Source organism: Rufibacter hautae (assembly GCF_008271695.1).
In the GTDB taxonomy this organism is placed as follows: Bacteria; Bacteroidota; Bacteroidia; order Cytophagales; family Hymenobacteraceae; genus Nibribacter; species Nibribacter hautae.
This window is the reverse complement of the sequence record NZ_VKKY01000003.1, coordinates 287186-344856: the sequence shown is the minus strand read 5'-3', so window position 1 is coordinate 344856 and position 57671 is coordinate 287186. Positions and strand designations below refer to the sequence as shown.

General features: G+C 49.7%; 57 protein-coding genes (2 of these 57 running past the window's edge). 9 read left to right on the top strand and 48 right to left on the bottom strand.

The genetic code is table 11. From position 1 onward, the window contains the following. The 7 genes from secA to dapF all read right to left on the bottom strand — a co-directional run. On the bottom strand, positions 1–1680 hold the 5' end (the start) of the coding sequence (secA, locus tag FOA19_RS17905) for a preprotein translocase subunit SecA (protein ID WP_149092219.1). The gene continues 1701 nt to the left of window position 1, outside the view; only the first 1680 of its 3381 coding nucleotides appear in the window; the start codon lies at positions 1678–1680; the stop codon falls past the left edge of the window. A gap of 672 nt (positions 1681–2352) precedes the next feature. Next, entirely contained in the window at positions 2353–4602 is a 2250-nt protein-coding gene (locus FOA19_RS17900; RefSeq protein WP_149092218.1) for a family 1 glycosylhydrolase, read from the bottom strand. After that, the gene (gene glf / locus FOA19_RS17895; RefSeq protein WP_149092217.1) at positions 4589–5806 is read right to left on the bottom strand and encodes a UDP-galactopyranose mutase; all 1218 of its coding nucleotides are present in this window, start codon (positions 5804–5806) and stop codon (positions 4589–4591) included. The genes FOA19_RS17900 and glf overlap by 14 nt, the downstream gene beginning before the upstream one ends. A gap of 172 nt (positions 5807–5978) precedes the next feature. Beyond that, positions 5979–7277 carry a glycosyltransferase family 1 protein gene (locus tag FOA19_RS17890; protein WP_149092216.1) on the bottom strand — a complete coding sequence of 433 codons (1299 nt, stop codon included), beginning with the start codon at positions 7275–7277 and terminating at the stop codon, positions 5979–5981. Positions 7278–7506: 229 nt separating this feature from the next. Beyond that, positions 7507–8031 carry a GNAT family N-acetyltransferase gene (locus FOA19_RS17885; RefSeq protein ID WP_149092215.1) on the bottom strand — a complete coding sequence of 175 codons (525 nt, stop codon included), beginning with the start codon at positions 8029–8031 and terminating at the stop codon, positions 7507–7509. A gap of 238 nt (positions 8032–8269) precedes the next feature. Beyond that, a complete protein-coding gene (locus FOA19_RS17880; protein ID WP_149092214.1) occupies positions 8270–9085 on the bottom strand; it encodes a glycosyltransferase family 2 protein in 816 nt (271 codons plus the stop codon). 99 nt (positions 9086–9184) lie between these two features. Continuing rightward, on the bottom strand, positions 9185–9955 hold the full coding sequence (gene dapF / locus FOA19_RS17875) for a diaminopimelate epimerase (RefSeq protein WP_149092213.1): 771 nt from the start codon (positions 9953–9955) through the stop codon (positions 9185–9187). 389 nt (positions 9956–10344) lie between these two features. Here dapF and FOA19_RS17870 point away from each other — a divergent pair, with 389 nt between their 5' ends. Together FOA19_RS17870 and FOA19_RS17865 are read left to right on the top strand one after the other, a co-directional pair. Next, positions 10345–11232 carry a class I SAM-dependent methyltransferase gene (locus FOA19_RS17870; RefSeq protein WP_149092212.1) on the top strand — a complete coding sequence of 296 codons (888 nt, stop codon included), beginning with the start codon at positions 10345–10347 and terminating at the stop codon, positions 11230–11232. Between the two features lie 219 nt (positions 11233–11451). After that, complete coding sequence (locus FOA19_RS17865) at positions 11452–12390, top strand: Ppx/GppA phosphatase family protein (protein WP_149092211.1); 939 nt, start codon at positions 11452–11454, stop codon at positions 12388–12390. A 768-nt stretch (positions 12391–13158) separates the two neighbouring features. Here FOA19_RS17865 and FOA19_RS17860 read toward each other — a convergent pair. Continuing rightward, positions 13159–15522: a tetratricopeptide repeat protein gene (locus FOA19_RS17860; RefSeq protein ID WP_149092210.1), complete on the bottom strand. Its 2364-nt coding sequence runs from the start codon at positions 15520–15522 to the stop codon at positions 13159–13161. Positions 15523–16302: 780 nt separating this feature from the next. Then, positions 16303–17871, bottom strand: coding sequence for a DUF4139 domain-containing protein (locus FOA19_RS17855; RefSeq protein ID WP_190300456.1), 1569 nt, complete (start codon positions 17869–17871; stop codon positions 16303–16305). A 199-nt stretch (positions 17872–18070) separates the two neighbouring features. Between FOA19_RS17855 and FOA19_RS17850 the strand changes: the two genes are divergently transcribed. The 7 genes from FOA19_RS17850 (at position 18071) to dnaK (ending at position 30447) form a co-directional block, all read left to right on the top strand. After that, positions 18071–19129, top strand: coding sequence for an Ldh family oxidoreductase (locus FOA19_RS17850; RefSeq protein WP_149092208.1), 1059 nt, complete (start codon positions 18071–18073; stop codon positions 19127–19129). A 105-nt stretch (positions 19130–19234) separates the two neighbouring features. Continuing rightward, a complete protein-coding gene (locus tag FOA19_RS17845) occupies positions 19235–19936 on the top strand; it encodes an ion transporter (protein WP_149092207.1) in 702 nt (233 codons plus the stop codon). 110 nt (positions 19937–20046) lie between these two features. After that, a complete protein-coding gene (locus tag FOA19_RS17840; RefSeq protein WP_149092206.1) occupies positions 20047–21846 on the top strand; it encodes a M61 family metallopeptidase in 1800 nt (599 codons plus the stop codon). 348 nt (positions 21847–22194) lie between these two features. Further along, positions 22195–24627, top strand: coding sequence for a zinc-dependent metalloprotease (locus FOA19_RS17835; RefSeq protein ID WP_190300455.1), 2433 nt, complete (start codon positions 22195–22197; stop codon positions 24625–24627). A gap of 387 nt (positions 24628–25014) precedes the next feature. Next, positions 25015–26646, top strand: a complete 1632-nt coding sequence (locus FOA19_RS17830) for a TldD/PmbA family protein (RefSeq protein WP_149092205.1) — start codon at positions 25015–25017, stop codon at positions 26644–26646. A 121-nt stretch (positions 26647–26767) separates the two neighbouring features. Then, a complete protein-coding gene (locus FOA19_RS17825) occupies positions 26768–28102 on the top strand; it encodes a TldD/PmbA family protein (protein ID WP_149092204.1) in 1335 nt (444 codons plus the stop codon). Between the two features lie 485 nt (positions 28103–28587). Then, positions 28588–30447, top strand: coding sequence for a molecular chaperone DnaK (dnaK, locus tag FOA19_RS17820; RefSeq protein WP_149092203.1), 1860 nt, complete (start codon positions 28588–28590; stop codon positions 30445–30447). 102 nt (positions 30448–30549) lie between these two features. Here the strand turns inward: dnaK and FOA19_RS17815 are convergent, their stop codons facing one another. The 39 genes from FOA19_RS17815 to rpoB form a co-directional block, all read right to left on the bottom strand. Then, entirely contained in the window at positions 30550–30855 is a 306-nt protein-coding gene (locus FOA19_RS17815) for an FtsB family cell division protein (RefSeq protein ID WP_149092202.1), read from the bottom strand. Positions 30856–31023: 168 nt separating this feature from the next. Beyond that, entirely contained in the window at positions 31024–32301 is a 1278-nt protein-coding gene (eno, locus tag FOA19_RS17810) for a phosphopyruvate hydratase (protein ID WP_149092201.1), read from the bottom strand. A 16-nt stretch (positions 32302–32317) separates the two neighbouring features. Further along, complete coding sequence (carA, locus tag FOA19_RS17805) at positions 32318–33430, bottom strand: glutamine-hydrolyzing carbamoyl-phosphate synthase small subunit (protein ID WP_149092200.1); 1113 nt, start codon at positions 33428–33430, stop codon at positions 32318–32320. Positions 33431–33509: 79 nt separating this feature from the next. Continuing rightward, positions 33510–34034: a 50S ribosomal protein L17 gene (gene rplQ / locus FOA19_RS17800; RefSeq protein ID WP_149092199.1), complete on the bottom strand. Its 525-nt coding sequence runs from the start codon at positions 34032–34034 to the stop codon at positions 33510–33512. A 66-nt stretch (positions 34035–34100) separates the two neighbouring features. Further along, entirely contained in the window at positions 34101–35090 is a 990-nt protein-coding gene (locus FOA19_RS17795; RefSeq protein WP_123127708.1) for a DNA-directed RNA polymerase subunit alpha, read from the bottom strand. A 38-nt stretch (positions 35091–35128) separates the two neighbouring features. After that, entirely contained in the window at positions 35129–35734 is a 606-nt protein-coding gene (gene rpsD, locus FOA19_RS17790) for a 30S ribosomal protein S4 (RefSeq protein ID WP_149092198.1), read from the bottom strand. A 21-nt stretch (positions 35735–35755) separates the two neighbouring features. Then, on the bottom strand, positions 35756–36148 hold the full coding sequence (rpsK, locus tag FOA19_RS17785; protein WP_048919323.1) for a 30S ribosomal protein S11: 393 nt from the start codon (positions 36146–36148) through the stop codon (positions 35756–35758). Between the two features lie 10 nt (positions 36149–36158). After that, positions 36159–36536, bottom strand: a complete 378-nt coding sequence (rpsM, locus tag FOA19_RS17780) for a 30S ribosomal protein S13 (protein WP_149092197.1) — start codon at positions 36534–36536, stop codon at positions 36159–36161. 9 nt (positions 36537–36545) lie between these two features. Further along, complete coding sequence (gene ykgO, locus FOA19_RS17775; protein ID WP_071885446.1) at positions 36546–36662, bottom strand: type B 50S ribosomal protein L36; 117 nt, start codon at positions 36660–36662, stop codon at positions 36546–36548. A 4-nt stretch (positions 36663–36666) separates the two neighbouring features. Then, positions 36667–36885, bottom strand: a complete 219-nt coding sequence (gene infA, locus FOA19_RS17770) for a translation initiation factor IF-1 (protein WP_048919321.1) — start codon at positions 36883–36885, stop codon at positions 36667–36669. Between the two features lie 3 nt (positions 36886–36888). Then, positions 36889–37659: a type I methionyl aminopeptidase gene (gene map, locus FOA19_RS17765; RefSeq protein WP_149092196.1), complete on the bottom strand. Its 771-nt coding sequence runs from the start codon at positions 37657–37659 to the stop codon at positions 36889–36891. Positions 37660–37662: 3 nt separating this feature from the next. Next, on the bottom strand, positions 37663–38988 hold the full coding sequence (secY, locus tag FOA19_RS17760; protein WP_149092195.1) for a preprotein translocase subunit SecY: 1326 nt from the start codon (positions 38986–38988) through the stop codon (positions 37663–37665). Positions 38989–38991: 3 nt separating this feature from the next. Next, positions 38992–39438: a 50S ribosomal protein L15 gene (rplO, locus tag FOA19_RS17755; protein WP_149092194.1), complete on the bottom strand. Its 447-nt coding sequence runs from the start codon at positions 39436–39438 to the stop codon at positions 38992–38994. A 2-nt stretch (positions 39439–39440) separates the two neighbouring features. Beyond that, positions 39441–39620: a 50S ribosomal protein L30 gene (gene rpmD / locus FOA19_RS17750; protein WP_149092193.1), complete on the bottom strand. Its 180-nt coding sequence runs from the start codon at positions 39618–39620 to the stop codon at positions 39441–39443. 2 nt (positions 39621–39622) lie between these two features. Continuing rightward, positions 39623–40141 carry a 30S ribosomal protein S5 gene (gene rpsE, locus FOA19_RS17745; protein ID WP_149092192.1) on the bottom strand — a complete coding sequence of 173 codons (519 nt, stop codon included), beginning with the start codon at positions 40139–40141 and terminating at the stop codon, positions 39623–39625. Positions 40142–40145: 4 nt separating this feature from the next. Beyond that, positions 40146–40499, bottom strand: coding sequence for a 50S ribosomal protein L18 (rplR, locus tag FOA19_RS17740; RefSeq protein ID WP_149092191.1), 354 nt, complete (start codon positions 40497–40499; stop codon positions 40146–40148). Between the two features lie 8 nt (positions 40500–40507). After that, positions 40508–41062: a 50S ribosomal protein L6 gene (gene rplF / locus FOA19_RS17735; RefSeq protein ID WP_149092190.1), complete on the bottom strand. Its 555-nt coding sequence runs from the start codon at positions 41060–41062 to the stop codon at positions 40508–40510. 10 nt (positions 41063–41072) lie between these two features. Next, complete coding sequence (rpsH, locus tag FOA19_RS17730; protein WP_123127719.1) at positions 41073–41471, bottom strand: 30S ribosomal protein S8; 399 nt, start codon at positions 41469–41471, stop codon at positions 41073–41075. An 86-nt stretch (positions 41472–41557) separates the two neighbouring features. Beyond that, entirely contained in the window at positions 41558–41827 is a 270-nt protein-coding gene (gene rpsN, locus FOA19_RS17725) for a 30S ribosomal protein S14 (RefSeq protein WP_149092189.1), read from the bottom strand. Between the two features lie 4 nt (positions 41828–41831). Continuing rightward, positions 41832–42383: a 50S ribosomal protein L5 gene (gene rplE / locus FOA19_RS17720; RefSeq protein WP_149092188.1), complete on the bottom strand. Its 552-nt coding sequence runs from the start codon at positions 42381–42383 to the stop codon at positions 41832–41834. A gap of 1 nt (position 42384) precedes the next feature. Then, entirely contained in the window at positions 42385–42708 is a 324-nt protein-coding gene (gene rplX, locus FOA19_RS17715; RefSeq protein ID WP_149092187.1) for a 50S ribosomal protein L24, read from the bottom strand. Positions 42709–42728: 20 nt separating this feature from the next. Next, on the bottom strand, positions 42729–43097 hold the full coding sequence (rplN, locus tag FOA19_RS17710; RefSeq protein WP_062543988.1) for a 50S ribosomal protein L14: 369 nt from the start codon (positions 43095–43097) through the stop codon (positions 42729–42731). 1 nt (position 43098) lies between these two features. Beyond that, positions 43099–43356, bottom strand: coding sequence for a 30S ribosomal protein S17 (gene rpsQ / locus FOA19_RS17705; protein ID WP_149092186.1), 258 nt, complete (start codon positions 43354–43356; stop codon positions 43099–43101). An 11-nt stretch (positions 43357–43367) separates the two neighbouring features. Then, complete coding sequence (rpmC, locus tag FOA19_RS17700) at positions 43368–43562, bottom strand: 50S ribosomal protein L29 (RefSeq protein WP_062543986.1); 195 nt, start codon at positions 43560–43562, stop codon at positions 43368–43370. A 2-nt stretch (positions 43563–43564) separates the two neighbouring features. Further along, positions 43565–43987 carry a 50S ribosomal protein L16 gene (gene rplP / locus FOA19_RS17695; protein WP_062543985.1) on the bottom strand — a complete coding sequence of 141 codons (423 nt, stop codon included), beginning with the start codon at positions 43985–43987 and terminating at the stop codon, positions 43565–43567. Positions 43988–44013: 26 nt separating this feature from the next. Beyond that, positions 44014–44814, bottom strand: coding sequence for a 30S ribosomal protein S3 (gene rpsC, locus FOA19_RS17690; RefSeq protein WP_149092185.1), 801 nt, complete (start codon positions 44812–44814; stop codon positions 44014–44016). Between the two features lie 5 nt (positions 44815–44819). Further along, entirely contained in the window at positions 44820–45206 is a 387-nt protein-coding gene (gene rplV / locus FOA19_RS17685; protein WP_149092184.1) for a 50S ribosomal protein L22, read from the bottom strand. Then, entirely contained in the window at positions 45206–45484 is a 279-nt protein-coding gene (rpsS, locus tag FOA19_RS17680) for a 30S ribosomal protein S19 (protein ID WP_048919303.1), read from the bottom strand. The genes rplV and rpsS overlap by 1 nt, the downstream gene beginning before the upstream one ends. 3 nt (positions 45485–45487) lie before the next feature. After that, positions 45488–46312 (bottom strand): 50S ribosomal protein L2, encoded by an 825-nt coding sequence (gene rplB / locus FOA19_RS17675; RefSeq protein ID WP_149092183.1) that lies wholly within the window; start codon positions 46310–46312, stop codon positions 45488–45490. Between the two features lie 12 nt (positions 46313–46324). Continuing rightward, positions 46325–46612: a 50S ribosomal protein L23 gene (rplW, locus tag FOA19_RS17670; protein WP_123127728.1), complete on the bottom strand. Its 288-nt coding sequence runs from the start codon at positions 46610–46612 to the stop codon at positions 46325–46327. Then, the gene (gene rplD / locus FOA19_RS17665; protein WP_123127729.1) at positions 46612–47244 is read right to left on the bottom strand and encodes a 50S ribosomal protein L4; all 633 of its coding nucleotides are present in this window, start codon (positions 47242–47244) and stop codon (positions 46612–46614) included. Before rplD ends, rplW begins: the two co-directional genes overlap by 1 nt. A gap of 1 nt (position 47245) precedes the next feature. Then, on the bottom strand, positions 47246–47866 hold the full coding sequence (gene rplC / locus FOA19_RS17660) for a 50S ribosomal protein L3 (protein ID WP_149092182.1): 621 nt from the start codon (positions 47864–47866) through the stop codon (positions 47246–47248). 397 nt (positions 47867–48263) lie between these two features. Next, entirely contained in the window at positions 48264–48569 is a 306-nt protein-coding gene (gene rpsJ, locus FOA19_RS17655; RefSeq protein WP_048919298.1) for a 30S ribosomal protein S10, read from the bottom strand. Positions 48570–48579: 10 nt separating this feature from the next. Next, the gene (gene fusA / locus FOA19_RS17650; protein ID WP_149092181.1) at positions 48580–50679 is read right to left on the bottom strand and encodes an elongation factor G; all 2100 of its coding nucleotides are present in this window, start codon (positions 50677–50679) and stop codon (positions 48580–48582) included. 2 nt (positions 50680–50681) lie between these two features. Beyond that, positions 50682–51149, bottom strand: a complete 468-nt coding sequence (gene rpsG / locus FOA19_RS17645) for a 30S ribosomal protein S7 (RefSeq protein ID WP_149092180.1) — start codon at positions 51147–51149, stop codon at positions 50682–50684. A gap of 13 nt (positions 51150–51162) precedes the next feature. Next, positions 51163–51579, bottom strand: coding sequence for a 30S ribosomal protein S12 (rpsL, locus tag FOA19_RS17640; RefSeq protein WP_149092179.1), 417 nt, complete (start codon positions 51577–51579; stop codon positions 51163–51165). Positions 51580–51681: 102 nt separating this feature from the next. Next, the gene (locus FOA19_RS17635) at positions 51682–51996 is read right to left on the bottom strand and encodes a DUF3467 domain-containing protein (protein ID WP_149092178.1); all 315 of its coding nucleotides are present in this window, start codon (positions 51994–51996) and stop codon (positions 51682–51684) included. Position 51997: 1 nt separating this feature from the next. Next, the gene (rpoC, locus tag FOA19_RS17630; RefSeq protein WP_149092177.1) at positions 51998–56317 is read right to left on the bottom strand and encodes a DNA-directed RNA polymerase subunit beta'; all 4320 of its coding nucleotides are present in this window, start codon (positions 56315–56317) and stop codon (positions 51998–52000) included. A 123-nt stretch (positions 56318–56440) separates the two neighbouring features. Further along, positions 56441–57671: the end of a DNA-directed RNA polymerase subunit beta gene (rpoB, locus tag FOA19_RS17625; RefSeq protein ID WP_149092176.1), read on the bottom strand. It continues 2642 nt past the right edge of the window; the window shows 1231 of its 3873 coding nt (coding positions 2643–3873); the start codon falls outside the window, past its right edge; its stop codon occupies positions 56441–56443.

Sequence of the window (57671 nt, the reverse complement as noted above, 5' to 3'; positions counted from 1 at the left end):
CGTGGCGTAAGTCTGGGTGGCATCCTCTACCCGCACGTTTTCTTTCGCCTCAATGGCCTGGTGTAATCCATCTGAGTAACGACGACCTTCCATCACACGACCCGTCTGCTCATCCACGATCTTCACCTTGTGGTCATCGGTCACAATGTACTCGGTGTCCTTCTCAAACAGGGTGTAAGCTTTAAGCAACTGGTTGATGGTGTGCACGCGCTGCGACTTCTCCTGGTACTCCTGGATCAGGCGCTCTTTCTCGTGCAGTTTATCATCGGCGGAGAGTTCCTTGTGGCTCTCGATGTTGGCCAACTCCGTCCCGATGTCTGGCAAGATGAACAAATGCGGATCTTCGCCCTGACCAGTGATTAGGTCAATGCCTTTCTCAGTGAGTTCAATCTGGTTGTGTTTCTCGTCAATGGTGAAGAACAAAGGCTTGTCGGCCTCTGGCATCTGGCGGGCATGGTCTTGCAGGTAGAACGCCTCGGTCTTCAACAAGATCTGACGAACGCCGGTCTCGCTCAGGAACTTGATCAACGGCTTGTTTTTAGGCAAACCTCTGAAAGCGCGGAACAAGGCCAGACCACCTTCTTTGTCGTTTCCTTCTTTGATAAGACGCTTGGCTTCTACCAGGTAGTTACCCACCAATTTACGTTGGGCTTCTACCAGGGCTGCTACGCGGGGCTTCAACACGTAGAACTCGTGCTCATCGCCGCGCGGCACCGGACCAGAAATGATCAAAGGCGTACGGGCATCGTCAATCAACACGGAGTCCACCTCATCCACCATGGCGTAGTGGTGCTTGCGCTGTACCAGTTCACCGGGCTCGCGGGACATGTTGTCGCGCAGGTAGTCAAACCCGAATTCGTTGTTGGTACCGTAGGTGATGTCCGCTAAATAGGCACTGCGGCGGGCATCAGTATTCGGTTGGTGCTTGTCAATACAGTCAATGGTGATGCCATGGAACTCAAACAACGGCGCCATCCACTCAGAGTCACGCTTGGCCAGGTAGTCGTTCACGGTTACTACGTGCACGCCGCGTTTGGCCAGGGCGTTCAGGAACGAAGGCAGCGTAGCCACCAAGGTTTTACCTTCACCCGTCGCCATCTCGGCAATCTTACCCTGGTGCAGAACAATCCCCCCAATCAGCTGCACATCATAGTGCACCATGTCCCAGGTTACCTCATTGCCGGCGGCAATCCATTTATTGAGCCAGACGGCTTGGTCGCCCTGGATCTGTACGTTTGGTTTGCGGGCCGCCAGGCTGCGGTCAAGCTCGGTGGCGGTAACGGTCAGTTGGCCGTTGTCTTTGAAGCGGCGGGCCGTCTCTTTCACTATGGCAAAAGCCTGCGGCAGCACTTCCATGAGCACTACTTCCAGGTCTTTGTTGCGGTCTTTCTCCAGGCCGTCAATCTCCGTGAAGATCTCTTCTTTCTGGGCGATATCCAGCTCCGGCTCGTTCTCTATGCGTTGGTAAAGAACCGTTACTTTATCATCAATGGGTTTGAGACGGTCTGCGATCACAGCCTGCACCTCCAGGGTACGGGCGCGCAGTTGGTCATCGGAAAGGGAATTGAGTTTGGCGAACTCCTGGTTGATGAGCGCTACGTACGGCAATACCCCCTTGATATCCCGCTCCGATTTGGTACCGAAAATCTTAGCGACCGTCTTCCCAACAAAATCAAACATATATAACTAGTTAAAATGTACTTGAATCAATTTCAAAAATACGCGGTTTTTCCGACAATTTTCTATCTAGCTAAAACAATACCACTTACACAATAGTGCCCTCAGCCTGACGGGATGTCATTAAAAAGTAAAACCGGTTAGGAACAGCTTAAAAAATAGAATGGGATTGGGGTGTTTAAAGGCTCCTTTTTCGAAAACAGCTCCAAACCAGAGATCCCCTAAAGTTGACCAGATTCCCCATCGCCAACCCAGCAGGAAAGCCCTTTCTTTTCTCACCAAAGAGAACAGCCAAATTTCTGACGATGTTCACCCAAGGGAAATAATCCCGCCCTGCTTCTATAAGAGGAATGATTTTCGCTAAGATTCCATTGGCTGAAAATGGATTCGGCACTTCAGAAATTGCTAAGCTGATGTTTTTCGCTTCGGGATTTTGCTTACCGCATAGTTTCTAAAATCTGAGGTTAAAACGCGAGACTAGACAAGCAACTTTCCTCCTTCTATGGATTTTAAAGACCACCTGACGGAATTACCTGTTTGATAACCTGCTACGGATTTCCCTAGCTAGTTAGAATGGGTTCATCCTATAAGACCCAAGGAAAATGAAAAGTCCGTTTGGGGCCTGTTTTTCCATAAACAGGCCCCGAACGGACTTAATAACAAAGGCACTCCTTATTACGCCTGCGCGGCGAACTGCATCTCGTCTTCGGGGTTATTCAATTGACGATCAGATGGCCTGAAGTTAAACTCACACATGTGCAGGAATCTACGCAAGGCATCTTCCACGGAGGGCAGGATGGCTCTTTTGCCCGTTGCAAGCGCCGAAGTTGCAGGCCGAGCCGCGGGAAGGTTGAACGTTTCCTGCGGTACTGGCTGAAGCCAGGGACTGGGCTCCATACCCGCCAGATTGGCGGCCAATTCGGCTAACTGCGCCCAACTGAGGGCTCCTTGGTTGGCCAGGTGCCAGATGCCGCTTTCCTCGTCAATCAACAAGTCAAGGGCGGCATTTACCAGATCGGGCACGAAGGTGGGTGTGACAACGCTGTCTTCCGCGGCCAGGAACGTCTCTTGGTGCGCAATGGCTTTCAAGGCCTTGTACACGAAATTATGCTCATCCCAAGGCCCGAAGAAGGCACTGGTTCTAATGACCAAGGCTCCCGGCATGGCAGCCAGCACCTGCTCCTCGGCCATGGCCTTGCTGCAGCCGTACACATTCACCGGGTTAGTCGGGGCTTCCTCGGCATAGTGGGTTTCGGTGTTGCCGTCAAACACCAGGTCTGAGGAGAACGTCACAAACCCAATGTTCAGCGACTGGCACACCTGGGCCAACACAGCCGGCCCCAGGGTGTTTTCGCGGTAGCAGGCCTCGGGCTCCTTTTCGGCATCATCTACGCGCACGTAGCCGGCCGTATTCACCAAAGCCCAGGGTTGGTATTTCCGCAGAGTCTCCTCCACTGAGGCAGCGTCTGCAATGTCCATGTCTTGCCTTGAGAGCAGCACGTACGGAATTCCCCTTACATCGCAGACTTTGGCAAACGCACGGCCCAGGGTACCGGTAGCGCCGGTGATGAGCAGTGGCTGAACGGTGAGGTTGTTGAGTTGACGCAAGGGCCCGGCGGCCATGTTCCAAGATTCGGGGCATTCTGCCAAGGGCGGGTAGGCACTGCGGCAGGCGCGTTTCCACCAACCCTCAATCTGCAGCAAGGGGTGGCGTTCTTCCTGGTTGGCCAGGCCGCTCAGGAACTTAGAGACGGACGTCTCGGCTGGTTTCCCGTCACGAAGGTCGTACACGCCAATCTCGTAATGCCCGTTGTTCTGGGTAAGCAGGCTGTTCCAGTCATAGGCGCCCAACAACGTCCAGGCAGTGACACCCAGGATGTTTCTGCCCTCTTTTCTCAAAAACGAGGCAGAATCCCAGACCTCGGCAAACCAACGCATCTGCTCCTCGCGGGTGCAGCAAAGGTGGGCTTCGGTGATCGCCACCGGAATGTCATACCGATCGCAGACCTGTTCCAGGATTTTCTGCACGCCCAGCGGATTGGCGGCTTGCACGCGCACAGCCTCCACGTCTGCGTAGCGCTGGTAGTAATTGCTGCCGTGGGTGTGCCAAGGATAGTCAATGATGCGCTCATCCAGGTACCGCTCACTGGTGACGTAGTAATTTACCCCGATCACGTTAGGCGGGCACGGATTCTGCACCATCTCCAGCAGGGTTGCTTCCGGCACTTTGTTTTCCACCAAGTAGCGCCACATCACATGCTGCTGATCTACCTTGCCGCAGAGCAGATCCCAGGAAAGCCACCGGCGGTGGTTCTCAAAATCTGCCTGGTACTGCAAGGCCGGCGTAGCATGGGAATACCCCAGGTCATCGGTCTGCACCAATTGGGCGTTGGGGTTGATTTCCCTTATCGCCTGCATGGCTAACCGGGTGCCGTTTATTTGGTTTAGTAAAGCTTTGGCGAAGGAAGTGTCGTCTTTGGCGTGTGGGTACCAGAAGCCGTACAAGGCGCTGAACCGGGCGGTGGTAAGTGGTTCATTGATGGGAGTGTAATAGGTGACCCAGGGAAACTGTTTGGCCACGGAGCGCGCGTACTGCGCAAATTTCTGGGGAAAATCGTCGTCCAGAAGGTTGGTATATCGGGGGCCGCTGCCATGATGCAGCAGCCCCACGATAGGGTCAATGTTCAGTTCCCGGAGCCGGTTGAGCCGTTCTGTAGCCCAATTCCAGTCATGTTGCTCCGGGTGCTCTGGGGCCACGCTCTCCCACAGGACCGGGTACCGCAGTTTGGTGATACCCAATGCCGCAAACAGATCCAGGTCCGTTAGCCGTTGTGCGTGCCCGCTTTGTGCAAGCTGGTCAAAGTACTGCTCGCCTACACGGTTTACGGTACACTCAACGCCCCCCCAAAGCTCAATGTTTCCCATTCGGAGTGACTTTGGTGGAACTTCCGTTTACGGTGCTGGCACCTCCGGTCAAGGCCTCGCGCACCACTTTGGGCAATACATCCATGCCATCCACAACTGGCTGCTTGGCTGCTTTGTCCCCTGTCAGTTTCTTGTGCAGGGTAAGCGCCTGGGCCACTACCTGGTCCATGTTATAGTACTTGTAGGTAGCCAAACGGCCCACAAAGTGCACCCCAGGGGTGCTATCGGCCAGCTTTTTGTACTTGTTGTACAGTTCAGCGTTCTCTGGTTTAGGCACTGGGTAGTAAGGATCTCCCTCAGCGCGTGGGAACTCATATACCAGGCTAGTTTTCTGATGCTGCTGACCGGTCAGGTATTTGAACTCCGTAACGCGGGTGTACAGCTGCTCATTAGGGTAGTTCACCACGGCCACCGGCTGGAACACCTCTTTGTTCACGGTCTCATGCTTGAACTCCAGCGAGCGGTACGGCAGTTTACCGTATTTGAAGTCAAAGTACTCATCTACCGGACCGGTATAGATCATCTCTTTGAAAGGAATGAAGTCTATGATGTCATGGTAGTCTGTGTTGAGCATGATCTTGATGTTGGGGTGGTCCAGCATCTTCTCAAACATCTTGGTGAAACCGTGCAGCGGCATGGCCTGGTAGGTGTCTGTGAAGTAGCGGTCATCGCGGTTGGTGCGCGTTGGTACGCGCGAGGTCACCGATTTGTCCAGCTCAGAAGGGTCCATGCCCCACTGCTTGCGGGTGTAGTTCTTGAAGAACTTCTCATACAGCTCTCGGCCCACTTTACTTACCACCACGTCTTCTGAGGTCTTGATCACCGGCACGTTCTCGGCCACTGATTCAAAGAACTTGTCCAGCTCAAAGGAAGTGAGGCTAAGGCCATACAGCTTGTTGATGGTGTCCAGGTTGATAGGCATGGGAACCTGCTGCCCGTCTACGCTGGCCAGCACGCGGTGCTCATACGGGCGCCACTCTGTGAACTGCCCAAGGTACTCAAACACCTCTTTGGAGTTGGTGTGGAAGATGTGCGGACCGTACTTGTGTACCAGAATCCCATCTTCGTTATAATGGTCATAGGCATTGCCGGCAATGTGCGACCGTTTGTCTATGATTAATACTTTTTTATTGGAATACGTAGCTAAACGCTCGGCTAGTACGCTCCCGGCAAAACCTGCCCCTACAATCAAATAGTCGAACATATGTCTTTTTGGCTAAAAGTTAGATCAAATTAAATTTTGTTTATTTTATACAGATACTTTTGGCGTATCTTCTCACACTCTCCTGGCAAGGAGAGAGACTTCTGCTTTGGGGCTGTTTTCTTAAAAAGAACCTTGAAACGGCTGGGCCTTTTCCTTTCCCTGGAAACCAGGCCTACTTGGCGGCAGAATCCCTTTTGGTTTTCTTCTCGGTGCTCACCATTTGCATGAGGCGCACCATGTTCTGCCAGGTCTTGTCCCACGAGATGCCCGCCAGGTATTCATCGGCACGGTGCCTCCATTTGGCATCATCTTTCTGAGCCAGCGCTTTCTCCAGGGCTGCCTCGAAATCTTTGGCACCATCGGCAATCTGCACCAGGTTCAGGTCGCCGTAAGGGCGCACCACGTCTCTGATGGAAGTAGACACCACGGGTTTACCGGCGGCCAGGTACTCTGGGGTTTTGGTAGGGCTGATGTATTTGGTGGAATCATTGAGGGCGAACAGCAGCATGGCCACGTCCCAACCAGCCAGATAGGAAGGCAACTCCTGGTACGATTTTCCGCCCAAGTAATGGATATTCTCTGCGTTCGGCAACACGGCGGCGTCTATCTTCACTACCGGCCCGATGATGACAAACTGCCATTCTGGGCGAGCGGCGGAAAGTTCGCGGAGCAGCTCTATGTCAAAGCGCTCGTCTACCACCCCGAAGAAACCCATGCGTGGGTGCGGGATATTGGCCTGGTCAGCAGGATCGGCTTGGATTTGGCGCGCTTGCGCGAAATGAACTTTATCTATGCTGCTAGGGAACGCATATACTTCTTTGTGACGGTCCTTTTTGGCCTCGTACAGGCTCTGGCCTCCGGTGAACACCACATCTGCTTTCTGCAGCAACTCTGACTCCAGTTCCAATAATCTTGGGGGAGCGAATTTAAAAGCAGAAAGCTCATCCATCACGTCAAAAACGGTCAAAGCCGGAGTAAACTGACGGGTTATTTCCAACGCCATAGGCGTATAGTACCAAAATACGGTTTTGCTCAGGTCATGATCGGCCATGAAGGCGTTGAGCAATTCTATCTGTTTAGCATCTGATTCCTCTGGGGTAAGACCGTTGGGCAGATGGGCAATGACTTTGGTGACCCGGCCATCCTCGCGCTCTTCCATCTCCAGACGAGGCTGTGCGTTGTCATAGAAATAAGGCTCTTCAAAGAAGAATAAGCGGGTGTGTTTGGCAAAGCGCGAGAGCAAGTGCTGCGGGCGTTGGTACACAAAATCCCATCTCAGGTGCGACAAGCAGATAATGGCAGAAACAGAAGTAAGATAAGCCTCAAGACTAGTGTCATTGGCTATTTTTGGAGCGGTTTTTGGGGTATTTTTTACAGACGGTGCATGCGTACTGGTTGATGTTACTTCTGGTTCTGGCGTAGAGGAGCTACTCCCCCCGCCGGGGATAAAATCTAAGTCTAAGTCAAACATATCAAAAGCGAGTTAAGAAGTGAGGGTCCTGAAAAGAACGCGATAACAGATGTCTTTTCCTTTTACAAACCTAGCTTACGCACTTTTGGGAAAAAGGCTGCATTTCAATAGGATTTACCCTTGATTACCCTACAAAAACAGGCAAAATTCAGTATTAATCCATCTATTTAGAATGAGATTTATTCTGTCTGAGAGACTTTTAACCGTGCGCGGCGGGCATTAACCTTTTTCAAGAATTGCCTAGTACTTTCTGCAGTTCCACTACCGCCTGCCACCCTTGCGGGGTCCTGAGCCAGTCTTTGCGCACGCCTACTTCCTGAAACCCGACCTGCCGAAAAAGCTTTAAACTGGTGGTATTCTCCTGGGCCACAGAGGCGTAAAGTTGGTGCAGTTGCAGCACTTGGGCGGCATATTCTTCCAGGAGTTGGAGCGTCTCTTTGCCGTAGCCCTGTCCCCGCTGGTCAGAGGCCAGGGCAATGCCCACGCCCGCCCGTTGATGGAGCGGCTCAAAATCAAAAAGATCAACGGTTCCTATGGCCTTTTGGCCCTCTTGCAGGCAAACCATGAGCCTGAGTTGCCGGGCCGCATAAATGTCCAGGCTGGCGCTTTCCAGGTATTGGCGCAGGGCCTCCTGGGAAAAAGGCGCCACAGACATACTCACCGCCCAAAGCGCGGGATCATTCTCCAGCTGGTAAAGGAACGCCAGGTCTGAGGGTTCTGGCGCGCGCAGAAAGATGCGGTCTGTTTGGAGCATAGGCAGCAGGTGAAATACGGCTTCTCAAAGGCAAGCACAGGCAATGACGCCCAGCACCTAAAGGTACCGCCAAAAGTACAGAAACCAGATTCATTTCAGGTCACCACTTTCCCACAGCAGAACTGTTTTTTGTCTTTTTTTAAGAAAACAGCCCAAAAACCAAAAAGCTACTTTTTTTCAGATTTTCAGATGACCAAAGATGGAAAATTTTCAGTCATCTCCCGTAAGTTTTGGATTGTTACTTCTGCAGGTACTGGTCTACCCCTTTAGGGCAGTAAGTGATGTTGGTCTGGATGGTAGTGCGCAGCAGTTCCTCATTGATGGCTTTGCGGCTGGTGTCTATGTACGGATGATGGAGATGGAAACACACACCGCCCATTTTCAAAGCACGTTTCCTGATGCCGGCGTTCATGAGCCGTGCCGCCAGTTCGCTGTCCTCGGGTCCCCAACCGGTATAGCTTTCATTGTAGCCGTTCACGGTCAAGAGGTCGTTGCGCCAGAAAGACATGTTGCACCCTTTGGCGTAGTACTTGTTTTTGCCTTTGAGTTTGTAGCGGTCGGCCAGCAATCTTCTTAAGAATCCCAGGCGCAGGCCGTTGAATAGGTTGCTCGTTTTGATGATGTCGCGCAGGCTGAAATGGACGGTGGATTGGTCCATGACCTGGCGGGTGTTCTCCTCTGAGAGGTTGATTCTGCCGCCGGCCAGAAAACGTCCGCGCGCGGCTAGGGAAAGGTGGTCCTGCACAAAGTTGGGGTGCAGAATCACGTCGCCGTCTACCTGCACAATGTAAGGTTCTTTGGCCCTGGCAATGGCCTGGTTCAGGATCTTCGTTTTCTGGAAACCATTGTCCGGTTGCCACAGGTGAATGAGCGGCACCGGAAAATCCTGCTGGAGCCGGGAGATCAATTCCTGGGTCTCGGGACCGGAGCCGTCATCGGCAATCAATACTTCTTTGGGCATCACTACTTGCCGGGCCACACTCTGCAGACACAGGTTAAGGGCAGCGGGCCAGTTATAGGTGGAAACAATGAGCGAGCACGTGAGTGATGCCATTCAGTAAGGGCTTAGGGTTATGTTTTTCTTTGCAAAGCTTTAAACGGGGGAATGTTGATTGGGGGTAATGAAAGTGATTGGCAATAAAGGTAAATGGATTTACAGGCTGATCTCGCCTTTGAACACCTGCAGCGCCGGCCCAATGAGGAACACGTTTCTGAAGCTCTGGCCTTCCTGTTCAAAGCTTACCTGCAGCTCTCCGCCCAGCACCTGAATGTGGACAGGACTCTTATATCCGGCCCGGCTGGCGGCCAGGGCGCAGGCGGTTACACCGGTTCCGCAGGAAAAGGTCTCATCCTCCACGCCGCGTTCGTAGGTACGCACAAACAACTTATTCTCCGACAGGTGCTCCACGAAGTTCACGTTGGTTCCTTCGGCCTTGAAACGGCCTGAGTAACGGATAGCACGTCCTTCTTGGAACACGTCCAGATCCTGTAGCGCCTCAACTTGCTTCACGTAGTGCGGCGAGCCGGTGTTCATAAACGTGGCGGTGGCCAGGTCTTCTACTTCGTCCACGTCTTTCATCTGCAGGTGCACCAACCCGTCTTTCAGGAACGCCTTGTGCGGACCGTCTGAGGCGATGAAATACGCCTGGTCTTCCACCACCCCCAGGAATTGGGCAAATGCCACAAGGCAGCGCCCGCCATTTCCGCACATAGAGCCCACGCGGCCATCGGCGTTGTAGTAGACCATCTCAAAGTCATAGCCTTCTTTCTCCTGCAACAGCATGAGGCCATCGGCCCCAATTCCCTTGCGCCGGTCGCACAGGAAAGCCACCTGTTCCTGGCTCAGTTGAATGTTCTGTTCCCGGTTGTCCAGCACCACAAAGTCATTGCCGGTGCCCTGGTATTTATAGAAAGTTAAATCCATGATGAAAATAAAGGAGCTTTTCCTCTTTTTAGGCGAGGTCTCCTGCTTATAAGAACCTTGAAAAGTAAGAAAAAAAGATTTGCCGCGCTACCTCTCTACTTCATAACCTGATGCTCATGTTAAAAATTCACCAGGGTATCCGGTGCTTGCGTTGCCAGTTTTAGGTTAGAGAAACCAGTTTTCCGTTTAGCGGCTCTTTCCCTAAAAACAAGGCCGAAACGCTCTTCCCTGTCTCCTCGGCCTTACATCACCTCTTCCTGTTTAACGGATGTTTTCTCAAAAACGTGGCTGAAACGCAGGTTCCATTGGCTCTGTAAAGCCCTCTGCAAGAAGAACAGCACTGCACGCCACAAAACCGTACCTTTGCACCTTTACCACCCCGAAAACCTATGTACACTTTCCTGACCACCAGCGCCTGGACCGATTACGAACTGATTGACTGCGGCAATTTTGAGAAACTGGAGCGCTTTGGAGACTACGTGCTGGCCCGCCCAGAGCCCCAGGCCGCCTGGGACAAACATCTCTCCGAGGGTGAGTGGCAGAGGCTGGCGCAGGCTACTTTCAAACGCGAGAAAGGCAACCAGGAGAAAGGACAGTGGCAACTGAAAAAAGGCATGGCCGAGCAGTGGTTCATCAACTACCGATACAACGACCTTAAACTACGGTTCCGGTTGGGCTTGTCCTCTTTTAAGCACGTAGGGCTGTTTCCCGAGCAGGACCCCAACTGGCAATTCATCTTTGACCGTACCCGCGCCCTGCCCGGCAAACCCAAAGTCCTGAACATGTTCGCCTACACCGGCGGGGCCTCGCTGGCCGCCAACGCCGCCGGCGCCGATGTCACCCACCTGGATTCTGTGAAGCAGGTAAACTTCTGGGCCCGCCAGAACATGGAAGCCAGCAACCTGGACAACATCCGGTGGCTGGTGGAAGACGCCCTGAAATACGCCCGCCGCGAGGTGAAACGCGGAAACAAATACCAGGGCATCATCCTGGACCCGCCCGCCTACGGCCGCGGTCCCGATGGCGAGAAATGGCTCCTGGAGGAGCAGATCAACGAGCTCATCAAACTCTGCTCCCAACTCCTTGACCCAGAAAACAACTTCTTCGTGATCAACCTGTATTCCCTTGGGTTTTCGGCCTTGATTTTGGATAACCTCATCAAAGCGTCCTTCGGTAACGTGGTGCGCAACGAGGAACTGGGCGAGCTGTATTTAGAAGACCAGGCCAAACGCAAACTGCCGCTGGGCACGTTCTTCCGGTTCAGTTCTGAAAAGTAATTGTTCATCGGTGATTGCTGATTGTTAGTACAATCCAAAGCCGTTTTAAGCCCTATTTGCAGAAAATCGGCTTAAAACGGCTTTCTTTGTTTCTGTTTCCGATCATCGACAAAACCAATTGGTTTTCCGTAATGCTTTGGAAACTTCCTGCGCCGGAAGAAAGCTGTTTTCTTTCTGCCCAACCCTTAGTCCTACATTCACTCCTCATTTTCATTTTATATGGCCCGCCGATTCGCCCTTATAGACCTTGGAACCAATACGTTTCACCTACTGATTGTTGAACTAAACGCCGATGGCGGGCAGCAGACCCTATACAAAACCAAAGTACCGGTGAAGCTGGGCGAGGGCGGCATCAGCAAAGGCGAGATTACGCCGGCAGCCCGGGAACGCGGTCTCAAAACGCTGGCTGAGTTCAAAGAGATCATGGACCAGCACGGGGTGGAAACCGTGAAAGCCACCGCCACTAGCGCCCTGCGCAACGCCAGCAACGGCCCTGAGGTAGTAGCCGCCATCAAAGAACACACCGGCATTGACGTGGAAGTCATCTCCGGCGCCCGTGAGGCCGAGCTGATTTTCAAAGGCGTGCAACTGGCCATGGAAGTAGGCCCCAAACCGGTGCTGGTGATGGACATCGGCGGCGGCAGCATCGAGTTCATCATCGGGACGGACAAAGGCATTCTCTGGAAGAAAAGCTTCGAGATTGGTGCCCAGCGTCTACTGGACAAGTTCTACCCAGACCAGGAACAAGCCATTAAACCAGAACAGGTCAAAGCCCTCCGTCATTACCTGCAAGATCACCTGCAAAAACTGACCTCCGCCGTACTGCAGCACCAACCCGAAGTGCTGATCGGTTCCTCCGGCACCTTTGACACGCTCATTGACATGGACCTGGCCCCACAAGGAATTACCCGTGACCCCAACGGCTCCCCAGACATGTCTCTGGCGCTGGCTACCTTTCACCGGCAGTACAAAGAACTCCTGCAAAAACCCCGCCCCGAACGTCTGGCTATCCCCGGCATGCTGGCCATGCGGGTAGACATGATTGTTGTCGCGTGTGTGGCCATTGACTGGGTTTTGGAGAAGTATAATCTGGAGAAAATCAGGGTGTCTGCGTATGCGCTGAAGGAAGGGATGTTGGCGGAGTTGATGCAGGGATAGGTCTTCTTTCTTTGAGTTTTGGATGCATTCGTAGACTGTTTGTGTTTGCGTAGTCCGCTTTTGCTAGCGTGGCGCCGCTGTTTGCGTTTGTGCATAAGCTGGGTTGTTTCATAGCTGGGCTCCGAGCGCTCACGGCCGCGAGGCCCCGCCTTCCGGCCTCGCGCTGCGCCAGCTTCCTTTGCTCCTTTCAGTCGCAATGCCTGCGGCACCGGAACCTGACAAGGCGCTCAACCGAAAGGCTGTAAACGGGAATGAGCCAACTGCAGCAAGGAGTTTTATATACAAAAAAGTAGAACCTGTTCCACTGCAGACTCCCCCCTTGAGGGGGGCGAGGGGGGGTGTTTACACCTGCTGGCCATGGCGGTTATTCCCCAGTTCCATGGTTCAAGTCTGTGACTTGGACCCACTATGCCCGGCAGTTTGCAACTGCCGTGGTTATGATTCCACTAAAAGCAGATTCTCCCCTTGAGAATTGCCCAAACGAGGGTTTGGGACAGCGAGCGTAGCTTTAAAGAGGGGTGTTTACATTTCCCGATCCATGTCCTATCAATTGCACAATAGTAGAGACCAAGCACCGACTTGTCTCCTACGTTCCCCGCGCAACCTATTGAACCAATAAAGAAGACACCCACAAGAGGTGCCCCTACTTTTATCAAAAAAATCATTCAGGTTTAGCCCCTGATTTCTAAAAACAGCTTATAAACAGTAAGCTTTAATCCACAAGCAGAACGGCCTCTCTTAGTTAGGAAAGGCCGTTCTGCTTGTGGATTAGGTCAGCTTTTTGAATTGCTTTTGGTAGGCTTTGTTTAGGGTTTTAAGATCTTTGCTGCCGCCGGTGTAGGTGTTGGCCAGTTGCTTGTAGTCACCTTTGGGGTTGGCCTGGGCATCGCGGGTGGCGAGGAGCTGGCCTATCTGTTCCTGCAGTTGGTTCAGGTTATATTTGGTGTATTTCAAGGCGACTAAGCGTTTTACCAGCTCCAGGGCACCGGTGGCATCTCCGTTGGCGGCGGCGTGCCGGGCGACCTCGGCCACGAAGGTTTTGTTTTCGTGGTTCACAGCAAAAGCGAGCAGAGTTGCTTGGTTTACCCCAAACCGAGCGACGCCGGCGGTTTCATAGTGCTCGCTGGCCTCCTGGTACACCTTCACGGCTTCGGGCATGTTGTTCTGGCCGATGATCGCATTAACTTTCTGCAGCAGTTCCTGGTAATGGGCCGGCGCGTCGATGCGGGCGAGCTCCACTTCGGCGGTGGCCGATGGAATGGCACATCCGCTGTTTCCTTTGGCGGCCGCGATGGCCTGGTCCAGTTCAGCGGCGGCTTGGGCAAACTTGCGCTCGGCGCTCAGTTGCAAAGAACGCTGGTAGTGCTGGTCATAGGAAGCTTGGGCATTGGCACACTCTTGGGAAAAAATCCCTTGGTTCAGGGCCCGGAATTTGCCGTCCAATTCTTTGTCGTTCACTAAGCCGTAGCGGATTTGCAGGTTGGTGACCTCGGCGGAGATGGAGCGCGCCTGGGGCAGTTTGTTAGCGTTGGCCTGCAACTGACCTTGTGCGATCTTCTCCAGAATCACGGGGCGGGCCGCCTGACGGAGCAGTTTCTCGGCATCTGGTTGGGGCGTTAAGTCGAAGTCAGTGGCCAAACTCTTTCCTTTTTCAAAGGCCATCAGCGCCGCAGAATATTGTTTAGTCTGAAAGGCTTTGCGGCCATCGGCCATGTAGCCGGCGTACACTTGTTGCTGCACATCGCGGAGCAGGTTGGTAGCGGCGGCATCTGAGTCAATGGCGGTTTTGTTGTTGCGGGCGTACTGCTGCGCTTCCCGGGCCAGCTTTTCGGCCTGGCTGAGGTTTCTCTGGTCCAGGGCCTGGCGTCCGTCCTGCAGCAAATCGTCATAGATGCCGTTTATGGCGAACTCAATGCCTTTCTCCCACAGCTCAGGGCGGCAACGCAGGCTGGAGATGCTTCGGCAGAATTCCTGGGCTTCTTCAAACGCTTCCAGCGCTTGGCGGTACTTGCCTTGGTTGTTCAGTTGCTCTCCGTTGTGCACGTACTCGTTCTGGATATCCAGCGCCAGCTCCTGCCCAAACCGATAAGTCTCCGGATCTACCTGCATGCGGTTAAGGAGATCACGGGTGCGTTTTGAGGCTTCTTTCAGGTAACCGGCCTTAAAATCCAGGCGGGCCAGTTGCAGGTGCGCCGGCGCAAAGGCAGGGTTAGCTTGGAGGGAGCGCTCAAAGAACTCACGGCCCGCCCGAGCGTTGCCGTTCATGGCCATCTCCAGACCGCGGTTATAGAAGATCTCGGGGAGGCGGGCCCACATCTGATCCAGGGCTATCCGGCGCTCTTTCATGCGTAGTTCCAGATCCTGCATGCGGCGCTGCAACTGCACTGGATCGTGCCGGCGGAGGCCCAGTTCGCGCTCCATCCGGTTGTCATCTAGCAAAGCCAGATCCCGCTCCAGTACTTTCAGCCGATCACCGTGTAAGGCCAAGTGGTCGATGTCATTGGGGTTCACGGCTTGCAGATCGCGGGAAAGCTGGGCCAAGCGGGCATCGGCTTCATAGTACCGGTTTACCAAATTCAACCGGTTGCGCACGGCACCGTCGTTCCCGGCAGAAAAGCCCAGTTTCCTCTCCACCACCTTCAGCTTATAGCCCGCAAAATCGGAGGTGTCTTTCACGGAGGTCTGCACCAACATGGTTGCCCCGTCTTCGCTGATGCTCTTATTGGAAACATCAAAGGTCTGCAGCACTTTGCCCTCGCGGCCCAGCAACTGCACCTTGGCTGTGATCACGGTTGGGGTTAAGGCATCAGAGAAGTCAAACTCCCGGAAAAGCACCTGCTCCCGCACCCGCACATGGCGCACCGAGGCGTTCACCGCCACCTGGTCTCCGGTGCGGGTGATCTTCTCCTGTTGCTCAAACTCCACCGGCAGCACCAGTTTCCCCGACCGATGGTGGTTGTCTCTCCCCAGTTGCTGCGCCAGGGCATTCAAGTCTGGATTAGCGAAGCTGGAAATAGAGATAGACTCCTGCTTGGTTTGCTCATACAGCACTTTAGTGGAAGACTGCGCCTCGGCCTGCCCGCCCCAGAAGAGCAGCGAAACGATGAAAAAGGAGAGTAAATGAGCTTTCATAATATTAGCCGTATCTTATATTCAGCAAAAGGCAAAATCCGTTCCAGAAAAAGAGCCGTGTACACCTATTTACCTGGAAGATGCACCATCAGGCTTTGAGGTTGCCTTAGGCCGGTAAATTAGTCGGGAATACACAGGATGTTTTAGGTCTGTTCCGCGCAAAACAGCCCCAAAACACATAGACAGGACACTCAGGTCCGTTGCCTCCCCTATGCGGATAGATTTGAAGATTAGGAATTGGTTGAACCGGCGGGGTAATATATTCTTCTTACTCTTTTAATGATTAAGAGGAATCATCTGCTTCCCGTAAGCCTCTGCTCACGGCAGTTGCAAACTGCCGGTCATGTTGGGTCCAAGTCACAGACTTGAACCATGAAACTGGAGAGCAAATGCAATGACCAGCAGGTGTAAACACCCCTCTACGCTCCCCTCAAGGGGAGAATCTCTAATTTGGAAACGGACATACTGCTAAACACTGTAGCTGTTGAAAGAACCCAATTCCAGCCTTTCGGTTGAGCGCCTTGTGCTTTTCCGGTGTTGGGCAACGCCCAACATTCCGATGGCTTTAGCCGAGGAAAGGAAAAGAACACAGCGCGAGGCCGGAAGGCGAGGCCTCGCGGCCGTGAGCGCTCGGAGCCCAGCTATGGAACAATACAGCTTATGCACCCACGCCAACTATGGCGCCACGCCAGCGGAAACGGACTACGAATGCATAAGAACCCATAGAAACACAATCGCTAAGCAAATAGAAATCAGATTAAAGTACGTCAAAGAACCCTCTTACAACCCACTCACCTGCTTATTTTTCGGATACTTCACCACGTACCGCAGCGTGCGCTTCACCGTCTCATTCGGTTTCAAAGAAACGAGCCACGTCACTTTCCCAGAATCCTTGTCGAGTTTGCCACCGTTCAGGTCCACATCTTCCACTTCAATTTCAGAAGTCGTGCTCATGGGAATCTGATCTTCCACTGTAATGGTCACCGCTTGTGCTTTGGTGTTCCGGAGACTGATTTCGTAGCCAAACTGTTCTTTGATGTTGCTGCCCAAGGTGGAGCGTTTCTGGTAGTCTTTCAAGCGCTCACGCTGTACCACTACGTTCTGGTCCCGCCCCAGAGAAAGGGTGAGCGTGTCACGGGTCTGCGCTGGATTGAGGAAAGACTTACCGGTGAAGGTACCCGCCAGGAATACGTTAGCCTCGCCAGGCAGCAATTTCAGGTTCTCCCAGTTGGTCAGGTGGGCCACCAGAAACGCCGTGGGATCAAGCTTAGGGACGGTGGTGTGGGCATAAGTGGTATTCAAGTTGTGCTGCTGAATGTCCACGGTGTGTGGTTCCCCATCGGAAGGCACGCTGAACGGAATGCCAATCTTGAACTCAGCAGCGAGGGTAGTGGCAACGGCTTCGGTGAAGTCTGAGGTTCTTACTGAAGTAGCAGATCCTGTTGTTGCTTCCTTCCTCGTTACACCGTATCCTGTCACTACTACTTCGTTTAACTCTTTCTCTGAGTCCTGCACTGCCACGCCACCCACCCTACCTTGTAAGGCACCTCTAATAGATACCGGCTGGACAATTCCTAACTGCTGAGGAAACAGATCCGGTCTCTGCGCTCCTTCTGCGGGGTTGGTGGTAGCTAGGGTCAGTTGTACGTTGTACCAGTTCACGCCGGTGTTCTGCCGCACGTTGGCTTTGTATTGCAGTTGCACTGGTCCAGAGCCGCCGCTAGCCCGGAGGTCATAGATAGGTTCCCACATCGCATTTATTACCACGTAAGATACCTCAAGCGCCACCTGGGCACGAGACTGCGCCTGTACGGATACAATCACGCGATTATTCGCCTGCTGGTTTTGGCGGGTTTGGTTCACCTGGTTGTTGAACTGGTTCTGGCGCTCACGCAGCAGGGTTAATTGCAAGTCTATCGTTTGGATTTCCTTCCGGATGGCCAGCATACGGGTGCGGTAATAATCGGCTACTTCTTTGAGGCGGGCAGCGGTGAGTCCGGTTTGCGAACCACCAATGTTCTGGTTGGCCTGCAGCAACGCCTCTTCTTTCTGCAACACCTCGCGCTGGTCTGAAAGCGTTCTGATGCGGCCGTTATAGCTTTGCAGCGAGTCCTCCAGCCGTTGCAACTCAGATGGCTTGGCCGTGTTCCGCAGGAAATTCTGCTCGTAGCGCACCGAGAGCAGCGTTACATTGCCCGTTGGATTCACTTGCACGCTCCGCTCATCCAGTTGCGCCGGTAAGCCTTCCAACACCAACTCGGTTACGCCCGGCTCTACCGAGGCTTTGCCGGTGTTGGTGACCTGTGCTCGGTTAAGGAACACCGTCACGGCTTTCACCTGGGTAGTCATTGTTTCCTGTTTTTGCGCCGAAACAGGAAAAACAAGCCAGAAACAGCTTAGCCACAGGCCCAGGCTTACGCGGAACAAATTCATAAAGGGTAAGTTAGAGGTAGACAGAACAAATCAATGCTTTCACAAAGGAAGCATTTCTGCTGGAATGTTTTCTTCCGTTTGCCTTACCTTTGGCGCTTTCCATCTGAATTAGCGCATGTACCCCTACGAACGACTTTTCGATTTTTCCCGCAAGATATTCCTGGCCATCGGCTGCCCGCCCGAGGATGCCCAAACCGCCACTGAAACCCTGCTCTCCGCCGATATCCGCGGCGTGGACTCGCACGGCGTAGCCCGCCTCATCGGCTACGTGCGCCTCTGGGAAGCCGGCCGCATCAACGCCACGCCCAACGTGCGCATTGTGCACGAGACGCCCAGCACCGCCACGGTAGACGGCGACGGAGGCCTCGGGTTGGTTGTAGCACCAAAGGCCATGCAGATTGCGCTGGAGAAAGCCAAAGTTGCCGGTAGCGGATGGGTGGCTGTGAAGAACTCCAACCACTTCGGGATTGCCGGCTACCACGCCATGAAAGCCCTGGAGCACGACATGATTGGCATGGCCATGACCAACGCCAGTCCGCTTGTGGCTCCCACTTATTCCCTGGAACGATTGCTGGGCACCAACCCCATTGCCGTGGCCATTCCGGCCAACGAGCAACCTCCTTTCGTCGCCGATTTAGCCACTACCACCGCTGCTAACGGCAAACTGGAGATGCTGCAGCGCAAGAACCTGGAAGCGCCCCTCGGCTGGATTCAGGCGTTAGACGGCTCGCCCTCCACCAACCCCAACGAACTGAAAGACGGCGGCGCCCTGCTCCCGCTAGGCGGCGACACCGGTAGTCACAAAGGCTACGCGCTGGGTGCGGTGGTAGACATTTTCTCAGCAGTCTTATCTGGTGCCAACTACGGCCCATGGGTACCGCCGTTCGTGAGTTTCCTGGCACCGCCCGCAGATCCGGTGGGCGAAGGCATTGGGCACTTCTTCGGAGCCATGCGCGTAGACGCCTTCCGTCCTGCCGATGACTTCAAAAACCACATGGACAACTGGATCACCCGCTTTAGAAGCTCCAAAGCCAAAGACGGTCACCAAGTCCTCATCCCCGGCGACCCAGAGCGCCTCTTCACCGAGCAACGCATGAAAGAAGGCATTCCGCTGCTTCCGCCGGTAGTAAAAGATTTAGAAGGCTTAGGCGAGAAGTTTGGGGTGACGTTGTAAAGCAATCTGTTTAGGGCCTATTTTTAGGAAAAGAGGGCAAAAAGAAGAAGCTTGAGGTAAATACCTTGACATCTATTCTGTAGGATTTAACGCTCTAGCAAGACAATGGAAGAAAAATCCAATGAAAAGGCCTCCCCTAAACTGGGCATCTTAAACATTACGGTCTTCATTCTCTCCTTGTATGTGTTGGGGTCTCTGGTAGTAGATACCATTTATGTATTGCCAGAGGAAACCTCCACCCTACTCAGGTATTTAGATAATGCTATTTGCGCTTTCTTCTTTCTGGAGTTTTGCATTAGGCTCTACAAAGCAGAGAACAAGCTCAAGTTCATGCGCTGGGGTTGGATTGATCTGGTCTCCAGCATTCCGATGGTAGATTTCCTGCGGGCCGGCAGGCTTCTTAGGCTGATAAGAATCTTCAGGATTCTCAGGGCTTTCAGGTCAACACAGCAACTGCTGCATCATCTTTTTGTCTCCAAAGCCAAAGGCGCTTTTACGTCCGTTTTCATCATCGCCATCCTGCTCATCATCTTCTCTTCCATTGCAATCCTGCAGGTAGAAACAGACCCTAACAGCAATATCAAAACGGCCGAGGATGCTATTTGGTGGGCTTACGTCACCATCACCACAGTGGGGTACGGAGACAAATTCCCGGTCACCACAGAAGGCCGGCTCATTGCCGCTATTCTGATGACGGCCGGGGTTGGGTTGTTTGGAACATTCACCGCCTATGTGGCCTCCTGGTTTGTGGCAGTGCCCCAACAAGAGAAGCAGAACAACGGAACCGAAGAAAAAGGTACTTCTTGATTTTGTTCCTTCCTTACTCTCGTAATATTTTCCTGCTCCCTACGACTTATCTTCTAGTTAAATATTTTGCCCACGGCGTGCTTTTCCGCCCTACACCCTTTATACCAATAATGAAGAAATTTACCATGGCTTTAGGCCTTTTGGGCTTTTTAGCTTTTGCAGAGCCTGCCCAGGCGGCCAAAACGCCGGAGCTCACCTACAAGGTCAACCTGAATGACCGTGCCGATGACCTGTTCAAAGTTTCCCTACAGGTGAAAGGCCTCAAAGCGGAGAACAATGTGTTTCAGTTCGCGTCTACCGCCCCCGGCACGTACCAAACCATGGACATCGGGCGGTTTGTGCGCAATTTCAAGGCTTTTGACAAAAAGGGCCGCGAAATAGCCTCCAAGCAGCTCAACACCAATCAATGGGAGTTAAGCGAGCCTAGCAAGGTACGTAAAATCACCTACCAGATTGCCGAAACCTGGGATACCAAGGTAGACAAGAATACGGTGTACGCCATGTGCGGCACCTCGCTGGAGAAAGACCATGCGCTAATCAACGGCCAAGGCGTTTTTGGCTACCTGAAAGGTCTGCAGGGCAACCCCATGCGCCTGAAACTGGAGTATCCTAACGAGTGGGAAGTGGGCACCGCCTTGAAGACCGATAAAAACGGCTATTTCCTCATCAACAACTATGACCACGCGGTAGACTCCCCTATTCTGGCTGGTACACTTACCAAAGCGTCCACTAATTACGCCGGCACCACCATTGACATCTACACCTACTCCAAAACCGGGAAAATCAAGTCGCAGGACCTGGTCACCAATATGACCACCATGCTGGATGCCGCCCATAAGTTTGTGGTCAATTTTCCGGTGGACCGCTACACGTTCCTGTATCATTTCGAGGACGAGACCTGGGGCGCCTGGGAGCACTCCTACAGCTCTGAGTACGTGATGAAGGAAGAGGATTTAACCCCCCAATTCGCGCATCAGTTAACAGACATCGCCTCGCATGAGTTCTTCCACATCATCACGCCGTTGAACATCCACAGTGAGATCATTGAGCGCTTCAACTTTGAGACGCCTACCCCCTCGCAGCACCTGTGGCTGTATGAAGGTACCACCGAGTGGGCTTCTGACATCATGCAACTGAGAGCCGGCATGATAGACCTGCCCGCTTATCTGAAAGATATGCGCCAGAAGCTGCTCGTCAACGATGTGATGGGCAATGACTACAGCCTGCGGGAACTCAGCCTGACATCTTACACGCCCAAGGGCAAACAGATTTACGGCAACATCTACCAGCGCGGCGCGGCTACCGCGGCCCTCCTGGACATTCGATTGCTGGAGCTTTCAGGCGGCAAACGCGGCCTGCGCGAAGTCATCAATGATCTGTCAAAGGAGTACGGCCCCACGAAATCGTTCCCGGAGAAGCAGTTCTTCGAGATCTTCACGGCCAAGACTTATCCTGAGATCGCAGACTTCTTCAACCGCTACATCAAAGCCGCAGAACCGCTGCCGGTGGCCGAGTATTTTGGGAAACTAGGCATCAGGTACACCCCTTCCCGAACGTCCGATAAAAAGACCATTGACCCAGGCTTCGGTTTAGGTGCTCCGGACGGAAAAATTGTGTTTCAGAAAGTGAACGCCACCCAACAGCAAGCCGGCCTGAAAGACGGTGATGAGTTGGTGGCCATCAATGGCACACCCATTTCTTTGCAGAACGCCAACCAGGAGGTTCCTAAGATTTTCCAATTAAAGGCCGGGGATGCCTATGCCTTGATCGTGCGGAGAAACGGAAAAGAAGAAAAATTACAGCTGAAGATGCTGGAAAACCAGGAAGTGCAGAAGCACCTTTTCGAGGTAGAGGAGAATGCCACACCTGCGCAGCTCTCCCTCCGCCAAAGCTGGATAAAGAACCTGTAGATTCTATCTTTTAACAGGCAAAAGCCACTGTTCTGCACAAGGACAGTGGCTTTTTGGTGTGCTTCTACTGCCAAAGACTTTAAACAAAAGGAAATTATGAATAACCCTGGTAAATAAACTTACTGCGAAAACCCTATAGAACACCATCAATGACAACCCGCCACTTCAACACTAAAAGTGGCGGGTTTTATATTTAACTTAATTTCTGGAAAACAAGCCTGAAACGCCTTTCTATAACAACACCTTTATACGGGCAACTAGCAGTCCCATAAACATAGCCTTGCCCCTATGTTCTTAATTCACTACCTTATCCAGCTCTTTCCGTTTCAGGCTTACTTTTCCAAAAACATGCGCAAAACGCTACTCTCCTTTCTTTTCGCTTTTCTGGCACTTTCCCAAATTTGGGCCCAAAACAAACCCGCGGGCATTGCAGGCAAAATCGCAGGCATGCAGAAGTTCAGCGGTTATTTCCCGTTTTACTGGGATGAGGCCACCGGCCGTATCCTGCTGGAGATTGATAAACTAGACCAGCAATTCTTGTATGTGAACTCCCTGGCCGCCGGCCTCGGCTCCAACGACATCGGGCTAGACCGCGGGCAGTTGGGCGGCGAGCACGTGGTGTATTTCCATAAGGTTGGCCCCAAGGTGCTGCTCATGGAACCCAACCAGGGCTACCGCGCCATGAACGGCAACCCCGCCGAGGAACAGGCCGTGGCGCAGTCGTTCGCGCAGTCGGCGCTGTGGGGATTCAAGGTGGAGGCCACGGAAGGCGACAAGGTCTTGGTAGACGCCACCGAGTTCATCCTCCGCGATGCCCATGACGTGGTGGGCAGCATCCGGCGCAGCCGCCAGGGTTCTTACCGCCTAGATGCCAACCGCTCGGTTATGTATTTGCCCCGCACCAAGAACTTTCCGCAGAACTCAGAGTTTGAGGCCACGCTCACGTTTGTGGGCGGCGAGGATGCCGGCAATTTCGTACGCAGCGTCACGCCCTCGGCGCAGGCCATCACGTTGCGCCAGCACCACTCGTTTGTGCAACTCCCCGACGCCAAGTACACGCCCCGCGCCATGGACCCCAGAGGCGGCTACTTCGGGATTGAGTACTTTGATTTCAGCACGCCCGTGGACCAGCCTATTGTGAAGCGCTTCATTGCCCGGCACCGCCTCCAGAAGAAGAACCCGGCCGCTGCCGTCTCTGAGGCCGTGGAACCCATTGTGTACTACGTAGACCATGCCGCGCCGGAACCCATCAGATCAGCGCTCTTGGAAGGTGCTCGCTGGTGGGCGCAGGCGTTTGAGGCCGCCGGTTACAAAGACGCGTTCAAAGTGGAAATTTTGCCCGTAGATGCGGACCCCATGGACGTACGCTACAACGTGATCCAGTGGGTGCACCGCAGCACCCGGGGCTGGTCTTACGGCGCCACCGTCACCGACCCCAGAACCGGCGAGATCATCAAAGGGCACGTAAGCCTGGGCTCCCTGCGCGTGCGCCAGGATTTTCTCATCGCTGAGGGGCTGCTAGCTCCTTATGAACAAGGCAAACCCGCTAATCCCGAGATGATGAAAATGGCGCTTTCCCGCCTGCGGCAACTGTCTGCCCATGAACTGGGCCACACCCTGGGCATCATGCACAACTACGCCGCCAGCGTGAGCAACCGCGCCAGCGTCATGGATTACCCCCATCCTACCGTGAAACTGACTGCGAACGGCGACATTGACCTTTCTGATGCTTACGCTGTGGGCATTGGTGAATGGGACAAAGAAGCCATCAAGTTTGGCTACCAGCATTTCCCGGCCGGCACGAACGAACAACAGGCCTTGGACCAGCAATTGCGCGAGGCCCACAAACGCGGTCTCCAGTTCATCTCTGACCGAGATTCCCGCGCACCGGGCGGCGCGCATCCGCAGGCCCATCTCTGGGACAATGGCGCCAGCGCCTCTGAAGAACTGAAGCATGTGTTAAGTGTGCGGCAGAAAGCGTTGGAGCGTTTCGGGGAGAACAATATCAAGCCGGGTGTTCCTATGGCCATGTTAGAAGACGCGCTGGTACCCATTTACAACTACCACCGCTACCAGGTAGAAGCGGCCGCCAAACTAGTGGGAGGTCTGAACTACACCTACGCGGCGCGCGGCGACGGACAGTTGGTAACGGAGTTTGTGCCCGAGGCCGAGCAGCAAAAAGCCCTGGATGCTTTGCTCTCTACCCTTGAGCCGAACGTGCTGGCGCTACCGGAGAAAATCATCGCTGCCATTCCGCCCCGGCCCGCTGGTTGGTCTCCTACCCGCGAACTGTTTGACAAACGCACCGGCCTCACCTTTGACCCGCTGGCTGCTGCCGAGGCTTCGGCAGATTTCACGCTCTCTTTCCTATTCCACCCGGAGCGCGCCACGCGGCTGGTGGAGTTGAAAGCCCGGGGTAACGGCTTAGGCCTGGACGAGGTCCTGAACCAGATCATTGACCAAACCTGGGAAAGCAAAGGCGCCTCGGGCATGAACGGACAGGTGCAGCTGCTCACCCAGCAATTGGTTCTCACGCACCTCATGGCTCTTTCCCAAAATGAAGAGGCCTCCTACGCGGCCCGTGCCGCTGCCCTGCTGCAACTGAACAACCTGGAGAAAAAGGCCAAGAAACTAACCAACTCCTCTACCGATGCGGTGAAAGCCAATGCCCTCTTAGCCTTAGACCGCCTGAAAAAACCTCAAGATGCCAAACCGCAACTCCACAAAGACCTTCCACCCGGCGCGCCCATCGGCTCTCTGGACATGATAGGCTGCGAATAGCGTTTTACCCCTGTTTTCCTGAAAACAGCCCCAAATCCCATCTCCACTAGAGGTGGGATTTTTTATGGACACGCATATCGTCCCCCTTTGAAGGCCCGGGATGATGAGGCGTGCTGATTACGGCATTCCAGATCATGTAGGGGCAATCCCTTGTGGTTGCCCTTTTCTCTGTAGTAAGTGTTGTTTGGTTCTTGTAACGGCTTTGTCATCCCCCTACCCCCTTCAAAGGGGGACGATATGCGTGTTTAGAATTCAAACTTACATCAAGGAGTAGAAAGGAACCGGCCTCTCACACTAGCTTGTATATAGAAAATAACCAATACAACTTCCTTGCAAATGCGCCTGAAATTCTTACATTTAAGTAACTAACCCTTAAATTCTTCCACCTTGAAAAGACGCGATTTCCTTCAACTTTCCGGCCTTGGGTTTGGTACCCTCATGCTGCCGATTCCGCTCTGGGGCAACGATGTGGCCCCGGAGGCGATGCTCACTCCTCTGGAAGCAGCCGTGAAGAAACAAATTGCCGATGCGGCCCTCAACGCCGCCACGTCTAAAGGTGCTTCCTACGCCGACGTCCGGATTGGCCGCTACCTGAACCAGTACCTCATTACTCGGGAAGACAAGGTGCAGAACACCGTGAACACCGAGTCTTTTGGCTTGGGTGTGCGCGTCTTGGTAAACGGTACCTGGGGGTTCTCGGCCATTGACGAAGTCTCGCCCGCCGGGGCTGCTAAAGCTGCCGAACTGGCCGTAGCCATTGCCAAGGCGAACTCTAAGCTGCAGACCGAGCCAGTACAACTGGCCCCGCAACAAGGCTACGGCGAGGTGAGCTGGAAAACACCCATTGAGCGCAATGCCTTTGAGGTGCCGCTCAAGGAAAAGGTAGACATTCTCTTGGGCGCCAACGCCGCCGCCATGCAGAACGGCGCCAACTACGTGAATTCGGCCTTATTTTTGGTAAACGAGCAGAAATACTTCGCGTCTACAGATGGCTCTTACATTGAACAGGACGTGCACCGCATCTGGCCCGTGCTCAACGTCACGGCCATTGACCAGAAAACCGGCAAGTTCGAGACGCGGCAATCGTTGAGCGCTCCCACCGGGATGGGCTTCGAATACCTAAGCGGTCGGCCCGCCGATAAAATCAAAGGCATTACCACCCGCTACGGCAGAACCTATGACATGGTGGAAGATGCCACCGCCGCCGCTAAACAAGCCAAGGAGAAACTGACCGCTAAATCTGTCCTGGCCGGCAAATATGACCTGGTGCTGGACCCCTCGCACCTGTGGCTTACCATCCATGAGAGTGTGGGCCACCCGCTGGAACTGGACCGCGTGCTGGGCTACGAGGCTAACTTCGCCGGGACCTCCTTCGCTACGCTGGACAAATGGAAATCCAAAAACTTCAAGTACGGCAGCCCGCAGGTGAATCTCTTCGCCGATAAAGTGCAGCCCGGTTCCCTGGGCGCGGTGGGGTATGACGATGAAGGCGTGAAAACCAAACGTTGGGATCTAGTGAAAGACGGTACGCTGGTGAACTACCAGGCCACCAGAGACCAGGTACACATGCTGGGAGAAAAAGAATCGCACGGATGCTGCTACGCCGACAATTGGAGCTCGGTGCAGTTCCAGCGCATGCCTAATGTGTCTTTGGCTGCCGGCAAGCAGAAACTGAGCGTAGATGACATGATCAAGAACGTGGAGAAAGGCATCTACATCATAGGCGATGGTTCCTTTTCTATTGACCAGCAGCGCTATAACTTCCAGTTTGGCGGGCAGCTGTACTACGAGATCAAAGACGGCAAGATTGTGGGCCCGCTCAAAGACGTGGCCTACCAAAGCAACACCCAGGAATTCTGGAACTCCTGCGCCGCCGTCTGTGACGAGAGCGACTACCGCCTAGGTGGTTCCTTCTTCGATGGCAAAGGCCAGCCTACGCAAGTCAGCGCGGTTTCGCACGGTTCCGCTACCACGCGCTTCAACGGCGTGAACGTGATCAATACAGGTCGGAAAATCTAACGGTTTTCCAGTCCTGAGTTCTGAGTCCATAGTCTTGAGTCATTTTTTACAACTCAGGACTCAGAACTCAAGACTCAGAACTAAAACAAGCAGTTTCTATCAACATCAGACGTATCTACCAATGGCAATATATACCCAAGAACAAGCGCAGGCCATCCTGAAGAAGGTAATGGCCTTGAGTAAAGCCGATGAATGCGAGGCCAACCTGAATGGCAGCAAATCTGGGAACGTGCGCTACGCGCGCAATTCCGTGTCTACCGCAGGTGAGGCGCACACCACGTCGTTGGTGGTGCAGTCCTCTTTTGGGAAGAAAGTGGGCACCGCTACCATCAATGAGTTTGACGATGCGTCGCTGGAGAAAGTGGTCCGCCGCTCAGAGGAATTAGCTAAACTTGCCCCCGAAAACCCCGAGTATATGGGCGTGCTGGGTCCGCAGAAATACATCGCCACCAGCCCGTACGTGGCGGCCACGGCAGCCATTACGCCAGACAAACGGGCCGAGATGGTGGCGCAAAGCATCTCGGCGGCAAAAGCCAAAAACCTGACCGCCGCCGGTTACCTGCAAGACTCGGTAGGGTTCCAATCGATGATGAACAGCAAAGGGCTGTTCGCCTACAATACAGACACCGGGGTGGACTTTTCCCTTACCGTGCGCACGCCAGACGGCACCGGCTCTGGGTATGTTTCGCGGGGCTTCAATGACGTGAACAAACTGAACACCGCCACGGCCTCCAATATTGCCGTAATTAAAGCCACTGGCTCCAAAGATGCCAAGGCCCTGGAACCGGGCAAGTACACCGTGATTCTGGAACCGGCCGCTGTAGCCGTGATGCTGGAGAACCTGTTCTTCAACATGGATGCCCGCTCTGCCGACGAAGGCCGCAGCTTTTTAAGTAAGGCCGGAGGCGGAAACAAACTTGGGCAGAAACTGGTGGACGAACGCGTGACCATCTACTCAGACCCGGCGCACCCCGAGCTACCCACCTCTCCTTGGGCGCAGGACGGACAGGCCCTGAACAAAGTCACCTGGATAGACAAAGGCGTGGTGAAACAGATTCCGGTCTCCCGCTTTTGGGCGCAGCAGAAGAAAATAACGCCGGTGCCTTTTCCTAACTCGGCCATCATGCAGGGCGGTACCCAAAGCCTGGAAGACATGATCAAAGGAACGCAGAAAGGCATTCTGGTGACCCGCCTGTGGTACATCAGAAGCGTGGACCCGCAGACACTCCTGCTCACCGGCCTCACCCGCGACGGAACCTTCTACATTGAAAACGGCAAGATCAAACACGCCGTCAAGAACTTCCGCTTCAACGAAAGCCCCATCATCATGCTCAACAATCTTGAAGCCTTGGGTAAAACCGAGCGCGTAGTAAGCGGCGAATCCTCAAACAACTACCTGCTGCCTCCGCTTAAAATCCGGGATTTCACCTTCAGCAGTTTGTCTGATGCGGTGTAAGAAAGTTCACTGAGAATTTCATTTCAACAGAAAAGCGTTTTAGGTCTGATTCAACAAAATCAGGCCTGAAACGCTTTTTCTTTATTCGCTGGCGCGAGCTTGCAGCTCGTGTCCGCACGCATTTCTGAAAGCCTTCCCCAATTTGTCCTCTTGGAAAGATCTTGTGGCCAAACTAGAAAAGCCTTTTAGACACGCTTCTACTGTTCGCTCACAAGGTCCTTTCAGGATGACAGAAAGGGTGATCTGCCATGTGCGCGGACACGAGCGGGACGCTCGCGCCAGCGAAGAACCCGTTGCATCATTTCTTTGCCAATTCTGTTTTAGGCTCATTTTCAGGAAATCAGCTTAAAAGCGCTAAGATTCTTTCTTTAGGAATCACAGGCAAGTTTCGCCACCTATCCCACAGGAAACCGTACCCTTGTAAGAGGCTATTTCTTCGTACTTTTGCGGAAGTGTGCGGAAACGCATTGCATTAACTTTGACACATGGCTAAAATAGCAATAAATCTTACCACCGCTTCCATCCAAAAGGAAGAGGTGATTGTGGGCATTGACCTGGGTACTACCAACAGTCTGGTCGCGTATATGCACCCAGAGGACCACGCCCCCATTGCCATCAATGACCAGGGATTCGGAACCATTGTCCCTTCGGTGGTGCATTTTTCCAGGGAAGGCGAAGTGATTGTGGGCAATAATGCCAAAGAGTACCTGCTCACCGATCCGGCCAATACCATTTACTCAGTGAAGCGCTTGCTGGGCAAATCTTACCAGGACCTGGGCGAACACAAAGATTTCTTCGGCTACAAAATCATTGACGATAACTCCGAGGGACTGGTGAAGATACGGGTGCAGGACAAGTTTTACTCCCCAATTGAGCTGAGTGCCGAGATCCTGAAAGAGCTCCGCGCCCGCGCTGAGCACGCCTTGAAAACACCGGTAAACCGCGCGGTAATCACCGTGCCTGCCTACTTCAACGACTCGCAGCGCCAAGCTACCCGCGATGCCGGTAAACTAGCTGGTCTGGAGGTACTGCGCATCGTGAACGAGCCTACGGCGGCTTCGTTGGCCTACGGCATTGGCTTAGACCAATCAGAGGAGCGCACCATTGCCGTGTATGACCTGGGCGGCGGCACGTTTGACATCTCCATCCTGCGCATCCACCAGGGCATCTTTGAGGTGCTGTCTACCAATGGTGATACGTATTTGGGTGGCGATGATCTGGACCGCGCCATTGTGAACCATTGGTTCCAACAGAACCCTTCCCTGGCCTCGCAGGTATCTGCCGATGCGAATCTGTCCCAGGCGGTGCGTTTACAGGCCGAGGAAGCCAAGAAAACCCTCAGCAGCCAGAATACCTTCACCAGCCAACTGCATGGCGTAGAACTAGCCTTAGACCGGCCCACATTTGAGTCGCTCATCACACCTATCGTGGACCGCACCATAGCGTCCTGCCAGATGGCTCTAAAAGATGCCGGTTTGCAGCCTGAGCAGATTGACACCGTGATCATGGTGGGCGGTTCTACCCGCGTGCCCCTGGTGTACCAAACCGTGAGCGATTTCTTCGGGAAGCCCGCCAACAACTCCTTGAACCCAGATGAGGTAGTAGCCCTTGGTGCCGCCATCCAGGCCGATGTCTTGGCTGGGAACCGCAAAGACATCCTGCTGCTAGACGTGACGCCGCTTACCTTAGGTATTGAGACCATGGGCGGCCTCATGGATTCCATTATTCCCCGCAACTCCAAGATCCCCACTAAAGCCGGTCGGCAGTACACCACTTCTGTGGACGGACAGGTGAACATGAAAATCTCTGTGTACCAAGGAGAACGTGATGTGGTGAAAGAGAACCGCAAACTGGCCGAGTTCGATTTGAAGGGCATTCCAGCCATGCCTGCGGGCTTTCCCAAGGTAGACGTGAACTTCATCCTGAATGCCGATGGTATCTTGAAAGTAGAAGCCATTGAGCTGCGTTCCGGCGTACGGCAGGAAGTGGAAGTAAAACCGCAGTACGGCCTCACCGATGACCAGGTAGAGCAGATGCTGATGGATTCCATTACCCACGCCCGCGAGGATGTTTCCACCCGCATGGTCATTGAGGCCCGTACCACCGCCGAGCAGATGATTTACCAGGTAGAGCGTTTCGTGCAGAAAAACGGTGAGCACCTGACTCCAGAGGAAATAGAACTGACAAACCAGAACGTGCAAAACCTGAAAGACGTGTTGCCCACCGGCGACAAAGACACCATCTTGAAGGCCGTAGATGTGCTGGAAGAGCAGACCAGCCCGTTTGCGGAGCGCGTGATGCAGATCTCTATCAAGAAAGCCATGACCGGCAAAAAGATTGAATAACCGTTTCAGGGCAGTTTTTCAGAAAATGACCTAAAAACAGGCATAAAAGCAGAAGGCGCAACCTAACCAGTTGCGCCTTCTGCTTTTAAATTTAAAGAGAGTTTACTTCTCTTCTTCGTCTTTTTCTACAATGAGGTACAGGTCCTCCGTGGGCTTTTTCATGAGGTATTTCTCCCGCGCGAATTTCTCCAGCAACTCGGGGTTACTCATCAATTCCTTGCGGTCTTTCTGCACCTCGGCAATCTTCTCCAGGTAATAGTCGCGCTCCTCTTCCAGTATGGTGAGTTTGCGGCTAGTTTGGAACTGGGTGATGAAATCATTGGAGTCAAAGAAGAACATCCAGGCCAGAAAGGCCACGCCAGTCAAGAAATAGAAGTTCCGGAAAAATTTAGGGACGCGTGCTAACATAGTCTAAACAAAAAATGGCGGCAAACTTTCGCTTGCCGCCATGAATTTACAAAGAATCCAGAAGGTAACTACACCAGAGGCGAATCAATTCTGTAAAATCTGTTTTCGGCCTGTTTTCTATAAAACATAGTCAAAACTAGATATATACGGTTCGCTTCTGAAGGCAGATTACATTTTCCGGCCCGGGAAGTAAGCAACCTCGCCCAATTCTTCCTCAATGCGGAGTAACTGGTTGTACTTGGCCATCCGGTCTGAACGGGAAGCCGAGCCGGTTTTGATTTGACCGGTGTTCAAGGCCACGGCTAAGTCAGCAATGGTGTTGTCTTCGGTCTCACCTGAACGGTGGCTCATGATGCTCTTATAGCCATTGATACGGCCCAGGTTGATGGCGTTGATGGTCTCGGTCAAAGTACCAATCTGGTTTACTTTGATGAGGATCGCGTTGGCCACTTGCTGGTCGATTCCTTGCTGCAGACGAGTCACGTTGGTCACGAACAAGTCATCGCCTACCAACTGGGTTTTGTTCCCGATAGAATCGGTCAAAGCTTTCCAGCCAGTCCAGTCATCCTCGTCCATCCCGTCTTCAATAGAGATGATCGGGTATTTGTTTGCCCACTCAGTCCAGTAGCCTACCATCTCAGAAGAGGTAAGTTTGTCACCGGTAGATTTCTTGAAGTGGTAGTGGCCGGTAGAGGCATCGTAGAACTCAGAAGCGGCGGCATCCATGGCAATCATGAAGTCTTCGCCCGGACGGTATCCAGCGGCTTCAATCGCCTGCAATACTACCTCAATGGCTTCCTGGTTAGACCCGATGTTCGGCGCGAACCCGCCTTCATCCCCCACGTTCGTAGACATACCTTTTTTCTTCAGTACGTTCTTCAGGTGGTGGAACACCTCGGTACCCCAACGCAGCGCCTCAGAGAAAGAAGAAGCACCTACTGGCATCACCATGAACTCTTGGAAGTCGATGGAGTTATCCGCGTGGCTACCGCCGTTCAGGATGTTCATCATGGGTACTGGCAAGGTGTTGGCGTTTACGCCACCTACGTACCGGTACAGAGACTGACCCGCTTCCTTCGCTGCCGCTTTGGCTGCCGCCAGAGAAACCCCCAGGATGGCGTTCGCGCCCAACTTGGCTTTGTTGTCGGTCCCGTCAATCTCAATCATGATCTTATCCAGCAGGCTCTGCTCGAATACATTGAAACCAACCAGTTCATCGGCAATGATGGTGTTCACGTTCTGCACGGCTTGCAGCACCCCTTTGCCCATGTACATGCTCTTATCATCGTCACGTAACTCTACAGCCTCGTGTTTACCGGTAGAAGCTCCAGACGGAACGGCGGCACGACCCACAATCCCGTTCTGGGTGATCACGTCTACCTCAACGGTAGGATTTCCGCGGGAGTCAAAAATCTGGCGGGCTTTGATGTCTTCAATTAAGCTCATATAGTTCTATTTTGATTTATGATTTCTTTTCTTTCTCCAGCATCTCCACAAAGAGGTCAAACAGGTACTCAGAGTCGTGCGGCCCCGGAGAAGACTCTGGGTGGTACTGCACACTGAAAGCCGGTTTGTTCTTTATCCTTATGCCTTCAACGGTGTTGTCGTTAAGGTTGATGTGGGTGATTTCTACGTTAGGGTGATTTCTCACTGCTTCAGCGTCCACCGCAAACCCATGGTTCTGCGAAGTAATCTCGCTTTTGCCAGTAATCAGGTTCTTCACCGGGTGGTTAAGTCCGCGGTGCCCATTGTGCATTTTGTAAGTAGGGATACCGTTTGCTTGGGCCAGAATCTGGTGCCCCATGCAAATCCCGAACATCGGCTTTTCGATAGCAAGAATCTGCTCTACGCTTTTCACCGCTTCGGTGGTCACCGCAGGGTCTCCAGGACCGTTGGAGATGAAGTATCCGTCTGGTCCCCAGGCTTCCATTTCTTCAAAGGTGGTACCATAAGGGAATACGCGGCACTCACAACCTCTGCTGGTAAGGTTATTCAGGATATTGCGTTTTACGCCCAAATCTAAGACAGCCACCTTAAACCGAGTCTCAGCTACAGGCAGATCATACTGCTGGAGAGTAGATACTTTAGAAGAGAGTTCCAGGCCTGCCATGGAGGGCACTTCTTGCAACTGCAGCTTAAGAGCTTCCACATCTGTGGTCTCAGAGGAGATGATGGCATTCATGACGCCTTTATCCCGCACGTAACGCACCAGCTCTCTGGTATCAATCTCGCAGATACCCACAATGCCGGCTTTCTCGAAATACTCCTGCAAAGATCCTTCTGCCGTCTTTCTGGAAAAATGGTGCGAAAACTCCTTGCAGATAAGTCCTTTGATCTGGATGTTACCAGATTCCACTTCTTCCTGCTGCACCCCGTAGTTCCCTACGTGTGACACAGTAGTAATCACTATCTGGCCGTAGTAAGAAGGATCTGTGAAGATCTCCTGATAGCCCGTCATGCCTGTGTTAAAACAGACCTCGCCGCCAGTGGTTCCAACTCTTCCAAGGCTCTTACCATGGAAAACTGTGCCGTCTTCCAGCACCAATACTGCATCAGTTGTTGTATGAAGCTTCATTCTGTTTTACTTATGTGGCAAAAATAAAAAAGGGATACGAGTAATCTCGTATCCCTTTTCAATAATTATTGCATACTTATTATTCTGCGGCTGGAGTTTCAGCTGAATCAGTAGCAGCAGCATCTCCTGAAGTGGCAGCTGGTGCATCAGTAGAACCCTGCGCATCAGTTGTTTTCTTACCAGAAGAACGACGTCTTGTCTTAGGCTTAGCAGCTGCGGCAGTACCGGTTGTGGTCAGCATATCCTCGTTGTAGTCAACAAGTTCAATGATACACATTTCAGCGTTGTCACCCAAACGAGTACCAGTTTTCAAAATGCGGGTATAGCCACCTGGGCGATTCGCGATTTTGGCTGATACGCCATCAAAAAGTTCTTTAACAGACTCTTTGTTTTGCAAGTAAGAGAATACAGTACGACGTGAGTGTGTGGTATCGCTCTTTGATTTAGTTAATAGAGGCTCTACATATTTCCGCAGGGCTTTCGCTTTGGCCACCGTAGTGATTACGCGCTTATGCAGAATTAAAGATGAAGCCATGTTAGAAAGCATTGCAGCTCTGTGAGAAGCTGTTCTTCCTAAGTGGTTGTTTTTTTTACCGTGTCTCATTACATTGATTGTGCACGTGCATACCGTCGATCAACCTTTCGGGATCGGGAATTATGCCGTAGATTATTAATCCTCTTCTAATTTGTACTTGGCGATATCCATTCCGAAGGTCAGGCCTTTGTCAGAAACCAAGTTTTCCAACTCAGTCAAAGACTTCTTCCCAAAGTTACGGAATTTCATCATGTCTGAAAGATCCAATTGCACTAAGTCACCTAAAGTTCTGATGTCAGCTGCTTTCAAGCAGTTGTACGCCCGAACTGAAAGGTCCATATCGTGCAAAGGAGTCTTAAGGACTTTTCTCATGTGCAGCATTTCTTCATCAACGGCTTCTTCCTCTTCAGGCTTCACTGTCTCAAAAGTCATGGTGTTGTCAGAGAAAAGCATGAAATGCTGGATCAGGATATTGGCAGCACCTTTCAAAGCATCTTCCGGATGGATTGAACCATCGGTCGTGATCTCCAATAAGAGACGCTCATAGTCAGTCTTCTGCTCAACACGAGTGTTCTCAACACTGTACTTCACGTTCTTAACAGGCGTGAAGATAGCGTCAATCGCAATCTGGCCGAAAACCTGATCTGCTGGTCTATTCTCTTCTGCTGGCACGTAGCCTCTTCCCTTTTGAATAGTTAACTCAATCTCGAAAGAAGACTCAGGGTCCAAGTGGCAAATCACTAGATCAGGATTCAACACCTGGAATGAACCAGAGAATTTATTGATGTCACCGGCAGTGAAGGTATCTTGCTTGCTGATGCTAACGGTGATTTTATCATCAACCAGGTCACCAATTTTCTTGAACCGAACCATTTTCAGGTTCAGGATAATCTCAGAGACATCTTCAACCACACCTTCAATGGTAGAGAACTCATGGAGCACACTAGGAACCCGGATGCTGGAGATGGCATATCCCTCCAATGAGGAGAGAAGAATTCTTCTCAGCGCATTCCCAATGGTAACACCATAGCCCTTTTCTAGCGGCTTAAATTCAAACTGCCCGTTGAAATCGTCGGATTTCTCCATAACGACTTTCTCTGGCATTTGAAAGGCTAATATTGACATGATTGCTGGTTTAAGGTTGACACTTAAATTAGAACTGATTACTTAGAGTAAAGCTCGACGATCAGCTGCTCCTGAATTTTCTCAGGGATCTGATCACGCACTGGGTTGGAGATGAACTTACCAGCTAACTGGCTACCATCCCACTCTAACCAAGTGAAGGCACGAGCATTACGGCCAGCCAGGCTGGTAGTAATCGCTTCTAATGATTTTGATTTCTCGCGAACACTTACCACATCACCAGGACGCAGGGTGTAAGAAGCGATGTTTACCACGTGTCCGTTTACCTGGATGTGGTTGTGGTTCACCAATTGTCTGGCACCACGTCTTGTAGGAGCAATACCCAAACGGTACACCGTGTTGTCTAATCTTGCTTCTAACAAAGCAAGTAAGTTCTCACCAGTGATACCTTGTTTACGGGCAGCTTTGTCAAACAAGTTCTCAAACTGTTTCTCCAAAACACCATAGATGTATTTGGCTTTCTGCTTCTCCATTAACTGGATAGCGTACTCAGATTGTTTTTTTCTACGACCACGACCGTGCTGGCCTGGACCATACGCTTTCTTAGCTAAAGCTTTGCTTGGTCCAAAAATTGGTTCGTTGTATCTTCTAGAGATTTTACTCTTAGGGCCTGTGTATCTTGCCATTTCTAATACTAAATAATATCCTTAAACTCTTCTGCGCTTTGGAGGGCGACATCCGTTGTGAGGAAGTGGAGTCACATCTTTGATGGAAGTAACTTCAATACCTACGTTTTGCATAGTCCGGATAGCAGACTCACGTCCTGCTCCTGGGCCTTTTACAAAAACTTCAGCCTTTCTCATTCCAGCTTCGTAAGCTACTTTACCGCAGTCGGCAGCAGCCATTTGGGCAGCATAAGGAGTATTTTTCTTAGACCCTTTGAATCCCATTTTACCAGCAGAAGCCCAGGAAATCACCTGACCGTTGATGTTGGTAACAGAGATAATAATATTGTTGAAAGAAGCTTTGATGTGTACCTGACCAACAGGCTCCACCACAACAACGCGCTTCTTGGCTTTATCTTTTCTTTTCTGAGCCATTGTCGTTTATTTATTTAGATGCCTTCTTCTTGTTTGCAACAGTCTTACGTTTACCTTTTCTGGTTCTGGTGTTGTTTTTGGTTCTTTGACCTCTAACTGGTAAACCTTTTCTGTGACGAAGACCACGGTAAGAACCAATGTCCATCAAACGTTTGATGTGCAATTGAACTTCTGACCGAAGAACACCTTCAACTTTGTGCTCAGCAGCGATGATGCTACGGATTTCTCCGGCTTCATCCTCGCTCCAATCTTTCACCTTCTTGTCAAGATCCACCCCAGCCTTCACCAAAATAGACTGTGACAACTTGCGGCCAATACCGAAGATGTACGTCAAGGCAATTTCGCCTCTTTTGTTATCTGGAATATCAACTCCTGCTATTCTAGCCATGTTTTTAAATTAACCTTGTCTTTGTTTATAACGTGGATTCTTCTTGTTGATCACGTAAAGCTTGCCTTTACGTCTGATCACTTTGCAGTCTTCACTGCGCTTCTTAACTGACGCTTTAACTTTCATCTGTTTATTTGTATCTGTAAACTATTCTGCCTTTACTAAGGTCGTAAGGAGACATTTCCAATTTTACTCTATCGCCGGGAAGAATCTTGATGTAGTGCATCCGCATCTTTCCGGAAATGTGAGCAATAACTTGATGGCCATTTTCTAATTCTACCCGAAACATTGCATTGGATAGTGCCTCAATGATGGTACCGTCTTGTTCGATGGAAGACTGTTTAGCCATGTATTAGTTCAGTGCTTTATCTATGTAATCAAAAGTAGTTAAAATCTCCGCTTTGCCCTTTCTTACTACAACAGTATGTTCAAAATGCGCAGAGGGTTTCTTGTCTCTGGTACGGATGGTCCAGCCATCGTTTTCTTGAACCACATGTCTTGAACCAAGGTTCACCATGGGTTCAATGGCTATTACCAGGCCTTCCTGCAGTTTCATGCCTTGACCTCTTTTCCCGTAATTAGGAACCTCAGGACCTTCATGTAAACTGCGACCAAGACCGTGGCCAACTAGTTCCCGTACCACGCCATAACCATATTGCTCTACATGAGACTGTATGGCAAAACCAATATCACCAATTCGGGAACCAACAACCGCCAAGTCAATGCCTTTGTACAAAGACTCTTTGGTGCGGCGAAGCAATTCAGTCACTTCCGGAGCTACTTCCCCTACAGCGTGGGTATAAGCACTGTCACTGTGGAAACCTTTAAAAAAAACTCCACAATCAATAGATACAACATCTCCTGATTGTAGAGCATACTTACTAGGTATACCATGAACAACTGCCGAGTTTAAGCTGATGCACAAGCTGTGCTTAAACCCGTTATACCCCTTAAAGGAAGGAGAACCTCCATTGTCTCTGATAAATTCCTCAGCGACAGAATCTAATTTTAAGGTAGTAACACCCTCAGCTACGTGCTTGGCGACTTCACCGTGCACTTGGCTGAGGATGTTAGCACTTTGTTTAATAAGCTCGATTTCTTCTTCGGTCTTATATACAATCATTCCTTAAGAAGCAACCGCTATATTTTTTGAACGTCCTCTGAGTTTACCAGATTTCATCATGCCATCATAATGACGCATTAACAAATAACTCTCAATTTGGTTCAAGGTGTCTAAAACTACACCTACCAAGATGATAAGAGAAGTACCTCCGAAGAAGGCAGCAAATTCTCTTGTGATCCCAAACAACATAGCAATAGAAGGCAGAATAGCGATAAGGGCTAGGAAGATGGCACCTGGCAAGGTAATTCTTGTTAGTACTTCATCAATGTATTCTGAAGTAGCAAGGCCTGGTTTAACCCCTGGCACAAAGCCACCGCTTCTCTTCAAGTCATCAGAAATCTGATTAGGATTCACACTGATGGCTGTATAGAAGAATGTAAATACGATGATCAGTACTGCGAAAGATAGGTTATACTGCCAAGAGGTATAATCTGAAAACACATTACCAATTTCATTGGCGATATCGCTTTCATTTCTCCAAAAGGAGGCAATCATACCTGGCAAGAACATTAAAGATTGCGCGAAGATAATAGGCATTACCCCTGCAGCATTCACCTTTAATGGTATAAACTGTCTTTGACCTGCTTGTAAGGAAGCTGAACCTCCTACTTGCTTGGCATATTGAACTGGAATTCTTCTGATGGCTTGTGTAAGCATAACTACACTCATCACCACGAAGAATAGAACAATCAATTCAATGATAAAGATAAGGGCACGTCCCAGTCCTAGAGCCAAGGCCTCTCCTACAAGAGCACCTGGTAGACGAGACACAATCCCGATCATGATCAGCATGGAAATGCCATTTCCAATGCCTTTGTCAGTGATTTTCTCACCTAACCACATACAGAACATGGTTCCAGCGGTAAGAATGATCATGGAAGAAATTGTAAAAAGAGGTCCAGCGACTGAAGGATCAATAGCTTCTGCGTTAATAGTAGCTAAAAACCCTACTGATTGGGCCAACGTGATTACGATAGTAAGCACCCTGGTGTACTGGTTGATCTTCTTACGACCAGATTCCCCTTCTTTTTGCAATTTCTGGAAATAAGGAACTGCAATGGTTAGAAGCTGTAAAACGATGGAAGCAGAAATATAAGGCATGATACCCAATGCAAAGATGGAAGCATTACCAAATGCTCCACCTAAAAAGGCATCTAACAAGCCTAAGATTCCTTGGGCGCCGCTTTTCAATTGAGTTGGATCAATTCCTGGCAACACCACATAGGAGCCTAATCTGAAAATTGCGATGAATCCTAAAGTATTTAGGATTCTAACTCGCAAATCTTCAATCGCAAAAATATTCTTAATCGTAGTAATCAGCTTCTTCATCTATTACAGAGTCACAACCTTGCCGCCTGCTTTTTCAATAGCTTCTACTGCACTCTGAGAGAACGCATGCGCGTGCACTTCAATAGCAGTAGTTATTTCGCCTCTTCCAAGAACTTTGATGTTATCATTCTTAGAAGCTAACCCGTTGTTACGGAAGGCAGCGAAGTCAATAACAGTAGATCCAGATTTAGAAGCTAAGTTTTGGAGAACATCAAGGTTAACAGCAGTGAACTCAACACGGTTGATGTTTTTGAAACCGAATTTAGGCACACGGCGTACTAAAGGCATCTGACCGCCTTCAAAACCTGCTTTAGATGAATATCCTGAGCGAGATTTTGCTCCTTTATGTCCACGGGTAGAGGTACCACCTCTACCAGAACCGGTACCGCGACCAATTCTCTTCCGGTTCTTGGTAGAACCTTCAGCAGGCTTTAAATTACTTAAGTTCATTCTTAAACCTCCTTAACCGATACTAAATGTTGGATGCTGTTAACCATACCTGCAATCTGAGGGGTTAACTCTTTCGTTACAGTCTTATTGATTTTGCCAAGACCAAGAGCCTTCATGGTTCTTTTTTGTCTTTCAGGACGGTCAATAATACTTTGGATCTGGGTGATTTCTACACTTGCCATAATTACCCGTTGAAAACACGTTGTAAACTGATTCCACGTTGCTGAGCAACAACCAAAGGATCACGCATTTTAGAAAGCGCATCAAAAGTTGCTTTTACCACGTTATGTGGGTTAGAAGAACCTTTTGACTTAGCTAATACGTCTCTGATTCCAGCACTGTCAAATACGGCACGCATTGCACCACCGGCAATAATACCGGTACCTGCTGCAGCTGGCTTGATCAATACGAAACCACCAGAGAATTTGCCTTCCATTGGATGGGGTACAGTGTGCTTGAACAAAGGAACACGAACCAAGTTTTTCTTGGCATCATCAATACCCTTTGCAATAGCATCGGTTACCTCGTTCGCCTTACCTAAGCCGTATCCAACAACACCATTACCGTCACCTACTACTACGATGGCAGAGAAACTGAATCTTCTACCACCTTTCACAACTTTAGCAACGCGGTTGATAGCTACTACGCGCTCTTTCAGCTCGATTTCGCTCGCTTTTATGCTTCTGATATTTAATTTAGACATGTTCTTAGAATTTTAGACCCGCTTCACGAGCCCCTTCTGCTAATGATTTAACACGACCATGGTACAGGTAACCACCTCTGTCGAAAACAACTTCAGTGATACCTTGCGCCAAAGCTTTAGCTGCAATGTCACGTCCAACCACAGAAGAAGATTCACTCTTGGTTGAAGCGGCAGCGCCTTCATTTACAGAAGATGAAGAACTTGCTAATGTAACACCATTCACATCATCAATCAGCTGCGCATAAATAAACTTATTGCTTCTGAAGACAGACAGACGGGGACGCTGAGCAGTTCCAGACACCTTGTTACGGATGCTGCGACGAATTCTCAGTCTTCTTTTTGCTTTATCGAATGCCATTTTCTTTCTTATTTAGAAGCAGTTTTACCAGCTTTTCTTCTAACAACCTCACCCACGAAACGAATACCTTTGCCTTTGTAAGGCTCAACTTTACGTAACGAGCGGATTTTGGCAGCTACCTGACCAATCAACTGCTTATCAATTCCTTCTAAGGTGATCACAGGAGCTTTACCTTTTTCAGTTACTGCTACTGCAGAAATCTCAGGAGGCAAACCAACGTAAATGTTATGTGAGTAACCTAAAGCAAGTTCCAAGTTCTGGCCTACAGTAGTGGCTTTGAAACCTACCCCTACCAATTCCAAAGAAAGCTTGTAGCCTGTGCTCACACCAACAACCATGTTATTGATGATAGAACGGTACAAACCATGAAGTGCTTTGTGTCTCTTTTGCTCTGTTGGACGTGTAACAGTAAGTACACCATCCTCAATAGCAACAGTTATGTCCGTATCAACTTGTGAAGAAAGAGTTCCTTTAGGCCCTTTCACTGTAACCAGATTATCCTGGTTAACCAACACCTCTACACCTTGTGGGAGTGTGATTGGCAGTTTTCCTATCCGCGACATTTCTTCCTGATTAATACACGTAACATAATACTTCACCACCTACATTAAGGCCTTTGGCCTCTTTGTCAGTGATAACACCTTTTGAGGTTGAAAGGATGGCAACGCCATACCCGTTCAACACACGTGGCATCTCATCTAGATGCACATACTTACGGAGTCCCGGCTTACTGACTCTCTCAAGTTTCACGATAGCAGACTGCTTGGTAGCTGGATCATACTTCAAGGCAATCTTGATTGAACCTTGAACTGAACTATCATCGAACTTGTAACTCTGAATATAACCTTTCTCGTAAAGAACCTTGGTTAATTCCTTTTTTATTTTGCTAGCCGGAATTTCAACTACACGGTGATTTGCCTTGATGGCATTCCGTAGTCTAGTTAAATAATCTGCTATCGGATCTGAATGCATTAGACTATAATTTTAGATTCCGCTCTTTTTAAGGAGCCGCAAAGATACTAATGTTTTCCTAACTATAATAATGATAGGAGTAATAATTACCAACTAGCCTTCGTTACTCCAGGAATCTTGCCGGCAGAAGCCATCTCTCTGAAGGTAACACGAGAGATGCCAAACTTACGCATATAGCCTCTTGGTCTTCCGGTTAATTTACATCTGTTGTGTAACCGTACTGGAGAAGCGTTTTTAGGCAACTTATCTAGAGCTTCATAATCGCCAGCAGCTTTTAACTGAGCTCTTTTAGCTGCAAACTTGGCAACTAGCTTTTGTCTCTTGAGCTCTCTTGCTTTCGCTGATTCTTTAGCCATTTCCTTATTTCTTTAATGATGCGAACGGTAAACCAAATCCTTTCAATAACTCCAGGCTTTCTTCATCTGTAGAAGCGGTAGTCACGAAGGTAATATCCATACCAGCAATAGACTTGATCTTGTCAATGCTGATTTCAGGGAAGATGATTTGCTCTTTAACCCCTAAGGTGTAGTTTCCGCGGCCGTCAAAACCTTTGTCGCTGATACCTTTGAAGTCACGTACCCTTGGAAGGGCGATCGTTACCAAACGGTCAAGGAACTCGTACATTTTCTCACCACGCAATGTCACACGGGCACCAATTGGCATACCTTCTCTCAACTTGAAGTTAGAGATAGAATTTTTAGCTTTGGTTTGAACCGCTTTCTGACCTGCAATGATGGTAAGTTCATCAACTCCAATGTCAACCAGTTTCTTATCTGCCACCGCATTACCAATACCTCTGTTAATAGAGATTTTGGTAATCTTAGGCACTTGCATTATGCTCTTGTATTGAAATTTCTCTTTCAATGCAGGCACAATCTCTTTTGAATACTTATCTTTTAGTCTAGCTGCCATGTTAGATTAAATTTCCAGATTTTTTGGAATAACGTTGAAGCTTTCCATCATCGTTAAGCTTCTTACCGGTTCTAGTGGCAACATTTGTAGCAGGCTCTACTAACTGCACATTGCTGGCATGAATAGGAGCTTCTAATTTCACAATACCACCGTTAGGGTTTTTAGCGCTTGGCTTTTGGTGCTTAGATACCAGGTTCAAACCTTCAACCACTACTTTTTGCTTATCAGTAAGCACAGAAGTAACTGTTCCTGTTTTGCCTTTATCATCACCAGCGATCACTTTTACAGTGTCGCCTTTCTTCACATGAAGTTTATGCTTTGACATCTTGTTTTCTCTTCTCGTGTTTAGATTACTTCAGGAGCCAAAGAAACAATTTTCATAAACTGTCTTTCACGTAACTCACGGGCAACTGGCCCAAAAATACGTGTACCACGTGGCTCATCGTTGTTGTTCAATAACACCGCAGCGTTATCATCAAAACGAATATAAGAACCGTCTTTACGACGAACTTCTTTCTTGGTGCGAACAATCACAGCTTTGTGAACAGTTCCTTTTTTTACGTTTCCTGAGGAAAGAGCAGATTTTACGGTAACAACAATTTTATCACCAACAGAGGCGTATTTTTTTCCAGTTCCACCCAATACACGGATGACTAGAACCTCTTTTGCTCCGCTGTTATCAGCAACAGTAAGTCTCGATTCTTGTTGTATCATTTTATTTAGCTCTTTCTACGATTTCAATTAAGCGCCAATTCTTGTTCTTGCTCAATGGTCTGGTTTCCATGATGCGTACTGTATCACCGATACCGCACTCGTTGTTCTCATCATGGGCCATGAACTTCTTGGACTTGGAAACAAATTTCCCATAGATTGGGTGTTTCACTTTGCTTTCTACAATAACAGTGATGGACTTATCCATCTTGTTACTTACCACGCGTCCAGTTTTTTCTTTTCTTAGATTTCTCGTCTCCATGGTTTTTTATCTTAGCCATTGAGTTCCAGAGAGCGCAGTTGCGTCTCCAGCCTGGCGATGGTTTTTCTTGTAAGCTTAATTCTTGATGGATTCTCAAGCGGAGAGATAGCATGAGCAAACTGCAAGTTCACCAGGTTGTTTCTCTCTGTTGTAAGTTGCTCTTTCACTTCATTGAGTGAAAGAGCTTTGATTTCAGATTGCTTCATGACTATTTCTCAACGTAATCTCTACGTACTACAAATTTAGTTCTCACTGGTAGCTTTTGAGCAGCCAGTCGTAAAGACTCTTGAGCTACTTCTAGCGACACTCCATCAGATTCAAACATGATGGTACCTGGTTTAACCACAGCTACCCAGTATTCTGGAGATCCTTTGCCCTTACCCATCCGAACCTCTGCAGGCTTCTTGGTGATAGGTTTGTCAGGGAAAATACGAATCCATACTTGGCCTTCCCGTTTCATGGCACGTGTCATAGCGATACGAGCAGCTTCAATTTGACGGGCTGTAATCCAAGAGGCTTCTAATGATTTGATGGCGAAAGAACCAAAGGAGATTGTGCTTCCTCTGTGCGCAAGACCGGTAACCCGGCCTTTTTGCATCTTTCTATATTTGGTCCGTTTTGGCTGTAACATTTCTTAAATTCCTAAAAATTGAACAACTACTTGCGCTTTGGTCTATTGTCACCACCACGCTTTTGGTTGGCATCTGCAGGACGCTTGTTGCGGTTGTTGTCTCTGCGATCGCCGCGGTCATTACCTCTCTCGCCTCTTTCGTTGCGAGGACCGGCAGATTGACCACCACTTTGTTGACCAGCGTTAGGAGATAAGTCACGCTTACCGAATACTTCTCCTTTGAAGATCCACACTTTGATACCCAGTTTACCGTACACGGTCTGGGCTTCTGATAAGGCATAGTCAATATCAGCACGCAAAGTATGCAAAGGAGTACGTCCTTCTTTGTAGTGCTCAGTACGGGCCATCTCGGCACCACCTAAACGACCAGATACTTGGATTTTGATACCTTCTGCACCTACTCTGATGGCAGAAGCAATTGCTTGTTTCATAGCTCTTCTGAAAGAGATACGCGCTTGCAATTGTTGGGCAACTGATTCACCTACCAATTTGGCATCCAGTTCAGGACGCTTAATTTCAAAGATGTTGATCTGAACATCTTTGCTGGTGATTTTCTTCAGCTCTTCTTTGATTTTATCAACCTCTTGACCACCTTTTCCAATTACCACACCTGGACGGGCAGTGTTGATGGTGATAGTGATTCTCTTAAGAGTTCTTTCGATGATGATTTTGGAAATACCTCCTTTTGGAATACGGGCAAGGATGTATTTACGGATCTTCTCGTCTTCGATCAGCTTATCAGCGAAATCCTTTCCTCCGAACCAATTAGAGTCCCAGCCTTTAACAATACCTAGTCTTAGGCCTACTGGATTAACTTTTTGTCCCATTTTAACTATTTGGCTTCGTTAGAGGTAGATGTTTCAACTGTCTCCACTTCCACTTTAGAATCAATCACAAGTGTTACGTGGTTAGATCTTTTTCTGATTCTGTGGCCACGACCCTGAGGAGCAGGACGCAGACGCTTCAGCATCTTTCCTTCATCTACTCTAATCTCTTTAATATATAGATTAGCATCTTCAATGCGGGCATCTTCGTTAGCTGCTTGCCAGTTAGATAAGGCAGACAAAAGAAGTTTCTCCAATTTAGGAGCGCCGGAATTAGCAGTGAATTTAAGTAAACCTAATGCTTGGGTAACTCTTTTACCACGGATTAAGTTCGCTACCAATCTCATCTTACGCGGTGAGCTTGGTACATTGTTTAATTTAGCTACCGCTTCCATTATCTTTTACCTTTATCTTTCTTAGCAATATGGCCTCTGAAGTTTCTGGTAGGAGCAAATTCACCTAATTTGTGACCCACCATGTTCTCCGTTACATACACCGGGATGAACTTATTACCGTTGTGTACTGCAAACGTATGGCCTACGAAATCTGGAGAGATCATAGAACGGCGTGACCAGGTCTTGATCACCGCTTTCTTTCCAGACTCATCCATTGTCTGCACTTTTCTATCGAGCCTGTAGTCAATATAAGGCCCTTTTTTTAATGATCTTGCCATTACTTATTTCTTCCTTCTATTAACAATCAGGTTCTCGGAGAATTTATTTTTGTTTCTGGTCTTCTTACCTTTAGCGTATAGACCTTTGCGTGATCTTGGGTGACCACCTGATGACTTACCTTCACCACCGCCCATTGGGTGATCTACAGGGTTCATGGCAACACCTCTCACTCTTGGTCTGATACCCATCCATCTGCTACGTCCGGCTTTACCAAGCTTCACGTTCATGTGGTCAGCGTTAGAAACGGTACCAACTGTAGCCATACAGTTAACCAGCACCATTCTCATTTCGCCGGAAGGTAATTTCAAGGTAGCGTAACGGCCTTCACGGGCAACAAGCTGTGCGTAAGAACCTGCACTTCTTGCCAAAACCGCTCCCTGGCCAGGAGCTAACTCAATGTTATGTACAATGGTACCTAGTGGAATGTCAGAAAGTGGTAACGCGTTACCTACCTCTGGCGCCACTCCAGGACCTGATACTACAGTAGCATCTACAGCCAAGCCTGCAGGAGCAATGATATAAGCTTTCTCACCATCTGCGTAGTACAGCAAGGCAATGCGTGCTGTTCTGTTTGGATCGTACTCAATTGCTTTTACCGTTGCTGGAACCCCATATTTGGTTCTTTTGAAATCGATGATACGGAATTTCTTTTTGTGACCGCCGCCAATGTAGCGCATGGTCATCTTTCCGTCGTCGTTGCGTCCACCAGATTTTTTCTTGGATGCCAACAAAGATTTCTCTGGCTCGCTCTTCGTGATTTCAGTGAAGGCAGGCGCTACTCTAAATCTTTGACCTGGTGTTGTCGGTCTTAGTTTTTTTAATGCCATTCTATTATTTGCTTATATTCCGCTATAGAAATCGATTACTTCCCCTGCTTTCAAAGTAACAATCGCCTTCTTAGAGGATACTGTACGTCCGGTTACAACACCAGACTTGGTGTTGCGAGACTTCAATTTACCTTGGGTTCTCATGGTAGAGATTTTCTCTACCGTTACACCGTAACGTGATTGGATCGCTTTCTTGATCTCAATCTTATTTGCTTTTCTATCAACCTCAAAAGCATATTTACCTACTTCGTTCAAAGCGGTAAGCTTCTCAGTCAATAATGGTCTTTTTAGGATACTCATTATTTCGATGTGTAAATTTCTTCAAAAACAGAAAGAGATTCCTCTAAACAAACTACTTTGTCTGCGTTCAACAAGTCATATGTTGTCAAAGCACCAGGAGTAGCTACTTTTACCTTTGAAAGGTTTCTGCTTGACAGAACCACATTGGTATCAGCTTCTTTGGTAACGATCAACGTTTTTCTTTCTCCCACTTTCAAACCTTGCAGGATAGCTGCAAACGTCTTTGTTTTTGGAGTATCAATGGTGATGTTATCCACTAACACCAAACGCTCATCTTTCGCCAATTGAGAAAGAGCAGAAAGTCTGGCTAAAGACTTCAACTTCTTGTTCAATTTGAAGCTATAGTTTCTTGGTTTAGGTCCGAATACACGACCACCGCCTACGAAAACTGGTGATTTCAAAGAGCCAGCTCTAGCTCCACCAGTACCCTTTTGACGTTTGATCTTTTTGGTTGAACCAGCTACTTCGGCACGCTCTTTTGATTTGTGAGTACCTTGACGTTGGTTAGCTAAGTACTGCTTAACATCCAGATACATGGCGTGTTCATTAGGCTCAACCCCAAACACAGATGCAGGAAGGGTTACTTTCCTTCCGGTATCTTCGCCTTTACTATTGAAAACTGATAGCTCCATCTTATTTCTCAACTACAATAAATGAATTTTTAGCGCCCGGGATAGATCCGCTAACTACTAGTAAATTTTGCTCAGGCAGGATGCGTAATACGCGCAGGTTTTGAACCTTCACGCGGTCGCCACCCATTCTACCGGCCATGCGCATTCCTTTGAATACACGTGATGGCCATGAGCAGGCTCCAATAGAACCGGGGTGTCTTGCTCTGTTGTGCTGACCGTGGGTCTGCCCGCCAACACCACTGAAGTTGTAGCGTTTCACTACCCCTTGGAAACCTTTACCTTTTGAAGTACCAACTACGTCAACGAATTCGTTTTCTTCAAAAAGGTTTACATCTACTGTATCTCCCAGGGAGAAAGAGGCAACATCGTCTAATCTAAACTCTACTAATTTCTTCTTAGCAGTGGTGTTAGCTTTCGCGAAGTGTCCGGCAAGCGCTTTGCTTACTCTTTTTACCTTCTTCTCTCCGTACCCAAGCTGAACGGCGGTGTAGCCGTCTGTTTCCTGCGTCTTAACCTGAGTTACTACGCATGGTCCTGCTTGAATCAAAGTACAGGCCACGCTCTTCCCTTCAGGAGTGAAGAGGCTTGTCATTCCGATTTTCTTACCGATAATTCCAGGCATTCTACTTTTTTATTTAAACAATTAAAATTAACATCCCGTAATAGGGTCTATTTTCGGGAGTGCAAAGTTCTATATTTAATTTTATTTTTACAAGCTATCCTAAATTATTTGTTTTCAGATACTAAGGTATTTCTCCTCTTAGTACTTTCCCTTAGGTTGCTCATAAGTAAGGGGTTAACTTTCCTTCTCCGCAAATGATTCCAGGCACATAGCCGTTTTGGGCCTTATTTCACAAAAACAGGCGCAAAACGCTCCTTCCCTCTCCTTGTTTTACTTCTTTTCTATCTGTTGTCCGTATCTGGAGCATTTTCCAGGAAATAAGTCTGAAACAGATTTGCCTTTGCGGCACAAAAAAAGGGAGAGGTTACCCTCTCCCTTTTATATTGAGTGTTGCTTATCAAACTTTGATTTCAACATCAACGCCACTTGGTAACTCAAGTTTCATCAATGCGTCTACCGTTTTAGAAGAAGTAGAATAGATATCTACTAATCTCTTATAGGTGCAAAGTTGGAATTGCTCTCTTGCTTTCTTGTTCACGTGCGGTGAACGAAGTACAGTGAAGATATCTTTTTCGGTTGGCAAAGGAATTGGGCCACTCACGATCGCACCAGTTGCTTTTACCGCTTTCACGATTTTCTCTGATGATTTATCAACCAGATTGTGATCGTAAGATTTCAGTTTGATTCTGATCTTTTGATTCATTCTATTTCAACTATTTCGAAGTCCCTTTAATTTTTGCCACAATGCCATCTGCCAAGTTCTGCGGTACTTGCTCATAATGAGAGAAAGTAAGAGAAGCAGTTGCTCTACCTGAAGTGATGGTACGGAGGTCTGTCACGTAACCAAACAGTTCTGATAAAGGAACATCGGCTTTCACTACGGTAGAGGTACCTTTAGTATCCATACCTTTCATGATACCCCTTCTTCTGTTCAAGTCACCAGTAACAGGACCAGTGTACTCATCAGGAGTTACCACGTCAACGGCCATGATTGGCTCAAGAAGTTTAGGAGCACATTGCTTTCCAGCTTCTTTGAAACCTGCACGGGCTGCTAATTCAAATGACAAGGCATCAGAGTCAACGTCGTGGAAAGATCCGTGGAACAAGCGAACTTTCATGGAGTCTACCGGGAAACCGGCCAGGATACCATTCTTCATTGCTTCTTCAAAACCTTTCTGAACAGGTGGAATGAATTCTCTTGGGATCACACCACCTACAATGGCGTTCTCAAACTCGAGACCTGTCTTACCGTCCTCACGTGGGCCCATTGTGAATACAATGTCTGCGAATTTACCGCGTCCACCAGACTGCTTCTTGTAAACCTCACGGTGTTCAATAGACTTGGTGATGGTTTCTTTGTAAGCAACCTGAGGCGCACCCTGGTTCAATTCAACCTTGAACTCACGCTTCATCCGGTCAATGATGATCTCAAGGTGAAGCTCGCCCATACCTCTTAAGATGGTTTGGCCGGTTTCTTCATCTGTGTTCACCTGCAAGGTTGGATCTTCTTCAATAAGTTTGGCGATAGCCATACCCATTTTGTCAGAGTCAGCCTGCGTTTTAGGCTCAATAGCGTAGCCAATTACTGGCTCTGGGAAGTCCATTGATTCCAGCACGATTTTCGCGTTCTGGTCGCAAAGGGTATCACCAGTTTTGATGTCTTTGAAGCCTACTACCGCCCCGATGTCACCAGCAGCCAATCTCTCGATTTGGTTCTGCTTGTTGGCGTGCATCTGGAAAATACGGGAGATACGCTCTTTGTTGTTAGAACGTGTGTTATACACGTAAGAACCAGACTCAAGCACACCTGAGTAAGCTCTCACGAAGCAAAGACGTCCTACGTAAGGGTCAGTAGCGATTTTGAAGGCAAGACCTGCAAAAGGATCGCTTTCGCTTGGCTTACGCACAACTTCTTCGCCTGTATCTGGGTTAGTACCAACAATGTTTTCCTTGTCCAGAGGTGATGGGATCAAAGCCATCACGTAGTCAAGCATGGTTTGTACACCTTTGTTTTTGAAAGAAGAACCGCAAAGCATTGGCACGATAGCCATGTCAATGGTTGCTTTACGGAGGGCGTTCATGATTTCATCTTCGGTGATGGTTTCAGGATCATCGAAGTATTTTTCCATCAGAGACTCATCGTAGTCAGCTACTGCTTCCAGTAATTTCTCCCGGTACTCAGTGGCTTCTTCTAGCATATCGTCTGGAATTGGAACTTCTCTAAAGGTCATCCCTTTGTCGTGCTCATTCCACTCAATACCTCTGAAGTTTACCAGGTCAACCACTCCTTTGAAGTCATCCTCAGCACCAATTGGTAACTGAAGCGCTACGGCGTTGCTGCCCAGCATTTCTTTTACTTGCTTACAAACCTGCAGGAAGTCTGCACCAGAACGGTCCATTTTGTTAACGAAACCAATACGGGCCACTTTGTAGTTGTCAGCAAGTCTCCAGTTAGTCTCAGACTGTGGTTCAACACCATCAACCGCACTAAACAAGAAAACCAGACCATCCAATACACGCAGGGAACGGTTCACCTCAACGGTGAAGTCAACGTGACCAGGGGTATCAATGATGTTGATGTGGTATTTGTCACCTCTGTAGTCCCAGTTTACAGTAGTAGCAGCAGAAGTAATGGTAATACCTCTTTCCTGCTCCTGCTCCATCCAGTCCATGGTGGCAGCTCCATCGTGTACCTCGCCTATCTTGTGGGAAACCCCGGCATAGTAAAGGATACGCTCTGTAGTTGTGGTCTTACCGGCATCAATGTGCGCGGCAATACCTATGTTTCTGGTAAATTTTAAGTCTCTAGCCATTCTTAGAATCTGAAATGCGAGAATGCCTTGTTGGCTTCTGCCATTCTGTGAGTATCATCTTTCTTCTTCACAGCAGCACCTTCTCCTTTGGCAGCGGCGATGATCTCACCAGCCAGTTTATCCATCATGGTCTTCTCACCTCTCTTGCGAGCGTAAGAGATCATCCATTTGATACCAAGAGAAATCTTTCTGTCCGGACGTACCTCAGTAGGCACCTGGAAAGTAGCACCACCTACACGGCGGGATTTTACCTCTACACCTGGCATGATATTGTTCAATGCTTTTTTCCAGGTCTCTAACCCGTTCTCTTTAGTTCTTTTCTCAACTAAATCGCAAGCATCGTAAAATATTCTGTATGCCACACTCTTTTTACCGTCTACCATCAGGTAGTTCACAAAACGGGTAACAAGAGTTTCTTTGTATTTAGGATCAGGAAGAAGAATTCTCTTCTTTGGTTTCGCTTTTCTCATTGTCTTAACTCAATTATTTTTTCTTACCGCCTTTTCCTGCTGCAGCTGCTGGCTGACCTGGTTTAGGACGTTTGGCTCCGTATTTAGAACGGGACTGAAGACGACCACTTACACCGGCAGTATCTAATGCACCACGAATGATGTGGTATCTCACACCTGGTAAGTCTTTCACACGACCACCTCTGATTAGCACGATGGAGTGCTCTTGCAGGTTGTGGCCTTCACCAGGGATGTAGGCATTGACTTCTTTGCCGTTTGTCAAACGCACACGAGCCACTTTTCTCATCGCTGAGTTTGGCTTCTTAGGTGTGGTTGTGTAAACGCGTGTGCACACGCCACGTCTCTGCGGGCATGAGTCAAGAGCTGGAGACTTAGACTTTGATGTTAGCGCTTCTCTTCCCTTTCTTACTAATTGTTGTATAGTAGGCATTTACTAACTTTTTAAACTGATTTCTCTCTTCAAAAAATGGTTTGCAAAGGTATAAAATTCACTTTGCAAATTCAAAGTTTTAATTCATTAATTATTAACGGCTTATGCTTCGCCAATAGTTCCCCCAAAATTGAGCGGAAAGCTTGGGGCTTCCGGCGTCTGCTTTATGGCCCCAAAACTTTGCTCATACTTTAGGATGTTTTCCTCCAAAGCAGCCAAGAAACGCTTGGCATGCTCTGGAGTAATCACCACTCTTGACTTTACTTTTGCCTTCGGGATCCCGGGCATCAGACGGATAAAATCAATCACGAATTCACTGTGGGAGTGCGCGATCATGGCCAGGTTTGCATACTCGCCCTCGGCAATCTCCTCTGTCAACTCAATGTTGATCTGTCCTTGTTGTTCTGCTGCGGCCATTTTATTTCTCTTGCAGTTCGCCTTGTTTGGCTGCTTTCACTCCTGATTGTCTACTGGTAGTAAGAGCTTCGTACTCTTCCTTGGAGCCAACAATGATTTTGGAGTACTCGCGCAAACCGGTACCAGCCGGGATTAAGTGACCCACGATTACGTTCTCTTTCAAGCCCAGTAATTCGTCTGCTTTTCCTTTGATGGCCGCCTCGCTCAGTACCTTGGTAGTCTCCTGGAAGGATGCTGCCGAGATAAAGCTTTGCGTACCCAATGAAGCCTGTGTGATCCCTTGCAAGGTTGGTCTAGACACCGCCGGCTGTGCATCACGCACGGTTACCAGACGCAGGTCTCTACGCTTCAAGCTTGAGTTCTCATCGCGGAGACGACGCGCCGTCACAATCATACCTGGTTTCATGGCGGTTGAGTCACCTGCATCCTCCACTACTTTCATGTCAATAATCATGTCGTTCTCTTCCATGAACGTTACTTTGTCAACTGTCTGGTTCTCCAGGAAGCTGGTATCACCTGGGTCGATCACGTTCACTTTCTGCATCATCTGACGAACCACTACTTCAATGTGCTTGTCATTGATCTTCACTCCTTGCAGACGGTATACCTCCTGAATCTCGTTCACCAGGTATTCCTGCACGGCGCCTGGACCTTGAATGTTGAGGATATCGTTTGGTGTGATGGCCCCGTCTGACAACGGAACACCTGCACGCACAAAGTCATTGTCCTGTACCAGGATGTGCTTGGAAAGAGGCACCATGTACTTCTTCTTCACACCGTCTTTAGACTCAATGTAGATCTCACGGTTACCGCGTTTCACGCCTCCGTAGGTTACCACACCGTCAATCTCACTTACTACTGCTGGGTTAGACGGGTTACGGGCCTCGAAAAGTTCCGTAACACGTGGCAGACCACCCGTAATGTCGCGGGTTTTACCAATAGCGCGTGGGATCTTGGAGATGATCTGACCAGCCTTGATCTGCTGTCCGTCTTCTACCGTTAAGTGGGCCCCTACCGGAATGTTGTAGGTTTTTGGCTCACCGTTGGCCGGCATGATGACAATAGCAGGGTTCTTGGTCTTATCCTTAGTCTCAATGATCACTTTCTCACGGTGACCGGTCTGCTCATCAGACTCCTCACGGAAGGTGATACCCTCCACAATGGATTCGTAAACGATGTTACCGTCAAACTCAGAAAGGATAACCGCGTTGTATGGATCCCAGTTACACAGCTCGTCGCCTTTGGCAACGGTGTCTCCCTCGTTCACCAACAGGAATGAACCGTAAGGCACGTGGTTACTGATCAGCAGTTTGCCTGTAGTTGGCTCTACTACCTTCACCTCACCTGAACGTCCCATTACTACCTTCACCATTTCTCCTTCAGCATTGGTGGTTTCAATGGTCCGAACATCTTCGAACTCGATCACCCCGTTGAATTTGGCACGGATGGCTGCATCTACCGCAATGTTAGACGCAGTACCACCCACGTGGAAGGTACGAAGTGTCAACTGAGTACCTGGCTCACCAATAGACTGTGCTGCGATAACCCCAACAGCCTCCCCTTTCTGCACCATACGGCCAGTAGAAAGGTTACGTCCGTAGCATTTAGCACAAATACCGCGCTTGGTCTCACACGTCAACACAGAACGGATCTCCACGCTTTCAATAGCCGAGTTCTCAATGATTCTGGCTACTTCTTCGGTGATCTCGTTTCCTGACTCATGGATCAGCTCTCCGGTGATCGGATCAATGATGTCATGCACGTTCACACGACCCAGGATACGCTCAGACAGAGACTCCACGATATCTTCATTGTCTTTCAAGGCGCTAACCTCAAGACCACGCAGCGTACCACAGTCAGACTCGTTTACGATCACATCCTGAGAAACGTCCACTAAACGACGGGTCAGGTAACCCGCATCCGCCGTTTTCAAGGCTGTATCGGCAAGACCTTTACGTGCACCGTGGGTAGAGATGAAGTACTCAATTACATCCAGACCTTCTTTGAAGTTGGAAAGAATTGGGTTTTCAATGATCTCCCCTACTGAGCCTTGCAATGATTTCTGCGGCTTGGCCATCAGACCCCGCATACCACCCAACTGACGGATCTGCTCTCTGGAACCACGGGCTCCGGAGTGCATCATCATGAAGATGGAGTTGAAACCTTGATCATCTTTCTCAAGACGGTTCATCAGGGTCTCGGTGATCTGGTTGTTGATACGCGTCCAGATATCAATTACCTGGTTGTAGCGCTCGTTATCCGTGATCAGACCCATTGAGTAGTTCGCCCAAACAGCGTCCACGTCTTTCTTGGCCTGCTCTACCAGGATATCTTTCTCTTTCGGGATCACGATGTCACCCAAGCCCATGGACAGACCGCCTTTGTAGGCAGACTGGAAGCCCAGGGTCTTGATGTCATCCAGGAACTGAGCAGTTCTCGCCATACCGGTTACTTTGAACACGCGGGAGATGATCTGCTGCAATTTCTTCTTAGAAAGAAGTTCGTCTACGTAACCTACCTCTTCTGGCACAAACTGGTTGAACAATACCCTTCCGGCTACGGTCTCAATCAATTTAGTCTCCAGTTGGTTGTTATCGTTCAGAACTTTCACACGCACCTTAATGAAAGCGTGCTTAGATAAGCGGCCTTCATTGATGGCGATGATTACTTCTTCAGCGCTGTAGAAAGACATTCCCTCCCCCGCGATTTTCTCGTTCTCAGTGGAGCGCTTGCCTTTGGTTACATAGTATAAGCCCAACACCATGTCCTGAGAAGGTACCGCAATTGGAGCACCGTTAGCAGGGTTCAGGATGTTGTGCGAAGCCAACATGAGCATAGAGGCTTCCAGGATTGCGGCCGGTCCAAGAGGAACGTGTACCGCCATCTGGTCACCGTCAAAGTCGGCGTTGAATGCAGTTGTAACGAGCGGGTGCAGCTGGATCGCTTTTCCTTCAATCAGTTTCGGCTGGAAAGCCTGGATACCTAATCTGTGGAGCGTAGGAGCACGGTTCAATAGAACTGGGTGTCCTTTCAGCACGTTTTCCAAAATATCCCATACAACTGGGTCTTTTCTATCCACGATTTTCTTCGCAGATTTTACCGTTTTCACGATACCGCGCTCTATAAGCTTACGGATGATGAACGGTTTGAAAAGCTCAGCCGCCATGTTCTTAGGCAGACCGCACTCGTGCAATTTCAGTTCAGGACCTACCACAATTACGGAACGACCAGAATAATCCACACGCTTACCCAGCAAGTTCTGACGGAAACGTCCTTGCTTACCTTTCAGCATGTCGGAAAGTGACTTCAGCGCACGGTTACCTTCTGCACGAACAGCGTTCACTTTACGTGAGTTGTCGAACAGGGAGTCAACTGCTTCCTGAAGCATACGCTTCTCATTCCGCAGGATCACCTCTGGCGCTTTGATCTCGATCAGACGCTTCAGACGGTTGTTACGGATGATCACGCGACGGTATAAGTCGTTCAAGTCAGAGGTAGCGAAACGGCCACCATCCAACGGAACCAACGGACGCAATTCCGGTGGAATCACAGGCACCATGCGGATCACCATCCACTCAGGCTTGTTCTCGATTCTGGTTGCAGCATCACGGAAAGCCTCTACTACGCGCAGACGCTTCAACGCTTCTGCTTTCCGCTGCTGAGAAGTCTCATGAGCAGCAGAGTAACGCAGGTCGTAAGAAAGGTCATCCAGGTTGATGCGCTCCAATAGCATTTGAAGAGCCTCAGCTCCCATCTTCGCGATGAACTTGTTTGGATCATGGTTGTCCAACATCTGGTTCTCACGTGGCAGCTTATCAATCATGTCCAGGTACTCATCCTCAGTAAGGAAGTCCAGCATGTTTACGCCGTCCTCTCCCAAGATACCTGGCTGGATAACTACGTACCGCTCATAATAGATGATCTGGTCAAGCTTCTTGGTTGGTAAGCCCAGCAGATAACCAATTTTGTTTGGCAGTGACTTGAAGTACCAGATGTGTGCTACCGGTACAACCAGTTCAATATGGCCCATGCGCTCGCGACGCACTTTTTTCTCAGTTACTTCAACCCCGCAACGGTCACAGATAATCCCTTTGTAACGGATTCTCTTGTATTTACCGCAGTGGCACTCCCAGTCCTTCACCGGCCCGAAGATCCGCTCGCAGAACAAACCGCCCATCTCTGGCTTGTAAGTTCTGTAGTTGATGGTTTCAGGCTTAGTCACCTCTCCGTTTGATCTCTCCAGGATTGATTCCGGAGAAGCCAATGAGATGGTAACTTTAGAGAAGTCTTGGATTAATTTTTTATTTCTTGCTAACGCCATTTTATGTGTTGCTAGATATGTAAATTTCCTTTTTACTAAACGGCCCTACTAACGCTGAAAAGGGAGATTTCAAGACGAGGCGTTTTGCGCCCCTTTTCCTGAAATCTCCTTTAAAACAGCTTATTAGTCCAGCGTAATCTCCAAGGCCAAACCTCTGAGTTCGTGGATCAACACGTTGAATGACTCAGGGATATTTGGCTTCGGCAACACGTCACCTTTTACAATGGCTTCGTATGCTTTCGCACGACCGATCACGTCATCAGACTTCACAGTCAGGATTTCCTGCAGCACGTTAGCGGCACCGAAGGCCTCCAACGCCCACACCTCCATCTCACCGAAACGCTGACCACCGAACTGGGCTTTACCACCCAATGGCTGCTGTGTGATGAGTGAGTATGGTCCGATAGAACGGGCGTGCATCTTATCATCTACCAAGTGGCCAAGTTTCAGCATGTAGATAACACCTACGGTGATTGGCTGGTCAAAACGGTCACCGCTCAAGCCATCGTACAGATAAGAACGTCCAAAGCGTGGCAAGCCAGCCTCGGCCAATTCTGCAGAAACCTGCTCTTCAGTGGCACCGTCGAAGATTGGCGTCGCGTACGTACGTCCTAATCTCAAACCAGCCCATCCAAGTACCGTCTCATAGATCTGACCGATGTTCATCCTGGATGGTACCCCTAGTGGGTTCAACACGATGTCCATTGGTGTTCCGTCTTCCAGGAACGGCATGTCTTCTTCACGCACGATACGAGCTACTACCCCCTTGTTACCGTGACGACCTGCCATCTTATCACCCACTTTCAGCTTACGCTTCTTAGCGATGTATACTTTGGCCAACTGCACGATACCGGCTGGTAACTCGTCTCCTACTTCTAAGGTGAAGCGGTCGCGTTTGAAGCGGGCAGAGATCATGTTGCGGCGCTTGGTGTAGTTTTTCACCAGCTCCAAAAGCATCTTGTTAGTCTGCTCGTCTGCCGTCCATCCCTCTAGGATCAGGTCCTTGAACATGTTCACCTCTTCCGGAACAGCGTAGTTGCTTTCGTCCTTATAAGGGTTTTTGTCAGGGAAAAGTGCCTCAGAGATGTTTTTCTTACCAAACTTTGCACCCTTGGTCAGGATTTCGTCTCCAAAACGGTGACGTACCCCTTGGCTAGTCTTGCCTTCCAACAGTTGTACCAGCTTCTCAATCATCACGTTCTTCACGGCTTTGAGTTCAGCGTTGTACTTTGTTTTCAGGTCTTCTACCTCTTTCTTCGCTTTCGCGCGGAGGTTTTTATCTTTCTTAGGACGAGAGAATAACTTCGTCTCAATTACCACTCCATTCAAGGATGGCGGCGCTTTCAACGAGGCA

Excerpts from the sequence above, each read along its gene's own strand:
- FOA19_RS17845 (WP_149092207.1), top strand. The coding sequence starts at position 19,235 with ATGGAAGAAAAATCCAATGAAAAGGCCTCCCCTAAACTGGGCATCTTA.
- FOA19_RS17825 (WP_149092204.1), top strand. The coding sequence starts at position 26,768 with ATGGCAATATATACCCAAGAACAAGCGCAGGCCATCCTGAAGAAGGTA.
- rplD (WP_123127729.1), bottom strand. The coding sequence starts at position 47,244 with ATGGAGCTATCAGTTTTCAATAGTAAAGGCGAAGATACCGGAAGGAAA.
- rplR (WP_149092191.1), bottom strand. The coding sequence starts at position 40,499 with ATGGCATTCGATAAAGCAAAAAGAAGACTGAGAATTCGTCGCAGCATC.
- eno (WP_149092201.1), bottom strand. The coding sequence starts at position 32,301 with ATGAGCTTAATTGAAGACATCAAAGCCCGCCAGATTTTTGACTCCCGC.
- FOA19_RS17885 (WP_149092215.1), bottom strand. The coding sequence starts at position 8,031 with ATGCTCCAAACAGACCGCATCTTTCTGCGCGCGCCAGAACCCTCAGAC.
- FOA19_RS17870 (WP_149092212.1), top strand. The coding sequence starts at position 10,345 with ATGTACACTTTCCTGACCACCAGCGCCTGGACCGATTACGAACTGATT.
- FOA19_RS17900 (WP_149092218.1), bottom strand. The coding sequence starts at position 4,602 with ATGGGAAACATTGAGCTTTGGGGGGGCGTTGAGTGTACCGTAAACCGT.
- rpsJ (WP_048919298.1), bottom strand. The coding sequence starts at position 48,569 with ATGAATCAAAAGATCAGAATCAAACTGAAATCTTACGATCACAATCTG.
- rpsS (WP_048919303.1), bottom strand. The coding sequence starts at position 45,484 with ATGGCAAGATCATTAAAAAAAGGGCCTTATATTGACTACAGGCTCGAT.
- dapF (WP_149092213.1), bottom strand. The coding sequence starts at position 9,955 with ATGGATTTAACTTTCTATAAATACCAGGGCACCGGCAATGACTTTGTG.
- dnaK (WP_149092203.1), top strand. The coding sequence starts at position 28,588 with ATGGCTAAAATAGCAATAAATCTTACCACCGCTTCCATCCAAAAGGAA.
- FOA19_RS17635 (WP_149092178.1), bottom strand. The coding sequence starts at position 51,996 with ATGGCCGCAGCAGAACAACAAGGACAGATCAACATTGAGTTGACAGAG.
- FOA19_RS17835 (WP_190300455.1), top strand. The coding sequence starts at position 22,195 with ATGCGCAAAACGCTACTCTCCTTTCTTTTCGCTTTTCTGGCACTTTCC.
- rpsK (WP_048919323.1), bottom strand. The coding sequence starts at position 36,148 with ATGGCTCAGAAAAGAAAAGATAAAGCCAAGAAGCGCGTTGTTGTGGTG.
- rpoC (WP_149092177.1), bottom strand. The coding sequence starts at position 56,317 with ATGGCGTTAGCAAGAAATAAAAAATTAATCCAAGACTTCTCTAAAGTT.
- rplN (WP_062543988.1), bottom strand. The coding sequence starts at position 43,097 with ATGATACAACAAGAATCGAGACTTACTGTTGCTGATAACAGCGGAGCA.
- FOA19_RS17795 (WP_123127708.1), bottom strand. The coding sequence starts at position 35,090 with ATGTCAATATTAGCCTTTCAAATGCCAGAGAAAGTCGTTATGGAGAAA.
- ykgO (WP_071885446.1), bottom strand. The coding sequence starts at position 36,662 with ATGAAAGTTAAAGCGTCAGTTAAGAAGCGCAGTGAAGACTGCAAAGTG.
- rplC (WP_149092182.1), bottom strand. The coding sequence starts at position 47,866 with ATGCCTGGAATTATCGGTAAGAAAATCGGAATGACAAGCCTCTTCACT.
- rplV (WP_149092184.1), bottom strand. The coding sequence starts at position 45,206 with ATGGAAGCGGTAGCTAAATTAAACAATGTACCAAGCTCACCGCGTAAG.
- rpsL (WP_149092179.1), bottom strand. The coding sequence starts at position 51,579 with ATGCCTACTATACAACAATTAGTAAGAAAGGGAAGAGAAGCGCTAACA.
- FOA19_RS17890 (WP_149092216.1), bottom strand. The coding sequence starts at position 7,277 with ATGTTTGACTTAGACTTAGATTTTATCCCCGGCGGGGGGAGTAGCTCC.
- rpsD (WP_149092198.1), bottom strand. The coding sequence starts at position 35,734 with ATGGCAAGATACACAGGCCCTAAGAGTAAAATCTCTAGAAGATACAAC.
- glf (WP_149092217.1), bottom strand. The coding sequence starts at position 5,806 with ATGTTCGACTATTTGATTGTAGGGGCAGGTTTTGCCGGGAGCGTACTA.
- rpsH (WP_123127719.1), bottom strand. The coding sequence starts at position 41,471 with ATGCATTCAGATCCGATAGCAGATTATTTAACTAGACTACGGAATGCC.
- FOA19_RS17840 (WP_149092206.1), top strand. The coding sequence starts at position 20,047 with ATGAAGAAATTTACCATGGCTTTAGGCCTTTTGGGCTTTTTAGCTTTT.
- fusA (WP_149092181.1), bottom strand. The coding sequence starts at position 50,679 with ATGGCTAGAGACTTAAAATTTACCAGAAACATAGGTATTGCCGCGCAC.
- rplP (WP_062543985.1), bottom strand. The coding sequence starts at position 43,987 with ATGTTACAGCCAAAACGGACCAAATATAGAAAGATGCAAAAAGGCCGG.
- infA (WP_048919321.1), bottom strand. The coding sequence starts at position 36,885 with ATGGCTAAACAGTCTTCCATCGAACAAGACGGTACCATCATTGAGGCA.
- rpsQ (WP_149092186.1), bottom strand. The coding sequence starts at position 43,356 with ATGGAGACGAGAAATCTAAGAAAAGAAAAAACTGGACGCGTGGTAAGT.
- FOA19_RS17815 (WP_149092202.1), bottom strand. The coding sequence starts at position 30,855 with ATGTTAGCACGCGTCCCTAAATTTTTCCGGAACTTCTATTTCTTGACT.
- FOA19_RS17855 (WP_190300456.1), bottom strand. The coding sequence starts at position 17,871 with ATGACTACCCAGGTGAAAGCCGTGACGGTGTTCCTTAACCGAGCACAG.
- rplE (WP_149092188.1), bottom strand. The coding sequence starts at position 42,383 with ATGGCAGCTAGACTAAAAGATAAGTATTCAAAAGAGATTGTGCCTGCA.
- rpsC (WP_149092185.1), bottom strand. The coding sequence starts at position 44,814 with ATGGGACAAAAAGTTAATCCAGTAGGCCTAAGACTAGGTATTGTTAAA.
- map (WP_149092196.1), bottom strand. The coding sequence starts at position 37,659 with ATGATTGTATATAAGACCGAAGAAGAAATCGAGCTTATTAAACAAAGT.
- FOA19_RS17865 (WP_149092211.1), top strand. The coding sequence starts at position 11,452 with ATGGCCCGCCGATTCGCCCTTATAGACCTTGGAACCAATACGTTTCAC.
- rplB (WP_149092183.1), bottom strand. The coding sequence starts at position 46,312 with ATGGCATTAAAAAAACTAAGACCGACAACACCAGGTCAAAGATTTAGA.
- FOA19_RS17860 (WP_149092210.1), bottom strand. The coding sequence starts at position 15,522 with ATGAAAGCTCATTTACTCTCCTTTTTCATCGTTTCGCTGCTCTTCTGG.
- rpsN (WP_149092189.1), bottom strand. The coding sequence starts at position 41,827 with ATGGCTAAAGAATCAGCGAAAGCAAGAGAGCTCAAGAGACAAAAGCTA.
- rpsG (WP_149092180.1), bottom strand. The coding sequence starts at position 51,149 with ATGAGAAAAGCGAAACCAAAGAAGAGAATTCTTCTTCCTGATCCTAAA.
- rplW (WP_123127728.1), bottom strand. The coding sequence starts at position 46,612 with ATGAGTATCCTAAAAAGACCATTATTGACTGAGAAGCTTACCGCTTTG.
- rplX (WP_149092187.1), bottom strand. The coding sequence starts at position 42,708 with ATGTCAAAGCATAAACTTCATGTGAAGAAAGGCGACACTGTAAAAGTG.
- rplO (WP_149092194.1), bottom strand. The coding sequence starts at position 39,438 with ATGAACTTAAGTAATTTAAAGCCTGCTGAAGGTTCTACCAAGAACCGG.
- rpmD (WP_149092193.1), bottom strand. The coding sequence starts at position 39,620 with ATGGCAAGTGTAGAAATCACCCAGATCCAAAGTATTATTGACCGTCCT.
- FOA19_RS17850 (WP_149092208.1), top strand. The coding sequence starts at position 18,071 with ATGTACCCCTACGAACGACTTTTCGATTTTTCCCGCAAGATATTCCTG.
- FOA19_RS17880 (WP_149092214.1), bottom strand. The coding sequence starts at position 9,085 with ATGGCATCACTCACGTGCTCGCTCATTGTTTCCACCTATAACTGGCCC.
- rplF (WP_149092190.1), bottom strand. The coding sequence starts at position 41,062 with ATGTCGCGGATAGGAAAACTGCCAATCACACTCCCACAAGGTGTAGAG.
- rpsE (WP_149092192.1), bottom strand. The coding sequence starts at position 40,141 with ATGTCTAAATTAAATATCAGAAGCATAAAAGCGAGCGAAATCGAGCTG.
- rplQ (WP_149092199.1), bottom strand. The coding sequence starts at position 34,034 with ATGAGACACGGTAAAAAAAACAACCACTTAGGAAGAACAGCTTCTCAC.
- secY (WP_149092195.1), bottom strand. The coding sequence starts at position 38,988 with ATGAAGAAGCTGATTACTACGATTAAGAATATTTTTGCGATTGAAGAT.
- rpsM (WP_149092197.1), bottom strand. The coding sequence starts at position 36,536 with ATGGCTAGAATAGCAGGAGTTGATATTCCAGATAACAAAAGAGGCGAA.
- rpmC (WP_062543986.1), bottom strand. The coding sequence starts at position 43,562 with ATGAAGCAATCTGAAATCAAAGCTCTTTCACTCAATGAAGTGAAAGAG.
- carA (WP_149092200.1), bottom strand. The coding sequence starts at position 33,430 with ATGAAGCTTCATACAACAACTGATGCAGTATTGGTGCTGGAAGACGGC.